The sequence below is a fragment of the Algoriphagus sp. TR-M9 genome, assembly GCF_027594545.1.
Lineage (GTDB): Bacteria > Bacteroidota > Bacteroidia > Cytophagales > Cyclobacteriaceae > Algoriphagus > Algoriphagus halophytocola.
The window spans coordinates 1,276,374-1,334,044 of sequence record NZ_CP115160.1 but is presented as its reverse complement, the minus strand read 5'-3'; the positions used below and the strand labels follow the sequence as shown (position 1 = coordinate 1,334,044).

The window sequence follows — 57,671 nt, the reverse complement described above, 5'->3', positions numbered from 1 at the left end:
TCATTCTTGAGCAATCGTAATTGAAATAAATACGATAAACTTAAGTAAAAGCTTAAAATTTAATGGATTTATTTGCCTTTTTCCCTGCTTAATTGAAGTCCGATCGACCTTAGGACAGGGTGGGATCGCCATAAGTATCCATCTTATTACCAAATTCTGAATGGTATCGGCAGTTTACTATTTTCAGTTTTTTTGGATTGGAACCTATCACCATTCTTTATGGAAAAAATTTTATCTGATTATCCGCAATGATGCCAATAGTTAAAGAATGAGGCTGGATAGTAGCGGATAATCGTCCACCGACAACAGTCCACTGCCCACAGCACGTAGAAAAAAACCTTAACCCATAATTTCTCTCGCTACTGGTAAGAAAGCGGATAATCATAAAATTTTAAACGGAGAAATTATTTCAGAGACTAACCCAGCCTATTAAACCTACTGTTTTGCCATTTCGACCTCATGGGAATTTCCTGTGCGGGAATTTACCAGTAAGCTGATGGTGTGGACCACAGGATAATAAAAGCCAAAGATTGATCCCCTTGTAGGGTTTCTTGGTCAGGTAGTTGGATGGCATTCCCATCTCATGCCAAGGCTGCTTCCAGGGTATCACCCCCTGCTCCAGTTTCTCAATAATCAGGTCGGTAAACTTCTGATAGATATCCGGTGATCCCTTTGGGCTTTGTTTACCTCGCTCCTTGTTTCTTCCAAAGTCTTTTCCCCCTTTTCTCTTAGTGGATGTTTTTGCTAGTGTCTTCATAGTCTTTTGTGTTTTGGTTTGACAAATACTTATGAAGCTGCACCAGCCTGAGACCGGCACTACCTGCAAGAGGAAACGGAATAAATCAGCAAAGGCAAGTGCGTGGGCTTTATGCCGAAGTCTCTTGCCTCGTGTGACGGGATCAGGCTAAATTGGCGGAAGAAGGAATGGAAAAAATCTTATTTTCATACAGAGTGTCTAGTGGAAACTTGCTAGTCAAAACCCATAATTTAGCCTACTAGAATCAAATAAATGAACAGTTAATAAGGTTGAACCTTTAAAGTCCTGGGTTAAAAAACAATCTTATTGCTCCCCGGCGGATATTTTCACTTCTACTGGTGTTTTCAGCCACTGCAATGTCAATAAAATCATTTCCATCAAAATCATTCATAGTTACATCGTATAGCTCAGCATCCTCATGGATGAAAGTATGAATTGCCTCATCAAACTGCCCAGCCCCTCGGCCATATAGAATACTAAAATCCCTGCTCTCTGCATTTAAGGTGAATATATCCAACAAGCCGTCGTTGTTCAGGTCTATAATTTTAATGTGAATCGGACGCTCCCCTACCTGAAACTTTCCTGACTCTGCAAATAATCCTTTACCATCATTGAAAAGCACCTGAACAAAGTTTGAAGAGGCCATCAACACTACATCCAAATCACCATCTCCATCTAGATCTCCAAGCCCTATTTCCCTTGATACTTCATCGAAATATTGGGAGCCTAAAAACAAATCTGGATTGAGATAGATTATTTCCGTAGGGTTAGAAAAGCTACCTGTGCCATCCCCCTTAAAAACCACTAGCCCTATTCCATTTTCACCACCTGGATACGGTGTTTGTACAATTGCAATAATATCCTCCGTATTATTCCCATCTACATCCCCAATGCTGAAGTTTAATGGGTAGCCAATTTTTAGATCTTTGATATCTTGGTCAATTACATTACCCACAAATAAAGGGTCTGCCAGTTTACCACTCTGGTTCAGATATAAGCCAAAATAATCTATTACAGAGCCTCCCGCCACTTCTGTAAGAATATCAGGAAAACCGTCTCCATTGGCATCTAGTATTTCAATAGGCTCACCGCTGTAGGAGCCAGTATGTTCTAATGCTTCTGGTGCACCTTCCGCTTTACCTTTAAATAACTCCATTGTAGTCGGGTTGGCAAAGGCAAAATCTTGGATTCCGTCTTGGTCAAAATCCGCAACTGCCAAATATCTCCCTACCTGATTACTGTTTGGGTCACCAAATAAGCTAAGGTCATGATAGGCTGTAAAACCTCCATTCCCACTTCCAAACAACACCCGTAAAGGCTCTAAATTTCCACCTTGGGGATGTCCATCTAAAGTCCTAATGCTAAATACAAGGTCAACTATTCCATCACCATTGAAATCACCGGACGATAAATTCCCCGTAATTCCTGTAAAATCATAATTAATAACATCTGTTCTTTCTGAGGCACAGGTAATCACAATGTCGCTCACATTGCCAGCTATATTTCCTCCACCATTGGACACCTCACAAATTTGACCATCAGCAGCTGATATAAAACTGACTTGATAAGCTTCGCCCAATGCAAGCATATCTGAAAAAGTAAAAGAGTCACCACCAAAGGTTTCGGAATTCCCGTTCAGCCTCAATACAACTTCTCCTGAATTCCCTAAAATTTTCCCTCCTATGCTAAAATCGTCCGGTTGATCATCATTACCAGTATCACATGCAGCACTGAAAAAGCATAACACTAAGATTAATATTACTATTCTACCCATAACTAAATGTGTTTTTATGTATGTGTCGAGCTGAAAACAAGTTCCAAACATCAGATCCTTTTATAAAAACGTTTGGTATATAACCTGAGATTAACCTACTTAAACCATTGTTTAGCTTGTCTTTTACTCTTAATCTAGCTGTATCTGATCAGATCTTTTAGCAAGACTTACTAACTGTACCTACTGTTTTATTAACTGCGACCAACTATGAGAAAACTGAAATCAGCCCAATTCATATTTTTTTGGATTATGGCGCTATGCCTCATCTCCTTTTCAGCTATTGCAAAGCAAAGTGTTACAGACTCACTCAGAAATGAGTTGACAAAGAACAAGGCTAAAGACACCGTTCGTGTAAAACTTTTAATCAACCTCTCCAATTCAGTGGTCTGGAATGATGTAGAAGAGGCATTGGAACTTGCAGAACAAGCTTATGAAATTTCCGAGGAGATAGCTTATCAGAAAGGCAAAGCATTCTCACTCCGCCAAATTGGCGTTTCCTATTATATAGGTTCGGATTTCCTTCGGGCAATGGAATATACTCAGCTTGCCTTAAAGGAAAGCACTACCCTAGATGATATAGGTTTCCAATCCAGCCTGCACAACAATTTGGGAAATATTTACACCGATCTAAAACGCTATGACGAAGCGCTTGCTGCCTACAATGATTACATAGAGAATTCCAGAAAATCGGCAAATGAGAATGGAATTGTAGTGGGCTTGGTAAACCGGGCTTTGATCTATTCAGAAACTGAGCAACTCGATGCCGCAATTAAGGATTTCGAACAAGCGTTAGAGCTCTCCGAATCCAATGATTTCACCTATTTCACGGCCGTAATCCTGAACAATATAGGACAGACATATAAATCATTTGGCCAGTATGAAAAAGCTGAACCTTATCTCAAAAAAGCAATTTCCAAGGCCCAAGAGGACAATCAGCTCACCAAATCTTCCGCATTGGGCAACCTAGCGATAGTATATCATTCAAGGGGGAAATATGACAGTGCTCTTGTACTGGCTGAACACTCCTTAGAATTAGCCAAAGAAAACGGATCACTGGAACGGCAAAAAGAAGCCTGGAATGTGCTCAATTTAGTATATGACTCACTAAACAACTCTGAAGAAAGTCTAAAAGCTTACCGAGCCTATATCTCACTTAGAGACAGTATACTAGGAGAAGAAAACAAATCTGAATTGACCAGAAAGGAGCTGGAGTATAAAATGGAGCTGAAGGATGCCCTCAGCCAAGAAGAAATAAAGAGACAAACCCTGATTCGAAACATTTCAATCATTGGTTCTATTGGGGTGATTTTGATTATGGGAATTTTATTTACCCTGAATAAGAAGAAAAGAGATGCCTTGGAGTCAAAGAGGGAAGCTGATTTCAAATTGAAAACTGCAGAGAATGAACTCCGCCTTTTACGGGCTCAGTTGAATCCTCATTTTATTTTTAATTCTATCAATTCTGTCACCGACTATATCCTAAAAAATGACACTGATGATGCAGTTGTATTTTTGACTTCGTTTTCCCAACTGATGCGTTTGACATTGGAGTATTCTGTCAAAGAAAACATCTACCTGGAGGATGATTTAAAATGGATAAGTCTCTATTTAGATGTGGAATCTAACAGACTGAGGAACAAGCTTACTTATTCCATAGAAGTGGATCCATCCATAGACAGCAGTGCGATTCTCGTCCCTCCTATGATGCTTCAACCTTTTGTGGAAAACAGTATCTGGCATGGAATTGCACCAAAGGATGGGAGCGGAACAATTTTGATAAAGGTATTTCCAGAAAAAGACCTGCTGGTATTTCAACTGGATGATGATGGAGTAGGTCTAAAAGAGAATACTAAAAAATCACTAAAAAAGGAACATAAATCGTACGGAATTGAGTTGATTACCAGTCGAATTGAGGTTATGAATTCGCTCAGCGAGAAAAAAGCTCAAATCAGCATTACAGATAAGAAAGAAGGTGTACGGGTGACAATTAAACTCCCCCTTCATTTGGCATTTTAAGATCTATGAACTGAGGAAAGTTTAGCTGAACCTCCTTCTTTTAAGCCTCAGCAGAAAGACACCAAAAGTATAATTTTTCCAAAAAATATACAGTTCCTTTTATTCAATGCATTAATTTAAGAAACCAACTACAGAATAAATTTTGTTTCAATCCAGGATTTAGCCATGATTTTTTACAACTATGATCAGAACAATAATTATTGAAGACGAACAACCTTGCATGGACCACCTTGTTACGCTTTTGGAAAAGGGATTTAAGGAAGAGGTGGAATTGCTAGGTACATTTTCCAGTTTTGAAGATGGATTAGAGGCAATCTCCACTTTAAATCCAGAATTGGTGTTTTTGGATATCCAATTAGGTAACAAAAGTGGTTTTGACTTATTAAAGGAATTGGAGAAAATAGATTTCAATCTGGTTTTTACCACTGCCTATCACCAATTTGCCATTGATGCATTTCGTTTCAGTGCTATTGATTATTTATTAAAACCCATCGCTCCTTTTCAACTCAAAGAAGCCTTGGAAAAAGTACAAAGCGGGATTTCCAAGACAGATCGAGACAGTAAATACCAAGTGCTTTTGGAGTCAGTCAATTCAACTGATCAAAAGTTAAAAAAGATGGTGGTCCCGCATATTAATGGCTTTCGTATCTTGGAATTGTCAGAGGTTATCCGGCTTCAGTCTGACGGAAACTATACAGAAATACATCTTAATAATGAGTCTAAGATCGTATCTGGGAAAACCTTAAAAGAATATGAAAACCGACTATTGGATTATAGGTTTTTTCGGGTGCACCATTCTCATCTGGTTAACATAGATTTTATCAAAAGCTACACTGCGGGTAAAGGCGGATATCTTACACTGAAAGACAATTCCCAGGTAGAAGTATCACACCGCAAAAAGGACTCTCTGATGAAGTACCTCAAGAGTTCAGGAACAGATATCATTTTCTAACTGGTAAAGTCAATTATTCTTCCAACCTTAGATTAGAGAATTTCCCCTCAGTAACTTTCTTGTGGATATCGAGTTCTGTACTATGGGAATCAAATGAAAAGGTTCCTGAAACCAGCTTATTTTCATGGTCAATTTCGGTGATATTAATCATTAGATTCTGATCCTTATAGGTGGTTAAATCCCCAGAGTAGTCCACCGTGTCGTCGTCAAAATCAGCAATTCCTAAGGTAGCAATAGTCAATAGGACAGGATTAGAAGTATTGCCTTCAAAACTATCTCCTTCCTTAATCGAACTGAAGGGTTTTGTGGTATTGATAATAATGACTGTAGCATATAGTTTATCTGAATCAAAAATTACACTACCAATTGAAATAGAAGTATAGTCCGTATTTTGCTTTAATTCACCGGTAAGGGTAGTAATGCTATTTTCTCCTTCTATTACTACACCACTGATCTCTTTTCCATCTACTTTATAGGAGAATTCAGTTCTAAGAGCCTTTTCATTGTCATCATCCTCTTCAATAAGCTGATCATCGTCTGGAAGAGGATCTGGTTTTTCAGAAGGAACACAAGAAAATAAGCAGAGCAGGAAGACCAAAATCAAAGAACTAGAAATTTTAGGCATGGCATAGTCGGTTTGTTGTAGTAAAAAGGATTAATTCCAAAAAACACCTATAGATACTCGGTATTCAATCTGAAAAAAACCACAAATGAGCCAGCGTACATTACAAACCAGATAAGTGAGAGGAAATTCTTCTTAAGCGATTTGACTTTCTGGCAAAAAACGAGATGTAGGAAGTTATTTAGAAAACAAACTCTACGCCAGGACATTGGGAGTTGCATTCCACATGGATCTTCAAAATTGTCTGATATCATTCCCTAAATGAAAACCTACACCTACTCAATGAGATAGGGTAATCACTCATCTCTCATTGCTTTTACCTTAGAATGATTATTCCTTTAAGGAAGATTGCCTGTCATGTTAAAGAATTGACCCAATAAAGTGACTAAGAATCACCTTATTATTTAAAGAAGCACTGTTATAAAGTTCTTTTTGAACCACTGAGTCAGGCCGTTCTTCACTTGTCAAGTTAAATCGCATTAACTCTTTACGAATACTTTTAAATCAGGTAAACTCATGAAATCGAGCATGACTAAAAAGTCACACACTGGCATGATTATAATTACTGCGAGATTCCATATGGCCTTTGAAAGACAAATTATGAACATATGAAAAAATCACTGTTAACATTAATCTCTGCTGCATTCTTCAGCCTCCCCATTGCATATTCTCAAAGTTTTGAAGTAGGTACCAATGAAGTAAGTTTAGGTTTGGGGTTAGGCAGTAGCCTAGGCTCATTTACCACCTCAGGATCCTTACCAAGTATCAACCTTCAATATGAAAGAGGGATGTGGGAAGCGGGTCAAAATGGGGTAATCAGCTTAGGAGGATTCCTAGGCTTCAAACATTATAGTATAGATTATGCTTATTATGGTTTTTCGTCTAAATCTTCCATTAATTACACCATTATAGGCTTGAGAAGTGCTTACCATTACACTGGTTTATCCGACAAAAACTGGGATTTGTACGGTGGTGCAATGATTTCCTATAGTATTGCCAATGTTAAGTATAAAGACAGCACTGGTAGTATTGGGGACAACTCTGCATTTGGAAGCACTGCCTCCTTTTCTATCTATGCAGGAGCCAGATACTTGTTCAATGAAAAATTTGGCACTTTTGCAGAGCTCGGATATGGCGTGTCTTTCTTAAACCTTGGCGTATCTATGAAGTTTTAGAAAAACAACCTAATATTTCAATTTTATACGCTCGGATATAATTCCTTATATCAGCACATATTTACCCTTATTTGGGAAAGGTTCCATTGCTAATTAGTTGGGATATATCGGGACAGGCGGTTACCCGAAGGTACAAACATACGAGTGGCAAGGCGGTTTACCGCGAGGTATCTACTGAAGTAAGCCAGACTGCGGTGTCGGTACTGACAGCCTGTCTCCGCACAGCGGGAAACAGGAACTCTATACTGAGGCTATGAGGCTGGATGAGCTAACACTACCTGTCCCGAGGATCGGGATCATCCCGAAGTCCTAAGCTCTGGAACCAGGGATAAACCAAAATAGTAGATAGAGCAGCGATAGGCACAAGGATTTTCATCTTACCGAGAGGACTGAGTGTAAAAAAATCTTCCGACGGGGAAGTTCGAACTTATTTATTAATAACACTGAAGATCCCTTACCCCCTTTTCATCACATTAATTTTTATGACTAAAACATCCAAAAACAACTACGAATATTGATTCAGGTCTTACGGATTTCTTTTTGCTGATGGATCCTATCCAGAAATCTGGTCCAAATCTACCGAAAAGAGATTAAATCAATTATTTTGGTCGGGATTAGAAACTCATTAAAAACGCAAAAAATCAATAAAGAGTCTATTGTGAATAGGGATAAGGTCTATGTTCATCCCCAGTTTTTGAATTGCCTCTAATCAGATTTGAAATAAGATCATGCGCATTACTTTTAGGATTATTCTTGGTTTTTTGCTTGCCAACCTAGTTTGGACGAGTGCATTTGGGCAAAACCCAGTCCTTGATAGCTTACAATCAAAGTTAGAACTTCACACACATCAGGACAGTATTCGGGTCAACCTTCTCAATGCCCTTGCATTCTCCTTCTTCAGCAGAGACATCCCGAAATCACTTGAATATTTGAGTGAATCCGAGGAGTTGGCCGATGTTATCGGATTTAAAAAAGGAAAGGCAAGAAGTATATACATCAAAGGAATTACAGAAGCTATTCAATCCAATTATGATCAGGCTTTGCAGTATTATGACCAGGCACAAAAACTGTATGAAAGCATCAATTTCAAAAAGGGAATAGCAAACAGTTACAATGCCATGGGGATTACTTTTAGAAATAAAGGAGAACTCAGGGATGCCATTAAAAATTTTAAAAAAGCAATTGAAATCGAGGAGGAAATCGGAAGCGATAATCTTTCAGCAAGCCTCTTGAATTTAGGAGCTGCTTATGAAGGATTGGGTGAATTTGATGAAGCCGTTTCTAATTTGAATAAAGCGCTTTCCATAGCTGAGGCAAATCAAAACGAACAGCGGATTTCCTACAGTTTGAATAATTTGGGCAACGTCTATAGGAAGTTAGGTAATTATCCCCTGGCCCAAGAGCATTTCAAAAAATCATTATATATGAATGAGATACTGGGGGACAGTATCAGCATGGCTCATAACCTCGGGAATATAGCAGCGATCTACAAGATTCAGAAAAACTTTGATAGAGCTATGGAAAGTTTTGAAAGCTCATTGGGAATCTATGGACGGATCAACAGTAAACAAGGGGTCGCCAATACCCTGAACGGAATAGGAACCATCTATGAGGAAAAGAAAGCGTTCGATAAAGCTCTTCAAACCTATTTTAAGGCATTAGAAATAAGTAAACAAATAGATTCAAACAGTGAAATCCCTTTTATTCTAAATAATATCGGGGGAACCTATCTGAAACTTGATAACCTTGACAATGCAATTTCCTACTTCTCCGAATCAGAAAAAATCAGTTTGGAAATTGAAATTAAAGAGACATTATCCGGAGCTTATATCGGACAGTCCAGAATTTTTGCAAAACAAAAAAAGTATGAGCCGGCGCTGTCAAAGGCGCTGAAAGCCTATGAAATCTCCACAACATCCGGGTTCTTAAACCATCAAAAAGAGGCCTCAGAAATGCTTTCCTTAATTTATGAAGCAACAGGTAATTACAAAGAAGCACTCCAAAACCATAAGCAATATAAACTACTGGACGACAGCCTTTTTAATAAGGAAAACATAGAAAAAATAGCCCAACTGGAATACGAGTATAAATATAAGTTGGAACTCGATTCTGCCAACATCAGAGAACTCAAGCTGACAAAAACGGTTTTGGACACCTCGCAGGACCTGGCAAAAACGAGGCAAAATTACCTCTGGGCCATTATTGGTATTCTCTTGATTTCCATCGCATTAGGAACATTGATTTTTATAGAAAAACTGAAAAACGAAAAATCCAAAACCAAAAATGTCATCGTGGAGCAAAAACTGCTTCGCTCCCAGATGACCCCTCATTTTATTTTCAATTCTCTCTCCGTACTCCAAGGGATGATCCTTAATAAAGAGGAAGGAAAATCAGTGAACTACCTGTCTAAATTTTCTAAACTCCTGCGAATTATATTGGAAAACTCCAGGGATAAACTGGTTTTGCTCTCCAAGGAAATCACTGCAATGGAGAATTATCTTTCTCTCCACAACCTGGAAGACAATCAATTCCGATTTTCAATTCATGTGACCGATCAAATTGATCCAACAGCACTAAAAATCCCTCCTATGCTAATTCAGCCATTTGTGGAAAATGCGATAGAACATGCATTCAACGGGCAATCCGGAGAAAATAAAATTGATATTTCTCTTCGAATGAAACAGGGACAACTTATCTGTACCATCTCTGACAACGGAATAGGAATAGATTCCCAGACAGGAAGTCGATCAAAAACAAAAAAATCGCTGGCAACCACCATCACTTCAGAGCGGCTAAAAATACTATCCAAGGACCTTAAAATGAAAGGGGAAATAAGCATAGCCGATAGATCTAAATTCAATGAAAAAGGAACCCTAGTGACTTTGACAATCCCCTATAAACAAAGCCAAGAATCATGAATGCACTGGTTATTGAAGACAAGGCTTACATCAGAAAAGGCCTGATCAATTTGCTCCACTCCGTCAGCGCTGAGATCCATGTCATCGGTGAATGTGAATCTGTCAAAGAGGCTGTGATCGTCGCCAATGCCTGCAAGCCTGAGCTGGTATTTTTGGACATCAATTTATCCGATGGGACAGGCTTTGATTTTTTGGATCAAACCGAACATCTGGACTTCAAGGTCATCTTTATAACAGCGTATGAAGAATTCGCACTCAAAGCCCTGAAAATCGGAGCTGTAGATTACCTGATGAAGCCAGTGGACCCGGAGGAACTTCAGATCGCTTTGAAAAAAGTACAGAGCAAAAGTTCGGTCCAACAGAAAGAGCAGATCAACCAAACAAAAAAAGTGTGGTATCAAGATGATTCCACGCTTGTACTTTCTTTAAGTGACAGTTTTCAGGTAATTGACCTATCCGAATTATTGTATTGCGAGTCCGATAAAGGTTATACCACTTTTCATTTATCAAACGGAAAAAAACACATGGCTTCCAAACCCATCAAAAGTTATGAGGAACAACTTGAAAAAGCCCATTTCACAAGACCCCATCAGTCCTTTATGGTAAACCTGAAGTTCATTGACAAATACGACAAATCAGGAACCATTTATTTAAAAAACGGGAAACAAATCCCGGTTTCCTTCCGAAAAAAAGATGCTTTTTTGACCACTTTTCTAGAGTTCAACCAGCATTAGAACCTCTTATTTTACTTACAAAAACACCCTTTTACCCAATTTTCAACAAAACGAAAAGCAGTCAACTTTTTACAAATATACAGTTAGGCATTACGGATATAGACTGGCTATTTCACCAATACTAAAAAATTCCAAGATTGATCTTAAGATTTCAGGAGTTCAAGGAATAACAAACCTTGAGCACGTTTTTTAAAAAATTTAAAAGATCAAACAAATGGAAGACATCAAATCAAAACTTGGCCAAGGCGGACTATTGTTAGCTGCTATGGGAATCATTTCAATGCTTCTCTCAATTTTCAATTACAACATCAGGCTATTGGCCTGGATTGATATCTGGGGAAGTGGTATGGGCTGGATCATTCGAATTCTGCTGATTGTCATTGGTGGGGCACTGTTCTACATCTACGGCAGGGATACTGAAGAAATTGAAAACTAAGCTTTAACCACCAAGAAATGAAAAGCCTTCAAATCCCCTGTCTATTCCTTTTGGTGACATTCCTGATTTCTTGCGGTAGTGGCGCGAGCAATCAAGAAGCAAATGAAGATGGCTTCCTGGCCATAGAAGAAGCTCTGAAAGACCAATTTGGAGCCGATGCATACTTTACCGATTTAACAATCACACATAATAAATCAGTTGGAAACATCATCTCAGTGACGGTCACCGATGATCCATCCTCTCTAAAAATGGGACAATGGACACAATCCAATGACAGTTGGACTCAAACCTCTGACATCACCTTGGAAGTGCCTGAAGACATGAATGCTTCCGACTTCATGTTCCAATTGGGTGATCCGATCGACCTGGGCAAACTGGGTGGCCTGGTAGAAAAATCCAAAGAGAAATTAGCGGAAGAAAAGGAGATCCCTAGCCCTTCATTTCATATGGCACTAGTGAAAATCCCCAAAGATGGAGTGCGGTCAAAGATTGAATACCTAGTCCTACTTCAGCCGGAAAACGGAGGAACCACCTTCACCTATAGCTATGATCTAAACGGGAATTTCATTTCTATGGATTATTAATCCAGAATCATAGCATTCTAAATCAGGAAACCTTTCCAATAATCATCGCTGAATTGGTGACCCTATTTTTCAAAAAGCCAGAGGTCACTGCAAACCCAGCCAAAACGAATACCATGAATAAAAATCTAAGCTACTTCCCTCCCATCAATCCCAAAAAGGCCTCAACAAAACAGGATGAAAAGTGGGATGAATCAATAGCCTTATTTAACAATAGACAATATGAATTAGTCCTCCCAACACTTTTGGACTACATAGACAGCAATCTGAGAACGAAGAGAAAGGGAAACACCTATGAAATAGCGCATGGATCTGTGGTGCTGTTCATTTCCCAAACGGAGACAGAACTGAACATCAAATGCCCCTTTTTAACTATAGAAGATTCCAAGAAAGTACCCTTGATGAGGCGTTTGGCAGAGTTGCGGATGTACCCCCTCAATTTGGCCAATTTGACTCTGGAGGTAGATCGGGTGTTTTTCACTTTTTCATGTCCTATCCAGCTATGTGAGCCTTATAAAATTTATGGCGTTTTACGCGAAATCTGTTTGTACGCCGACAGCTTTGACGATGAATTAATTGAAAAATTCGGTGCAGCCCACCTTCAGGAACCAACCGTCTCTCCTTTCCCGGATAATTTAAAAGAGCAGGCTTATGGCAATTGTCAGGCAATTCTTTCAGAAGGCCTAGAGCGATTTAACTCTTACATGGAAAAGCGACAGGCAAACAATGCTTGGTACACGCTGAGCATCACTTTTAGAAAGCTGGAGTTTTACTCCGAACCTCAGGGCTATTTCAGAACTCTTATCGAAAAAGCGGTGCATGGAATCCAGGATCGAAGAATGCAGTTTCAAACCAGGTTACAGAAGGGCAAATCAAGTCTTGAAGTGTTAAAAAACCATCCCAAGGAAAAGTTTCTTTCCGATCTCTATCAAGTAGAAACTTTCGTCCCTCACAAATACAGCAGCAAAATAGAGAATATCAGAGAAAATTGGGAGGACAGTTTCTATGAGGCAAAGGAGCAAATCTCCAACCGCCAGTTTGAAGATGCCTGCAACCTTATGCAGTCCTGTTTTTACAGTCTATTCTATTACAATCTGGTAAATGAATCCACCAGTAAACCCATCACGGATGCTTTGGCACAAGCAAGTCAAATAGAATGGAACCTGGCAGCTCCAATCTTGATGAACGGGATGGAATCCATTATGGAAGATTCACTTTTCGGCCAGGAATTCGGCATGGACCTATCAAAAATCATGGGGGCTCAAATGCAGGGATCCATGGCAGCAATTCAACAGATGATGGCAAACTTTAAGACTTATTGAAAATGAACACTATACAAAATTTAGAAAATTCAGTATATAAAATAAATACCGCATTTGGCTCAGGAACAGGCTTTTACAGCACTCAAGACAACGTGATTATCACCAATTTCCATGTTGTTTCAGGAAGTTTATCTGTCAGTATTGAAGATGGGTTAAAAAACAGGTATTTGGCAAAAGTCATCTACGCAAACCCCGGTAAGGACATCGCTTTTTTGAAAGTAGAAAGTCTTCCCATCCCTATACAAACAGTCACTACCATTCATGCCACTACAGTTTCTACTAGGGACAAACTATTGGTATTGGGATTCCCCTATGGCATGCCCTATACAGTAACTGAAGGGACTGTTTCCAATCCCAAACAAGCCATCGGCAGTAGTGATTACATTCAGACAGATGCAGCCATCAACCCCGGAAATAGCGGCGGGCCAGTGATCAATGAAAAAGGTGAATTACTTGGAATCGTGACAGCTAAATTTTCTGATGCTGACAATATGGGCTTTGCCATTCCAATAGAAACAATCCGCGAAGAGCTTGATATCATTGACCAACTATTAGACGAGCTCACCATCGGCTGTCCTTCCTGTAATTCTCTGATTCAGGAAAAAACATCCTATTGTCCCAACTGTGGAAATGATATTGAGGAGAGTCTGTTCCAAGAAAGCCTTCCCTCCGATTTCAGTGTGAAAGTTGAAAAAGCGATTCAAAATCTGGGAATCGATCCTGTTTTGGCCAGGACAGGCAGCGAATACTGGAAATTCCACTTAGGAAGTGCTGAAATAAGAATGTTCGTCTATGACAACAATTACTTGTTTGCCACCTCTCCACTGAATGAGCTCCCAAGGAAAAACCTGGCAGAGATTTACGAATACATCATGCGAACGGATACCGGAGAACACCGTTTGTCCATCTCTGACAATCAGGTTTTCCTCTCCTATAGGGTTCATATCAGCGATCTGTATTCCAACTACGAGGATCAGGTAATTAAAAGCCTGGCCCAATTGGCTGAAAAAGCGGATGAACTGGACAATAGATTCGTAGGTGATTTTGGAGCGAACATGTCAAAATTCAGCAAACATCATGAGGCCTAAGGATCCTATTCTATTGCTTAGTTTTCTGGTTTTATCCAGCTCTTGTATTTCGGTTAAAGCAACTGAGGAAGAATCCAAAATATTCAACTACCTCAACCAGATCGAGTATCCTTTTACTGAATTCAAAAATGAAAACCGGAACTCTTCTATTTCCGATTTTTTGAAAGAGGATGAAATCTTGATTCTCAAGAATTGGAATAACTCCCTGGGAGCTCCTGAGCGCTTGCTTCAATCGGAATGCATCGGCTGTCCCGATCATTCCAGCGATCTTAGACCGGTCTATAAAGTCCATAATGGAAAGTTCATCCATTTTGGCCTGGGAAGTAGTCAGGGAATACAAAACTTAATTTTTAGAAAAAACGGAGCTTTTACCGATCAATTCTACCTCTATGAAGGAGCTTCCCAACAAGAACTCCAGCAGGAAGCCGAGAAAAAAAACAGAACTGAGTTTGAGGTGATTGCCGGTGTTTATCCTATTGAAATCGGCCGAAAGAAATTGTACCAGGAACTCTATGAGGACAATCCTTTGGAGGCAGGCGAAAATTGGTATGCCACTCCCTACCCTACCCAAATCCTATTTGAAAGAAGTTTTCTGGAAAAAAGAGAGGATTTGGGCTTTAGGTTTCAGGGGGGGCTGTATAGTATTCAGGGCCAGAGTGACTCTGGTGAATTCAGGATTTACAATTTTGTGGAACCCATTTATTACGCCAATGCCATGGATACTGATGCGGTATCCCATTCTTCCATAACAGATGCTTTCTACGCCAATGCCACTTTTTTCCTGTTGGATTTAGAATCAGACATGAATGTTTCGATTCAAATCAAATCGCATACTCCGGGAAAAGATTATAGATTTTCAGTACTTAAAAACCAAGAATTTCTTACTATCAACGAATACCTGAAAAATAATGCAGGTTTCTATGACCAATACCGGAATAAACTAAAGAAAGGGTCTTATCTCATCAGGATTCTTCATGAAGATTCAGATTATGCCGAAAAACGGTTATACACCGTTTACATAGACAAAACCACTGTGGATCAATAGGAAACAGGGATCAATTCATAAAATATAAAGACCAAACTTGTGTTCATATTGATTATAGTCATCCTTATCATTCTATTAATCCTTCTGCTTTTACTGGGCATTAGGTTATTCAAATGGACCATAAAAAGTAAAGGGAGGATTCAGGTGATGCTGATCATTTTGGGAGTCAGTGCAATAGGTATAGGCATCCATCACTTCTTTTTTAAAAACATGCGGTTTATCCAGTCAGAGGTTTACCCCAATCTGTACCTGGTTAAATACCCTGTCAAGGATTATTCTGTAGTGGAAGAGGCCATCAAAGAAAAAATAAAAGAACATTTGAGCTCGGAATATAAAACGGGTAAACCGCTCTCTTATACCGGAGAAAAAGCCATCTACTTTTATGAGTTGGGGGGAATGAGCTTTGGCTTTTTAGGTGAGGCCGGAACCGGGTATTTTATAGATCATGAAGAGGATTTAGGCGGTTTTGTCAGTGAAGAATTGGGCATGTACCAAGACTATCGCCTGGCGGAATTTTACTATGAACCCTGTTCCCGAGACAACTCCTTAGTCTGTGGTGAAATCAACTTTTTCAGGGAGGGAGAACATGTCAAAGTGGATAGGCTGAAAGATCTTTATTCAGTTCATAAAGAGTCCCAGAACCTTTCAGATTCAACCCAAAAAACAAATTACTCCATCAAATTACCTTTTCACGGTGTACTGGATATTAAGGCTGTAGCTAAGTATTATCCTGAAATTTTAACCGAATTTGATTCCATTGGAAATTTCTTTGCGCAAAGGATTCCCATGCCCAATGACAGAGCTGGCATCCTAAGCCTTTTGCGACGTACAGACTCTTATACCGACTATTTTCTATACACCCATGATCAGGACTTCAAGACCATGGACTCCTTTTATTTGGGAAAAGCCATGGATTTCGATCAGGGCAAAAGTGTGACCATTGAGTATGAGATCAACCCAGATTCCTCTATTTCATTTCACAAAGTGGTATGGGGACCTGTCCTTCAAAACAAGGAAGAAACTATTGATACCCTGAGCCATAAAACAATCCTACTCAGGGTAAATCAAAGCGGAAATCTCGAATATACCATTTCAAAAAATCCAATATTTTATGCTTTGGAGGTTTATAGCAGATCTTCTGATACTGAAAAAATCAAACTAAGTGATAAGGCCGATGGCAAAATCATTCAAGTGCTCGATTCAACAGAAGACGGCTTTCTCATCAGTATAATTAGTGAAGAGAATGGTTGGTTTCGAGTTTTAACTATAAAGGACTTAGATGGAAATGAACAGGAAATCCAAAATGGTTTTGCCTGGATTGACCATTCTGATATTGGAATCCGGGCCAATCGGGTTGCCACAGTCCTAGACAACCCAAAAACAGGAAAGCAGGTTGGCCGGGTGCCCATGGATGCCGAATTAAACCTGATCGATATCTGGCAGGATTGGGTTAAAATAGAATTCCAGGGCTTAACTGGATGGGTAGATTCTCAATATCTCTGTGGAAACCCAGTCAGCACCTGTCCCTAAACCATAGCCTTATGAAGAAATTTAAAAACATAAGATACTGGTTAGTGATTGCCTGCTTATTGATTACACTAAGCTGCAAGAAGGATAATGTCAATGAAAATAGAGTCATTGAATCATCTAGAAATGGATCTGAAACGAAGAGTCAAAAGAATTCAGAAAATCAAGGTATTTCCGATCTGTCCAAGATCCCAATATCAAATCAGACTTTGGCTATTGAAAAGCTAAAAGAAGCCTATAAAACCAAAAACGAAACTCAGTTTCTAGAACAATTTCCGGCAAACTTTCAGCAATTCATGGCCTATTTCGGATGGAATACTAAAAGTAACCAAGCCAACCCACTATACGAAGAAAGCTATGAATACATCGTGTACTTCTTTGATTTACTGTCTCTGGACAAATACCGGAAATTTGAATCAAAATTAATGGGTATAGCAGCTAATGGGGTCTGGCAAGAAGATGGGGTGAATTTCTTTCAGAATTCTGCAATAGAATATATCAAGAGCAATAATAGCTATCGTCTCATTGATGAATTACCATCCAAGGAGGCCCAATCAGTTCTTTTTTTCCTTTTCGATGGACCGCATCCCCAGTTTGACGCTGATTTTTGCTCACATCTCAGTCCAGCAAAAAAAGAAATACTGGAAGAGCTCTTCGAATCCGCATGGTATGATGCCAATGAAAATCCAGCCCCTATAGACCACGAAGGCACCATAAGCTATGAGATAACTGATTTTGAAAATGCTGAACATTATTTCCTAAGGGATATCGACATAAACAACGACCAAATTTTGGATAAAATAGTAAGCGCAGGTCCTTATCAAGGCGATGAACTTTATCTGTTTTTAAAAACTGGGAATACGTATGAGTTTGCCCTTAAAACCATCAATTTCTCAGAGGATGGAGGCAATCAGATTGTTGACATCCATTCAGAGCGAAGCGGTTTTGTTATTAAAACAGCATTTCCTGATCAAGGAATTTTGGAAGCCTATCATCACATAAGTTATGAAGACCAGGATTGGATCTTGACCCATACAGTTTACAGGACCCAAAGCAGCAATCAAAAAGATGCTATTATCTATATCTGTGATGTAAAGCAAGGGCTAAGCCTTAAGGAAAAACATTTGATTGAACAGCTCCAATGGATGCCAAAGGAAGCTGAAAGGGAAATGCTCTGCACGAAAGAAAAAATAAATTAAGGCACAAACGATGCGGTTCTTAAAACTCATATTGAGCTACTTCATTTGGACGATTCTATCCCTGTTTTTGGGCATTGGATATATGAGACTCGTTTTGGGCCCCAATGATGTCTCCGAAGATGGCTTGTGGTATCTTTTGCATTTGTTTTTTGACATAGGGTTGTTACATGTTGGGTTTTGGATCGGCGTGGCCATAGCCTCCTGTTTTATCCTTCTGGATGTCTTATATCTCCAGAAAAAATTGAAAAACAATCCCAAAAAAACGCGCATCCAATTGTTCTCCTTATTAGGGGTTACTGCATTAGTAGCTATGGTTCATTATATCCTCGAAAAAGTATTAGATGTCATTTAAGGAAAGAATAATGAAATACCTGATTATCCTACTTATAATTTTTACCTCTGCCTGCCAACAACGTGGGCAAAAAAAGCCTGCGCCTGAAGCTAAAGCTATTGAAAGAGAATTGATAAAAGAAAAGCCAGACACTTTAGAAAACCAACAAGCACAAAATCAATTTGACAGCACAAGCCGCAAGGAAGATTCCGTATCGTATAGCAAAATCTTTACCGATACCTTAAAATTTATAGACTATCAGGACGACTTTGATTATCGATATCTAATTGGGCAGAAAAAAGGAGAAAATCTTTTTTTCGTGTACAACTGGGAATGGACTGTGAATGAAGAATACAATTTTAGACCGGGAGATTTGATTGTCATTCAATGGAAAAAGGACAGCATCCGAATGGCTGGGGACGAGGAAGTTGTGAAAGTAGTGGAAAGGGTATTGGAAGCAAAAAAGATAAGTTCGGAAAACTTACACATTCAATTTTTAACTAGAGAGGATAGGTATGATGAGTCAGTCAAGGCCATAGTCAGTACCATGGTAATCAACCAATCCTACCTTTACAATATCAGCTCTCCGGAAAGAGCGGCTTTGGGCTACATCGCCTTTGATATCGGAAACGAATGTGAATGGGGCTATGATTCAGAAGGAAACCGAGCTCTCTTCTGCCAAATTGTAACTGCCCTGAATTTGGATTATCAGTGTTCGGATACCCAACTGGCCTTTTTAAGAACCTGGTTTTCCAAAGACAGCATTGCAATTGATAAACTTAAAGGTTGCCCTACAATTCCTAATTCGGCAACCATCCAAAGCACTTTTGATGAGATTCTTATTGAAAAGGATGAATTCAATAATACAATAACTGTCCAATCTAAAATTACCGGAATTAACATACGGGAATCAAAATCCTGGTCCTGGTTACAGACCGATTGGTTTGAATATGGCAAAGATCATATCATGCTAGTAGCTTCCAAAAAAACAGATTTAACTGAACATGAAATCGACCTGAATCCTGATCATGAGGCCAATAATGACCTCAAATAAAGCAGTATAGTCCCTATGAAAATATCCTACTTCGCCTTGTTTTTAATCATCTTTTCCTGCGGTTCCGGCACCCAAAAGGACAAAAGCACTACGGGAGCCGTAGAACTAATTGACGGAGCCAAAGAGACTATTTCCACAGGTGTAGCAACCGGTTTTCTTGAAACGATTAATTCCTCCAAAACCAAAAAGCTACCTCAACTAGAGCGAACCAACTTTGACAGTTTCACCGATGAAACCGAGTATGCCCAGATAGATGTCAAGTCTTTGAAATTAGGCCAGGTTTATCCTGAAAGAAATTTTGAAGACCCCAATTTCAGGGCCATCGACATGTACACCCTCCCGATTCGGGATGATTTTCATTCAGTGGTAGTCACAGTATTAAAAAGTGAGCATGAAATGGAAAGCATTCTCATCAACTACACTACTGATGGGGATATCATTGACCATGAACTGGTATCCTATGATGAAATCGCCGAAAGCATGTCACAAGTAGTCTCCCGGATCAGTGAAAACAGGCTTACGGTCAACAGAATATTTTGGGGCAATACCAAAGAAGTCGAGCAAATCGAATATGAAATCCGATGGGATGGCACCATCGAGGAAGTAAATACCCTAAGCCTAAACAAATTCTTTACAGATTTTAATCTGATCGATGATGTTTTAACCGGACTTGAATTGGATTGGGTACAGACAAAAACCAGCATGATCAAGACAATGGTCTATCCAGAAAATCCGAATGAAACATTTCTGGTCATCCCTGAAATTGTCGATGAAGGGGAACAGTATTTTGAATTGAACAGTCACATCATAATAACCGATAACCGCACAGGAAAAATAACCCATGATTTCTTTGAAAGTCATCAAACCAACCAATGGGTCTCCGATGCCATTGAATTGCGGAACATCACCATCGACACCGCGCAGTATCCTCTTTCTGAGTTGACGAAGGCTTATGGAATACAGGTCGAGTATTTAGGGATGTCCAGGGTAAACCCCTATTCTAACCAAACGTGGTCCCTGTTCATAAAATCAGGAGATAAACTTAAAAAAATCCTTTCCAACTACTCCATCAAAGATTTCGGAGGAGAATGGGATGGTGATTGTGAAGGGGAATTTCTCAGCGAGGAAAAAATAGTGTTTCAGGGCTCAAACAAAACCATGGGCTACTTTGACTTTTTGGTCAACAAAAAAATCACAGAATCGAAGGATTACAAAAATGAGGATGAGGAGTGCCAATCGGAAAATTCCTATCATATCAAAAACTCAATTCTGAAGTTTGATGGTACAAAGTATAATGAAGTAAAGGATGGACTTGAAGCAAAATCTTATGCACAAATCCATCCCAGGAAGCTGACAAACTTCCAAATCGAACAATTCGAGGTAGAACAGGCCTATGAATTAAATGGGCAAAAAATCATAACAGGCAATTACAAACCTGAAAATGGAAGCCACTATACCTCAAGTACTGAATCCCAATTTGATTGGGGCGATAGGTTACTTATGCTGGACTCGGAAAATGACGTAGTCTTTCAGTCACTTGGCTTTGGGGATTTGTATCTCTTTGAGCCCCATTTTTATCAAGCCAAAGCCTCAAATAAAATCATTATCATTTGCCAAAAAGCCTTTGAATATCCTTTCGGTGGGGAAGTTTTTATCCTTGAAGAAAGCAGCATAAAACACATAGGAACCCTAGCTATAGAAGGGAATGAGGAAGGAAAATACCTGACTGAGAGGATAGATATCCAGGAGATCGACAATAGCCTTGTTTTCTCCCTAAAATCTGACCAATTGACTTTGAAACCCGGTGAGGAATCCAGTACCCAGGTCAGCAATGCCATCTACGTTTATCAAGGCGATCAATTGATTTTAAAGACAAATACCCCATGACTTATCTAAAGACGCACATTTTAGGGATGTTTCTCCTGGCCCATGGACTCTATGCACAAATCGATTCCAACTATCCCGAATTGGCTGCAAAAGGGGTAAGTATAGAAGAAATAATTCCAATGGGTTGGCAACTATTATCCGAAACCAGAGGAGATCTAAACGGGGATGGACTTGCTGATGTAGTCTTTGCAATTCAAAGCCCAATACAAGAAACAATTGAGTACCATGACGGCTATGAGAGTGACACCGTGCACACTAACCCCAGAGTATTAGGAATATACTTTGGAAAAAAGAATGGAAAACTTAATAAAATATTGCAATCCAATTCCTTCATCATCAATCGGAGCACCCCTGCAATGGATGAACCTTTTAAAGGAATGCAGATTCTCCCAAGCGGTCAGCTTCAGATCAATTTTTACATATGGTCATGTAGGGAATGTACATCATGGTCCTCTCATGAATATCGATTTAAATACCAAAACAAAGCATTCGAATTGGTCAGCTATAGGGAGAGTACTACCCAAAGAATATCCGAGGATGAAACATCCTATCAGGTCGATTTTCAAAAGGGTACTGTGACCATCTTCAGCTCTGAAAGCGACGAGGAAACCAACGAACAAACATCTGACAAGCAAATCATAAAATTTGAATTGCCGCAATTACAATCCATCAAATCATTAAAAGAGCCCTTTCAATGGCTATTTCAGAATCTACACATTTGACCATTAAACTAATTAAGATATGAATACAAGCACTTTAGTTTTATTAGTCCTAGCAGCCTTGATGGCAATAATTGTTGTGATCATCAACAACAAAATCATTGTCAAAAAAAATCAGGTTGCCCAAGCCTATGGAAGTATTGAGATCTATCTGAAAAAGAGATTTGATCTTCTTCCCAACTTGGCCGCCATGGTCAAAAAATACATGGAACATGAGAAAGAGATTCTGTTGAAAGTGACCGAACTCAGATCCCAGGTAGAACAGGCAACTGACGAAAAAGAGAAAATTGAAGCATCAAACCAAATGACAAAGGTTCTAGGCGGACTGAATATCGCGATTGAAAATTATCCGGAGCTTAAAGCTGACAAGCAATTTCTTCATCTTCAATATGAGGTCAGTGAAATGGAGGATCAAATCTCTGCAGCTAGACGAGCCTATAATGCCGCGGTCACTCGATACAACAATCAAATTCAGCTATTTCCCTCCAACCTGATCGCAGGCATCAGAAAGGATGAAAAAGAGCTGCTTTTGGAAATCCCAAAATCAGATCAAAAAGAAGTAAATCTCAATCAACTTTTAAATTCATAAACTATGCAAATGTTCGACAATTTGCCTTGGTACGGATATGTTATCCTTGCTTTGGCCATCGCCTCCTATGCTTACAAGTATTTTAATATCGGAAAAAAGGAATACGACAAACCTGATTTAGAAAAGGCAAAATTCAAAAAATCTTCAGCCGCGAATCTTGGTATGGACCGGCTATTCTCATTAGCCCTTTTTACCCCGATTTCCGAATGGTGGGGAGCAAATACCAATACGTTGACTTTCAGGGACGCAAAAACGATCCAACCTTACTTGGAGGGCTGGGATATTGATTCCCCAAGCGGATACTGGGATTTGACGGAGTATTTCATGAAAGATGGCAGACGCTGGTATTTTGACTATATCTTTCAAATGATTCAATCAGAGCCGAAGGAAAACTGGGATGAGTTGATGGATCAAAAATTCGGAACCAATGAGCGGGCGCAGAAATATCTTGATGGATTGAGCTCCGGTGAAGTCCTAAATGATTTAAAACAAAAAGGCATTTTTACCTTCGATTCTGACATGGAGCTAAGTCTGGCAGGATATGATGCTGCGATGTTGGTGGGACAGGCCAGAATAGCTTTCACAGGAAATATCATCTCTGAAGAAGAGGCCTGGAAAGTCATCAATTTTGCCACCCAATTGGCATTGGACAAGTTTAGTTCTTGGGAAGATTTCGGAAAGAGCTTTTCCTTAGGTTTTGCCTTGGACATGAAAGGGAACTATGACAACTATTATCAGGAGGTTTGTCACATCTACAAGCAGACATTGAATGATAAAGTCAGTCCCTGGAACACCATTAACTGGCCTAACTAAATGGATCAGCACCTACTCCTGGAAACATTTAGCGAAGTCCAAGCTTCATTGGAAGACATTCAGTTTAAGCGAAAGAGGACGCATTTTTATCAGAAAATCACTTGGGGAATCACAGGGATTTATCTATTGGGAATGATACTCATTTTATCTTCACCTTATTTACAAAATGTAGATCTACCATTTGGAAACTTCCTAGCCAAAGCTCAGCCCTCGGCCAGTAATCCGTATGCTCAGGTCTTGCCCTTAGCTGGATTGATGGTATTGATCTATTTCTCGACTTCCTTTTTCATCCGGGCATTTCAGAAATTCAAAACCCAAGAAATGAAAACCATGGCCGGCATGGTTCAGAAACTATTCCCGAATTTGGAATTTACACAAGGAGCCAGCCCTCCTAAAAAGGAAATCCTGAGCAGTAAACTTTTTGCTTGGCTCAAAAGCGAGGATCCTGTATATAATTTCGGTCAACTGCGAAGCAGATCAAGGGAGGTGGAATTCAACCTTGCCGACATCGGAATCATTGAGAATGACCTGTCCAACAAAGCAACTGATACGGTAATGCAGATTCCGCTTCTGAATCTGGCAGTAGTAATGTATCGTTATGTATTCAAAAATCTGGTTTCAAACAAGCTTCAAGAAAATCTCCCCTATTCATTTCGTGGGATGTTCTGTTGGCTTAAATTCCAAAAAAAGCTCGATGGACATACGGTGGTATTATCAAGAAATCAAGGGATCAAATTAGATCGCTGGTCCAGTTTCAAATTCAGAGAGGAGCAGGAAATCTACCTCGAAGACCCCAGGTTTACGGAAAACTTTATTGTTTATGGGACAGATCAGGTTGAGGCAAGGTATGTATTATCCACTTCATTGATGGAGAGGATATTGGAGTTAAAAGAAAAATATGACAACTCCATCTATCTGTCATTTCAAAATAAGCAACTTTATCTGGCTGTGAAGAATGAAAATGGGCTGTTTTCATTTCCTTCAGGCAATCTCAAAAACATTGAGGTGCTGGAAGAATTGACAAAGGAGATAGAGACTGCATTGGGAGTCAAAAATGACTTGAAACTGTCCTAAAAGACAACGCTCATCTTAAACATTTATACACCTAAACAACTTGCGCAAAGGCTCCAAATCTTCCTCAAAATGGTTCGGGTTCCGTATTGCCCGCTCCAAAAATTTTATGCCTGAGCCCTAAAAGACCTTGTCTTATAGTTTTTTTTTGGTTTTATAATCTTTCCTAAACTTGCTACTCGTCACCAAAATCAGGAAATTCGAAAAGGCTTAAAAAGACAAGTTTTTCATTGAGAATAATAAACCAAATGTACTTGACTATCATTAAACCGTTATATAAGTTTGTGACCAAATGGCAAAGTATCTAGTTAGATTCTTATTATCGTTAAGTATTCTCATATCAAGTGGGTATAGTGCAATCTATGCCAGTGTTGATACTGATAATGCTATCGATGGCTACGAAGGCTCTTTTGAGACAGTTGTAGGAATCAACAATACTCAGCAACATCCTCTCTCTTTTTCCGCTTCCAAGGAGCACGGTACTAGCATTTTTACCGTCAACAATTCTAAAGTCGAAGAAGAAGAAAAAGAAGATGAGTTTGTCACAAATCATGATTTTTTAGATAGCGCGCACTTTAGCGCAATTTTCTTAACCCGGATTTTCGGTTTTCTTTTCCAAGACTTTTCACACGACTTGCATTTCAGCAAGTTTATCCCAAATACAGGTGAACTTCGTAAACATGTAGTCATCCAGGTATTTAGAATATAATACTACTTTTTTGAGGCAGAAAAACACTTTTGCCTAGAACTCCCCTTTTCTTATTTAAGCCCCAGAAGCATTAGCTGAAGAGCTCTTGATGCTCAACGGGTTCCGTGTATTTCCCTATACACCACTACCCAAAATCACCCGGAAAAAGATATCGTTTTTATTAAATCATCCTTTGAAACCGAGCATGCCTCAATGATCCTACACTAGTATGATTTTGAGCCATGCGAGATTCTCCCGAAGAAAAATCGGGCCAGGCTTTATGGCCTTTAAAAGACAAATTAAATTCATATGAAAAATCAAATTCTCATGCTCTTGAGCCTGTGCGGTACCTTGTGGATCACAAGCTGTAACTCACATGGAGAAGAGCATCAGGAAGAGGAAGCCACCTTTCAGGTTACCAGTCCTCTCACCATGGATACATTGATCACCAAAGATTACGTATCCCAAATACATTCTATACAACATATCGAGCTACGCGCTCAGGAAAGAGGCTACCTTCAAAAGATCTATGTAGATGAAGGTCAATTTGTAAAAAAAGGCCAGATCATGTTCAAGATCATGCCTAAGCTGTATGAAGCCGAACAACAAAGTGCTGCTGCAGAAGTAGATTTTGCAGAGATCGAATATCAAAACACCAAAACGCTCGCAGATAGAAATATTGTTGCGCCAAATGAGCTGGCTATGGCAAAGGCTAAATTGGCCAAGGCAAAAGCAGAGCTTGCTCTTGCTGAAGTTCACTTACAATTCACTGAGATCCGAGCACCATTTGATGGCATCATTGGGCGGTTCTTAGTAAGGGAAGGTAGCCTTTTAGATGAAGGCGAATTACTATCTGAGTTTTCGGACAACAGCAAAATGTGGGTTTACTACAATGTGCCTGAAGCAGAATACCTAGAATATAAAGCTGAAGTAAAAAGTGATGATGATGTCATTGTGAACCTACTACTGGCAAACAACAAATACTTCAAATATCCTGGTGTAGTGGAAACTATTGAAGCAGACTTCAATAATGAAACTGGCAACATCGCATTCAGAGCAACATTTCCTAATCCAGATGGTCTGTTAAGACATGGGGAAACCGGTAATGTTGAAATGAGCATTCCATTGAAGGATGCCTTATTGATTCCTCAGAAAACAACCTTCGAAGTTTTGGAGAAAAAGTATGTCTACGTAGTGGATGAAGAAAATAAAATCCGCTCCAGAGAAGTAACAATTGCAGCCGAAATACCTCATATCTATGTGATTTCGGCAGGTTTGGAAAAGGGTGACAAAATCCTTCTGGAAGGTTTGCGTCTGGTAAGAGAAAATGAGGAGATACACTATGATTTCGTAGATCCGCACACAGCATTGTCTCAGTTAGACTTATATGCAGAGTAGTCAAATCTCTCATAAAAACCAGAAACCACAATGTTTAGCACATTCATAAAAAGACCAGTCCTTGCGATTGTGATTTCGATCATTATCGTATTTATAGGCTCGTTGTCCATCAAGCAACTTCCTATATCTCAGTTCCCTCCTATTGCCCCTACTACGGTAAGTATTTTCATAGCCTATCCAGGATCAAGTGCAGATGTACTTGTGAAATCCACCTTGATTACGTTGGAAAACGCAATCAACGGTGTGCAGGATATGAGATACATGGCAACGGATGCTACCTCTGCCGGTGAAGCTACAATCAACATCATCTTCGAACCGGGCACGGATCCCAATCAGGCTGTAATACGTGTGAAAACTAGGGTAGATCAGGTAATGCCTCTTCTACCTGAACTTGTTCAGCGGGAAGGTGTGGTAATCACCCCTATCCAGCCTAGTATGTTGATGTATGTCAACCTGTATTCCAAGAGCGAAAACATGGATGAAAAATTCTTGTACAACTACGCTAACGTGAATATGATCCCTGAAATCAACAGGATCAAAGGGGTAGCAAGATCTCAAATATTAGGTAGCCGTACTTACGCGATGCGTGTATGGCTGAATCCTGATCGTATGCGAGCTTACAATGTCTCCGTAGATGAGGTAATGGAAGCCATGCAAGAGCAGAGTATCGTAGGCCGCCCGGGCAGAATCGGACAAAGCTCCGGTATTGAAGCACAATCGCTGGAATATGTATTGACCTACAAAGGCCGATTCAGTAAGCCTGAAGAGTATGATAACATCATCATCAGAGCTAATTCCGATGGTGAAAGTATTCACTTAAAGGATATAGCCAGAACTGAATTAGGTAGTGAATTCTTTGACATATACTCCAATCTGGATGGTCATCCGTCAGCTGCGATTGTATTGAAGCAAAACTATGGCAGTAATGCCAGTGAGGTAATTGAAGAAGTAAAAGCGCAACTGGAAACGATGAAAGAATCTTTTCCTCCGGGAATGGATTACAGCATCAGTTATGACGTATCCCGATTCTTGGATGCCTCTACTGAGCAGGTAATTCATACGTTGCGGGATGCATTTATCCTAGTGGCTCTGGTTGTATTTGTCTTCTTGGGTGACTGGCGATCGACATTGATTCCGATCATTGCGGTACCTGTCTCGCTTATCGGAGCCTTCTTCGTGCTCCAGCTATTTGGACTCTCGATCAACATCATTACCCTTTTTGCCTTAGTACTTGCTATTGGTATTGTGGTCGATGATGCGATTGTAGTGGTAGAGGCTGTACACGCCAAGATGGAGGAAATGCCTCATTTGTCTCCTTATCAAGCTGTAAAAAGAGTACTTGGTGAAATCTCAGGTGCGATCATCGCCATCACCGCGGTAATGGTTTCGGTATTCTTGCCTATCTCCTTTATGAGTGGACCTGTAGGTACTTTCTACCGGCAGTTCTCCATTACTATGGCTAGTTCAATTGTGATTTCTGCGATCATTGCCTTGACGCTGACACCTGTTCTTTGCGCCATGCTGTTGAAAAATCACCATGGAAAAGAGAAGAAGAGAAATATCCTAACCAAAGCTTTAGATGGCTTCAACAGTGGTTTCGATAAGTTGACTGGTAAATATGTACAGTTGCTTAGATCCATGGTAAGCCGCAGATGGCTCACATTTGGCATTCTGCTTCTCTTTGGAGCTGGTATTGTTTTCGAAAATGAGATCCTACCTGCAGGCTTTATCCCAAGTGAGGATCAGGGAACCATCTATGCGATTATCCAAACACCTCCTGGATCTACTCTTGAGCGTACCAATCAGGTTTCTCAGAAGTTGCAGAAAATATGTGAGGAAATCGATGGAGTGGAATCTGTTTCATCCCTTGCAGGATATGAGATAATGACAGAAGGTCGTGGTTCCAATGCTGGTACCTGTTTGATCAACTTGAAGCCTTGGGGAGATCGTAAGCATACGGTGAAGGAGATCATGGAAGAATTGGAAGAAGAATCAAAAGGCCTTGGTGCCGTCGTGGAATTCTTCGAACCACCTGCTATTCCTGGTTTCGGTTCATCCGGTGGTTTCTCCTTACGACTACTGGACAAGACTACTACAACTGATTATCAGGACTTTGACAAGATCAATCAGAAATTCATGGATGATCTAAGTGCACGTCCAGAAATTACCGGCTTGTTCACCTTCTTTGCTGCCAACTATCCTCAATATGAATTAGAAATAGATAATGATAAGGCGATGCAAAAAGGAGTTTCTATCGGAGATGCCATGGAAAACCTGAACATTCTTATCGGTAGCACCTACGAGCAGGGCTTCATACGATTTGGTAGGTTCTTCAAAGTATATGTGCAATCAGATCCTGCCTTTAGAAGGCTTCCTTCAGATGTTTTAAATCTTTTTGTGAAGAATGAAGCTGGTGAAATGGTTCCTTACTCAGCTTTCATGACCATGAAGAAAACTCAGGGGCCGAATGAGGTGACTCGATTCAACATGTACAATTCAGCTTCTATCCGAGGCCTTCCGGCCAAAGGATATACTACTGCTGATGCAATCCAGGCGATTAGAGAAGTCTCTGCGCAAACCTTACCTAAGGGATATGACATTGCTTGGGAAGGTTTATCCTACGATGAATCCAATAGAGGAAATGAAGCTCTTTACGTGTTCTTGATCGTATTGGTGTTCGTTTACTTTGTGCTGGCAGCTCAATATGAAAGCTTTATCATTCCGCTAGCTGTAGTGTTCTCACTCCCTGCCGGGGTATTTGGATCCTTCTTCTTGCTGAAGATGATGGGGCTTGATAATGATATTTATGCTCAGATTGGTCTGATCATGTTGGTCGGTCTCTTAGGCAAAAACGCCGTGTTGATTGTGGAGTTTGCCGTACAGAAAAGACAGGAAGGATTAAGCATATTGGAAGCAGCCATTGAAGGCGCAAAAGTTCGTTTCCGGCCTATTCTGATGACTTCATTTGCCTTTATCGCCGGTTTGATTCCATTGATAGTTGCTTCAGGTGCAGGTGCAATTGGTAACCATACTATAGGAGCATCAGCGCTTGGCGGTATGCTATTCGGGACCATTTTCGGGGTAATCATAGTACCTGGCTTGTACTTCATATTTGGAAATTTGGCAGATGGGCGACACCTGATCAAAAATGAAGATGAATCTCCCCTTTCTGAACAAAAACAACACTCACATGCTTAAGAGAATCATATATATATGCCTGGGGATAGCATCTTTAACACTAGCTGTGTCTGGTTGCAAAACTCCGGAGCTAATACATAAAGACGTAAATAACGCAACACCTGAGAGCTATAATGGCTCCCGGGATACTACAAATACTGCTGCTGAGGTCACTTGGCAAGATTATTTCACTGATCCAAATCTCAAAGCCCTGATCGATACTGCTTTGAGCAACAATCAGGAATTGAATATAACTTTGCAGGAAATTCAGATCGCACAAAACGAAATAAGAGTTCGTAAAGGTGAAATCTTGCCCTCAGTGAATATAGGCGCAGCGGCAGGCGTGGACAAGGTGGGTAGGTACACCAGTCAAGGTGCAAACGATGCCAATACGGACATCAAGCCTGGCAAAGAAATGCCTGATCCTTTGCAAGATTATATGGTGGGAGCATTTGCTACCTGGGAAATCGATATTTGGCACAAACTGAGAAATGCTAAAAAATCAGCATTGAGCAGCTATTTGGCAAGTGTGGAAGGCAAAAACTTCATGGTAACCAATCTGATTTCGGAGATTGCCAACTCATATTATGAGTTACTAGCATTGGACAATGAACTGGCTATCGTTAAGCAAAACATTGAAATTCAAAACAATGCCTTGGAGATCGTAAAGTATCAGAAAGATGCCGCTAGAGTGACGGAATTGGCTGTTCGTAGATTTCAAGCACAAGTTCTGAACACCAAAAGCCTTCAATACGGCATTGAGCAGGAAATCATAGAAGCCGAAAATAGAATTAACTTCCTAGTAGGCAGATTCCCTCAGAAAGTAGAACGAAATTCTGCAGTTTTTGCTGACTTGATTCCTGACACTATCCATGAAGGAATACCTTCTCAGCTTTTGGCAAACCGACCTGACATCAGACAAGCTGAACTTGAATTGGTAGCATCTAAGATTGACATCCAAGTAGCTAAGGCTGACTTCTACCCTTCGCTGGAGATCAGCGCCGGAATTGGATTCAACGCCTTTAATCCAAACTATTTGTTCAATACTCCACAGTCTTTGATTTATTCACTGGCTGGCGAACTAGTGGCTCCCCTTATCAATAGAAATGCGATTAAGGCAAGGTATCTAACTGCTAACGCTAAGCAGATTCAGGCTATCTACAATTATGAGCAGACAATATTGAACGCTTATGTAGAAGTCGCAAACCAGCTTTCTAACATCAAAAACTTGGAGCAAACCTACAACTTGAAGTCTCAGGAGGTAGATGCGCTCAATGAGTCAGTAGCTATTTCCAATGAGCTATTCAATTCGGCAAGAGCTGATTACATGGAAGTTTTATTGACCCAACGAGAAGCACTTGAATCCAAGTTCGAACTGATAGAAACCAAAATGAAACAAATGAGCGCCACTGTGAATATTTACCAAGCACTTGGTGGCGGGTGGAAATAAAAATGGTTGATTAAAGGTTGAACGTCTATCCGTTTAATTGTGTGGATAGCAATCCCGAAAGTCCCTCTGAACGTTCGGAGGGACTTTTTTAATCTCCTAAAATCCTGACTAGTTCTTCATTCACGTAATACACTTCCTACTAAATTATGTAGCCATTAAACCTACCGATGTAATTCAATTGCTTGTATGCAGCTAGAGTCAGACACCTGAATTTTTGAACTGGATTGAAAAACAAACAGCGTAGTATTCTAGATCGTGAGCATGAATTTAATAGTATAAATGAAAATGTGAATTAAAAAACTAGTTTTCTACTAAATAGAAAGTTTTGGAGAACGGAAACAGGGTGGCCTTGGTTTTGATCCTAATTAGGTATAAACCCAGATTCTGATGGTCAAGTTTTATAGTAGGATTTTTGTTTTAGCGCTGCTAATAATCCAAGTTCTTACCATAGAAGGCAAATGCCAAAATTCATCATACACCTTTCAGATAAACGACCAACTGGACGAGCGGATCTATGCCATAGATCGACTGACTTTCTATGAAGATGCAAGCAATGAACTTGAGTTGGACGATATTCTTTCCAGTTCAATATCAGGAAAACTGAAGATCAATTCCGACTTTACCAAGCATCAGTTCTCTACCGAAAACACCTATTGGGTCAAAGTAGCAATTCAGAAAACTCCCACCAGCAATAAACAATGGCTTCTGGAATTTTATGATCAGACCATTGATCAAATCACGGCCTACATACCCACAGAGGGTGGTTTCAGAGAATTAAAACTTGGAGATCAAGCTCCATTTAGCGATCGGGTTTTCTCTCATAAAAACTTCCAAATCCCTGTGGCAAACCAAACTGCAGGAACTGACACCTACTATTTCAAGATCAAATCCTCTCAAAAAGCTGACGTAAGAATTGCCTTTCGCTCTTATAATCGCTTCATCTATTATGCCCTAAATGAGTATTTTCTCTATGGGATTTTTTATGGGATGATCTTGATTATTTCCCTTTACAACGGTCTGATTTATCTAGCTATCAAGGAAGTCAAGTACCTATATTATGTCTTTTACTTATTGAGTGTAGGGATTTTTGCAGCCTGCGTAGATGGAATTGCTTTTCAATATTTATGGCCTAATCACCCTGGCTGGAACCAGCCCGCGTCTGGTCTTTTCAGCTATTTGATCGTAATGTTTGCGTTGCTTTTCTCCACTCACTTCCTCAATTTGAAGAGGAGATTCCCCAGCATGCATCGCAGTTTTCAGGTCATTCTGCTAGTGAAGACAATTCTTTTCGCTGCGGGCATAGCCTTTTTTCCCAAGTTGTTGGAAATCCAGATTTATGACATAGTACCTTTTTTTCTGATCCTGTTTTCCAGTGTATTTGTTTGGATAAAGGGCTACAGTGTGGCGCGGCTTTTTGTGGTGGCTTACGCCATTTTGTTCCTTGGTGTGGCGCTGAAAATCCTAGTTCATACTGCCATCATCCCCCACAGTACCGTCTTATATTACAGTTTACATATTGCATTCCTGATAGAAATGCTCCTGCTGACTTTGGCACTAGGAGATCGGGTTAAAATCCTCAAAGAAAACCGGGATCGTGCATTGCTTCGCTCTCTTCGACAGGCAGAAGCAAATGCTAAACTAAAGGACAAAGTCAATCAGGAGTTGGAAATGCGTGTAAAGGAACGTACCCAGGAGCTTGATAAAAAGAACCAATTACTGCTAGAATACAACCAGCAGATCCTTGAAAAAGACGAGGAAATCAAGCGCATGAATGCTTTGCTGGATAAGGATATCTGGAAACTCAAATCCCAAATCAAGGAAAATCTACAGGCAAGAATTACGAATAAACGAATGAGTTACGCAGATTTCCAAAAGATCTTCCCTGACTCTAGCTCTTGCCTAAGATATCTGGAGCAGGTAAAATGGGAAAATGGCTTTAGCTGCAAAGCCTGTGAGCATAAAAAATCCTCCAAGAGCTCCAAGATTTTTCACCGTAGGTGCTCACGCTGCGGTCATATAGAATCAGCTACTGCCGGGACTATTTTCCATGGAATAAGGCTTCCTATCGAGAAAGCTTTTTATCTATCCTACACAGTGATTTCTGAGCATGATAAACTCACTTTGGATGAGCTATCTAAGTTGTTGGATTTGCGGATAAATGCCATCAGTAGTTTTCGTGTGAAGGTGAAATTACAACTGGAAATGAAAGGAATCAATCACCCAGAATGGGAAGACATTGTATTGGAAAGATCACACGAACTCAACTGATTTCCATCTAAATCCACAGAAGTTCTATTCCTGATAACAAAGCGTGAATGAAATTTCAAAAAAGGCTCAATTGAATCAGATAAGCCGTTTTTCAATGAAATTAAAGCAGGAATAACCAATCAGAAACTGTTAGTTTTTCTACTATTTTTCAATCGATTTCGAAGCAAAAATTTCCCTTCTTGACATGAGGTTTATAGTTTCAATTACCGCATTCGAAGTTTCGATTGCAGTAAACGAAAACTATAACCAAACCCAATTAGCCAAATGGAAAAATTGCTACCTGAGAGGGAAAATGCATGGCAACATAGCAAGCATTTTATTTTATCCCTACTCCTCCTATTCTCCTTACTTGTCTCCCATGATTCCTTTGGACAAAATGTTCCAGTCAGCGGTACTGTTGTCGATGACACTGGATTTCCACTTCCAGGAGTGAATGTGGTGATTAAAGGAACTACCAATGGTACCGTCACTGATCTAGACGGTAACTATACATTAGAAGTCCCGGAAGATGCAGTACTTGTTTTTACTTTTGTAGGATTTGAAACAGTGGAAACCCCAATTAACGGGAGGTCCACTATTGATGTTACTCTTGGTGAAGATATCGGGGATCTGGATGAATTTGTAGTTGTGGGGTATGGGATACAGCGCAAGAGTGACCTGACTGGCGTCATATCCAGTGTAAAATCAGAGGATATTAGCAGGTTACCTGTTTCTGATGTGACTCAATCTCTCCAAGGTAGAGTCAGCGGTGTGCAGATCACCCAAAACTCTGGTGCACCGGGCGCAGGATCTACTGTTCGCATTAGAGGAGTCGGCACCTTGAATAATTCCTCTCCGCTCTATGTAGTCGATGGGATGCTACTGGACGACATCAATTTCCTGAACCCTAATGATGTGGAATCCATGGAAGTGCTTAAAGATGCTTCAGCAACGGCTATCTATGGTTCCAGAGGTGCAAATGGAGTAATCATCGTCACAACCAAGCAAGGTTCATTTGACACGGATACACGCATCAGCGTAGACGCCTACACCGGAGTGCAGCAGGTCGCCAATCAAATCGATGTAGTCAATGCCAGGGAATTCGCCCAGCTAGCCAACGAATTGGAACAAAATGTAGGAAACGAGCCCATTTATAATGTCAATGAGTATGGGGAAGGCACCGATTGGCAAGATTACATCTTCAGAAATGCGGCAATCAATAATTTTAGTATTGGAGCAAATGGAGGTTCAGCCAAGTCGAGCTTCAACCTAAGTGCAAACTATTTCAATCAACAAGGGGTAGTAAAAGAATCAGAATATGAGCGTTTGACCATCAGATTAAACAATCAGTACAAGCTGAGCGAAGCGGTGACTTTCGGTCACAACCTTTCCTTTATCTACTACAATCAGCAAAATGAACCGGGAGTAATTGGTAATGCCTATAGAGCTTATCCGATTTTTGACCCAACTCAGCCTGATGGAAGCTATACCAACACAGCACCGGTGGGAAACGCAGCGGCACAGTTTGAGTACAATTCAAATAACAGAACCAATAATTACCGTGGAGTGGGTAACTTCTTTATGGATGTGAAATTCCTGAAAAATTTCACCTTCCGTAGTAATGTAGGATTGGATCTGGCATTCCAGGATTCAAAGAGCTTTACTCCCGTATACTTCGTTTCTCCAACTCAGCAAAACCCAGAAAATTCTGTGAATGTAGAGAACCTGAGAAACAGAAATATTCTGTGGGAAAACACGCTGAATTACTCCAAGGAATGGGAAGATCATCGTTTGAATCTACTTGGAGGTATTACTACTCAGGATTTCTATACAGAAACTCTTGGAGGCGGAAGAAGGAATCTTCCAGGTGAAGACCCTTCACTTTGGTACTTGAATGCTGGTGAACTTACAACCCAAACTAACTCTAACTCTGCCGGTGACTGGGCAATGCTCTCTTATCTTTTCAGAGCAAATTACACCTTCAAAAACAAATTCCTTTTCACGGGTACTTTCAGAAGAGATGGCTCTAGCCGTTTTGGCAAGGAAAATAGATATGGAAATTTCCCATCTGTAGCACTTGGGTATAATATCATTGAAGAGGCTTTTCTGCAAGATCAATCTTTCCTTTCTAACCTAAAGATTCGCGGTAGCTGGGGTAAAATAGGTAATGATAAAATTGCTTTTTACGAAGGCAGACCTGTTGTGACCGGCAACCAAAATGCTGTTTTTGGAACAAATGAAGATTTGATCTACGGTGCCACGCTGACCAGATTAGCTAATCCATTTATCAAATGGGAGGAAACAGTGACCTCAAACATTGGATTTGAGTTTGGATTATTTAATGAGAAGCTTACAGGGGAACTGGATTATTACCAACGAAAAACTAATGATATTTTGGTTGGCGTACCGATTCCAGCCTATGTGGGTTCATCAAACAACCCTGTTGTCAATGCTGCAAGTGTCAAAAACTCCGGTATAGATTTGACTTTAAACTGGAGAGACTCAAAAGGAGATTTTGGCTATAACTTCGGCATCGTAGCTTCTACCGTGAACAATGAGGTATTGGATCTGGGAGACGGGAACGAAGCCATTTTCGGCGGAGCCGTAGGAATCAGTGGCTATTTGGGTTCAAGAACTATCGTAGGACAATCAATCGGTCATTACTATGGATATAAAACAGTAGGTGTATTCCAAAACGAAGCTGACTTATCATCCATTCCTAAGCGAGGTCCTGAAGTAGCTGGTGATTTGATCTATCAAGACACAGATGGTAATGGGTCAGTAGATAACAATGACCGTGTGATTTTAGGAAGCCCAATTCCTGATCTGGTTTACGGATTTAATTTCGGGTTTGACTACAAGGGATTTGATCTACGTGCTGACTTCAACGGTACTCTTGGTAATGAAATCTACAACGCTAAGAAGCAAACGCGTTTCAATACATACAATTTTGAAACAAGCTACTTGGACAGATGGACTGGCGAAGGCAGCAGCAATTCGGAGCCTAGAGTCACTAACGGTGGACACAACTACGAAGTCTCAGACAGATTTGTAGAAGATGGTTCTTTCCTCCGATTAAGAAATATTCAAATCGGATACAGCTTCCCGGAAGTTGCTTTGAGCAAGATCAAAGTGCAAAACTTCCGTGTTTACCTCTCAGGAACCAACGTGTTCACTTGGACGAAATACTCTGGATATACTCCTGAAATCGGAGGTGGATCAGTGATAGGAACAGGTTATGACAGTGGTCTTTACCCTGTAGCGAGAACTTTCAATGTCGGTATTTCAGCTAGCTTCTAAACCCAATCAACCATGCAAAATAAGATTAACAATAAAATAGCAGCAGTAGCACTCGGTGTTGTATTGAGTGTTGGACTAGTTTCCTGCGAAGATTATTTGGACAAGGCTCCCAAAGGAGAACTGACTTCAGAAAACTTCTTCAAGGATGAGCTGCAGGCAACACAGGCGGTGAATGCCATTTATTCACACTTGAGAAATTTCAATGTACACGTGTTTTCCTACATAGGAATTACGGATATCGCTTCAGATGATGCTGACAAAGGTTCCGTACCAGGTGATGCTGGATTCCTTCAGGATATCAATGACTTCACCTTTGACGCAAATAACACCGCAGTAAACGGCATCTGGTCAGGTTACTTTCAAGGGGTTTTTCGTGCCAATCAGGTGATCGCAAATGTGCCTGAAATCGACATGGATGAGGAATTGAAAAGCCGACTAATCGGTGAAGCAAGGTTTCTAAGAGCATATTTCTACTTCTTTCTGGTAAGAACTTATGGAGATCTTCCGCTGATCGATCGCCCGCTGAACCCTGATGAATATACTCAGGCAAGGGTTTCTAAAGAGGAAATTTATGAGTTCATAGAAGAAGACTTCAGCTTTGCGGCAGCAAACCTCCCAGAAAAATCTGAGTATGATGCGTCGGAATTAGGTCGTGCCACATCTGGTGCAGCGAAGTCATTTCTGGCGAAAGTGCATCTCTTCCAAAACGAGTATCAGGAAGCTTATGACTTGGCTCAGGAAGTGATCACAAGCGGTGAATACGAACTTTATCCTGACTACGAGGGAATTTTCCGAAGAGAAGGAGAACATTCTTCCGAGAGCATTTTCGAAGTTTCCACTGTAGCTCTCGAAGCCGGAGGCGGTGGATCTCAGTTCAATGAGGTTCAAGGGATTCGTGGCAATCCAAACAACGGTTGGGGATTCAATGGCCCATCGGATGATCTGATGGCTGCTTATGAGGAAAATGACCCGAGACTTGCAGCAACCATCATCAATGAAGGAGATACACTTCCATCGGGCGAGGTAGTGATGCCAGATCCGAATATGGGCGAAAATGCTCGATTCAGTAGAAAAGCATGGCTGCCGGAGAGACCACCATCTGGATTTGGAAACAGCGGTGCAAATATTCGTATTTTCAGATATGCAGATTTGCTATTGATCGCTGCAGAGGCTGCCAATGAAATCGGAAATTCAGATCAAGCATTGGAATATGTCAATATGGTTCGTGAAAGAGCGCGTCAAGGCAATGAGGATATTTTGCCGGATGTGACTACTACTGATCAAGCTGAACTTCGGGATGCGATTTACCATGAAAGAAGAGTGGAATTGGCGATGGAGCAGCATAGATACTTTGACCTGGTAAGACAAGGAAGAGCACAGGAAGTGTTTGCGGATCTGGGAATTACCTGGACTCCTGGCAAGCATGAAGTCTATCCTGTCCCTCAGTCAGAAATAGATATTAGCGGAGGTTCTATCACCCAAAACCCGGGGTATTAATCCCCTTAGACTCCCGTTTACTTGCTGTGGCGGGAGTCTTCTTTATTTCTAAATCTCACCCAATTTTTAAGCTATGAAATACTACTCTCTCCAATTTATCGCGATAGCCGCACTCTCTTTTGCCTGCCAAAAAGCAGAAGAAAAATCTAATACCATCAAAGCCACCCCATACGATATCCATGTGGAACTCTCTTGGGACAAAAGCCCAGAGGCAGATTCCTATGGAGTTTGGGTAAGTATGGATGATGATCACTATACGAGACGGGCTGTGTTGGAAGACACCCTTTACCTGGATTTTGTAAATGACCTTGGGATGGAGTTGGATCTGAATTACGAGATCCGAGCTTATTCTGGTGAGGATTCTACCATCGTTGGAAGAGCTGCAACCAAAACACACAAGATGACCGATGAAGAACTTCTGGACATGGTGGAGTTTTATACATTCCGATACTTCTGGGATGGAGCAGAACCAAATTCGGGTCTAGCTCCTGAGCGGATACACATAGACGGAGAATATCCGCAAAACGATGCTCATGTAGTGACCACAGGTGGATCAGGAATGGGGATTTTTGGATTGATCGCTGGAATGGGAAGAGGCTGGATTTCTAAGGAGCAAGGCGTAGCAAGATTTGAAAAAATAGTAGGGTTCCTGGAAAAAGCAGACAAATTCAAAGGAGTTTGGCCGCATTGGATCAATGGACAGACAGGAAAAGTCCAGCCTTTTGGACAGAAAGATAATGGGGGAGATCTGGTAGAATCAGCCTTTTTGATGCAAGGTCTTATCGCAGTACGGGAGTATTTCAAAGATGGAGATGATAGACAAAAAGCTATTGCGCAGCGTATAGATCAACTCTGGAAGGATATGGACTGGACTTGGTACACACGAGATGGGCAGGATGTGCTGTATTGGCACTGGTCACCGGAGTATGCCTGGGACATGAACTTTCCTCTGGAAGGATACAATGAGTGCTTGATCACATATGTTCTAGCGGCATCCTCTCCTACGCACACCATAGATACGGCAGCATATCACAAAGGCTGGGCAAGAAGCGGAGGAATCAAATCAGACAAGGAAGCTTTTGGATATGACTTGATTCTAAAACATAACGGCGCAGAAGAAAAAGGCGGGCCACTTTTCTGGGCTCACTATTCCTATCTGGGTTTGAATCCTATGGGACTCTCGGATCAGTACGCAGATTATCAAAAGTTGAACACCAACCACACGTTGATCAATCGGGCACATGCAGTGGAAAATCCCAACGGATATTCTGGTTATGGAGAAGATCTCTGGGGACTTACCGCCTCCTATTCTATCAACGGTTACAATGCACATTTTCCAAGAAATGACACCGGAGTAATCTCTCCTACTGCAGCTATTTCCTCCATCCCATACACTCCAAAGGAATCCATAAAAGTGATCAAAAATCTTTATTACAATTATGGTAAAAAAGTACTTGGCCGATACGGTTTCTATGATGCCATGAGCCCAGAGCACGACTACTTCCCTACCCGATACCTGGCAATTGATCAAGGTCCTATGGTGGCGATGATAGAGAATTATAGAACAGGTCTGGGGTGGAGATTATTTATGGGAGCACCAGAGATTCAGGAAGGTTTGAAGAAATTGGGATTCCAAGTACCTGCCCCTGATTTAAAATAATCATAAATCATAATAAGAGACTGTCCTTTTGAGACAGTCTCTTTTTTATTGTTTAGGCTTTTGTTCTTCTAATAGTTGGACCTGCTTTTCCATCAAATCGGAAATTTTGCTCAGTAGCTCAATATTTTTAGGAGTGACTACTTCCTGATTTTTAGGATCTTCTGCCTTTTTCCTTATAGCATTCATCAGCTTGACCACAAGGAAAATAGTAAAACCTATGATTAAAAAATCTACAGTAGCCTCTAATAGTTTTCCATACCCTATAGCTATTTCTTCCGGGTGGGTAACACCTTCTATAGTCACTGCTTCACGTAAAACAATCTTCTTGTTTTCCCAATTAATGCCGTTGGTGAGAAAGGAAAGCGGTGGCAGAAATATTTCTTGGACCAGTACATCCACCACTTTATTGAAAGCGGTACCGATGATCACCCCAATGGCGATGTCGATCATATTGCCCTTAATGGCAAACTCTTTAAACTCTTGAATAATCTTAAATTTCATGTGTTTATGATTTGTCTTTTAAAGGCCATAACCTGTCCCGTGACGAAGGAAACGGGATGGAATCTCGCCCGGGAGATAATCATCCCTCTGTGTGTCGCTTCGGACATGCTCGATTTCATGGGGTTTATCCGTTAGGGTTGGAGGTATTTAATGTTTCAAAGCCAATTCAAATAATATTCCCTTGGCTACCTATCTCGGCGTTTTTTTTGGACTAATACTCAGACTATTAATGATTTTGGCGAATAGCTAATCAATTGGAAGAGTTCAAAATCAAGCATTTACACATTTAAACCACAACGTCATGACAAAGAACCACGGCCCAAGCATCAAAAATGATGAAAAATACGAGGCATTATTGAAAGAAGGAATGAGTAAGCAGAAAGCGGCAAGGATCGCAAATGACCCCAACTCGGGTAAAAAAGGTGGCAAAGCCGAAAAATACGATGAGCGAAGCAAAAAGGAATTGTATGACAAAGCCAAAGAAGTTGGAATCGAAGGTAGAAGTAAAATGAGCAAAGATGGATTGATTCGAGCGCTAAGGAACTCCTAATTTAATCAAGTCGGCATTGCTAAAGTGATGTCAGGCAATTTTCAAAACCTAAAACCACATAAACCATGACTAAACCAACAGAATTTAAAGCACAAAAGCAGTCCCTTCCCGGACAGCAAAGTAAGATGAAACCCGAACCGGAGGTGATCAGAAAAGGCTATAAAGGAGCGGGCAAATTAAAGGGAAAAAAAGCCTTAATCACCGGGGGTGATAGTGGAATAGGCCGAAGCGTAGCCGTTTATTTTGCTCGTGAAGGTGCTGATGTAGCAATAGTCTACCTCAGCGAAGATAAAGATGCAAAAGAGACGCAGAGGCTAGTCGAAAAGGAAGGACATCAATGCCATTTAATCAAAGGTGATTTAAAGTCCGAATCCTTTTGCAAAAAAGCGATCAAAGAAACCAAAGAGCAACTAGGCGGCTTGAATATTTTGGTAAACAACGCTGCTGTGCAGCATCCTCAGGATGCCCTTCAGAAAATTTCCAAAAAACAGCTGCAGGAAACCTTTGAGACCAATATCTTTTCATTTTTTCATCTCTCCAAGCTGGCCTTAGACCACTTCAAAGAAGGAGATACTATCATCAATACCAGCTCTGTGACTACTTATCGTGGTAGTGAGCATCTCGTTGATTATGCGAGTACTAAAGGCGCTATAGTAGGATTTACCAGATCTCTTGCTCTTATGGCAGCAAAAGATAAAATCAGAGTCAATGGGGTAGCTCCGGGACCGATCTGGACGCCATTGATACCGGCAACCTTTGACGATGTAGAAAAATTTGGACAGGATACCGCACTTGGTAGAGCTGGACAACCCAGCGAAGTAGGCCCTGCTTATGTTTTCCTGGCAAGTGAAGACAGTTCATATATCACAGGTCAGTTTATACATGTCAATGGAGGAGAAGTAGTAGGAGGTTAATACCAAATAAAAGGGAGATAAAAGCCTTGGACTTTTATCTCCCAAATTATATTTATCTGTTTGTAAAAATCACCGACACACAAAACACCTGTAGCGGTCCTTCCATATAAAAGGAAAAAAACACCCCAAAACATAGGGATTTCTAAATTTGTTTTTGGCTGAACATATTCAGGCTAGTCAGTTTTTTTAGTTGATTCTCATCAGTGAGGTCAAGACTTAAGGGAGTCATGGAGACTAAATCGTTTTCAATTGCGTACCGGTCTGTTCCCTCATCGGGGTTTTCAAGTGGCACTACTGTAAACCAAAAATGTTTTCTACCCATAGGATCCTCAGAAGGCTTGACTAATCCATCATACTGTCGGACTGACTGTCTGGTCCACATAATACCTTTTGGAGCGAAAGGAAAATTGACATTGACGAGCTTGGGACCATCCTCAGAGATCAAGTAGTCCAATACCTGCCTGGTGTAAGGTCTCATTTTCGAAAAATCATATTCCTCTGTTTGAGTGGGAGTACTGAAAGCTATTCCTTTGATTCCCAATAAGGCAGCCTGTTTAGCTCCAGCGAGAGTACCGGAATGCCACATGGAGTTACCTAGATTGGGGCCTAAATTGATTCCAGAGAGCACTACATCTACTTTATCCCAGTGAAAGCTGCCCAGCGACACGCAGTCTGCCGGAGTACCATTTACTCGGTACGCATCAAAATCTCCAACGTGTGTTCTTTTGTAAGATAGAGGCCTAGTGGCAGTCACTGCATGCCCCATCGAAGACTGCTCCACATCCGGAGCTACTATTCTCACCTCTCCGAATTCAGACGCCACTTCTGCCAATTCTAATATTCCCGGGCTATAAATCCCATCATCATTTGTGATCAAAATTTTCATAGTCAAATAGTTTAGTCACTCTTTTTGTATGCAAATACTAAGCAGGACTTTTATACATATTCAAAAATGAAGATCATTCTATTATATAATCCAACCGCAGGAGAAGAGGATTTTCCTTTAGGAAAAATAATTTCATCACTGGAAAATCAAGGAGCTAGAGTGCTAGCACAAAATACCACCGAAGAAAAATTCGAAAAGGTATTCGACCTGATTTTTGACCTGATCATCATCGCAGGTGGAGATGGTACAGTAGAAAAAATTTTACTTGAAATACGAGATACCAATATCCCCATTGCTATCCTGCCCTATGGCAACGCCAATAATATAGCCTGCAGCCTTGGCCTGACTTCAGATTATGAAAATCTGGTCAAGAAATTTGAGCAAAAGAAATTTCATTACTTAAGCATCGGGAAATATGAAACCCCTGAAAAAACTGGTTGGTTTATAGAAGGCATAGGATGGGGAATTTTTACTGCCTTGCTTTTGCAGATCGAGCGGGATGAAAAGAAGGTAAAGGATAGTACCTCCAAAGTGGATTTTGGCTTAAAGAATCTCAAAAAACTCCCAGATAAACTCCCTGTAAATGAATACCAAATAGAGCTAGATGGTGAAGATTACTCTGGTAAATATATTTGGGTAGAGATCATGAACACCAGAAGGCTTGGTCCTCAACTAGCGCTTGCGCCAGATGCAGACCACAGTGATAAATATCTGGATATTATGCTGGTGAAAAAAAGTCAAAAATCAGAGTTGAAGGAATTTTTAAAGGCTCAAAAGAAGGCCTTCTCCCCTAGCCCATTTCAAACTTTAAAAGCAAAAAAAATCAAAGTCCAGTCTCAGCTTCCATTTCATGTGGATGATGATCTGATGCAGCACAGTACGCTTTATGAAGGCGTGCCTGAGGTCAAAGTGACTCTTGCCAAAGGGCAATTGAAAATCTTGCAAAATTAAAATTTTCCTGTTTTCCCTTTCCCTATTGCCAAGTGCTTAAAATCTATATTGATTCCTTAACCTAGGGACCCTGTTATTGTGCTTTTTGCTTTAATAAAGTAACTCTGAATTCAAAAGCGTGAAATGATGCTTCTTAAATAAATTACTCAGTATGAGGAAAAAAGAAGACAAACAGCACTTCGACATAAATTGATAATAAAGTAGGAGAAAATTCACAAATCAATAATTAAGAGATTTTTTGCCCATAAAAAGGCAGTCACTTTTCCCTTTTTTTACCTTAAAGAAAAAGTAACCCTTCCTAAATCAGTCATAAAGCCTATTGGAAAAGCTGCGATCTACGATCCCATAGATCAGGCTTCTTTTTTTGGATGCTGTCACTAATTAAAAATTATAGTTATGGAATGTTATTAGTGAGAGGTACACCAAACCACTAAAATTTAATTACCATGAAAGAGAACAAACCAGAAAATGCCAAAAGCGATGATCTTCACATGAATACTGAAGATAGCAGCGGGGAAGTAATGAGTAACAATCAGGGTTTACGAGTAAATGATGATCAGAATTCACTGACTGCCGGGGATCGTGGGCCTACCTTGTTAGAAGATTTTCATTTCAGAGAGAAAATGACTCATTTTGATCATGAGCGGATACCAGAGCGAGTAGTTCATGCCAGAGGGGAAGCAGCCCATGGATACTTTGAGAGTTATGGGGATTTTTCTTCTATTACCAAAGCCGGTTTTCTCGGAGAGAAAGGTAAAAAAACTCCGGTATTTACCAGATTCAGTACAGTGGCAGGATTCAAAGGATCTTCTGACCTCGCGCGAGACGTGCGGGGATTTGCTGTAAAATTCTATACTGAAGAAGGGAATTATGACTTGGTAGGTAATAATATGCCGGTATTTTTTATTCAGGATGCCATGAAATTCCCTGATTTGATCCATGCAGTAAAACCTGAGCAAGACAATGAAATTCCCCAAGCCGCCTCGGCTCATGACACATTTTGGGATTTTATATCTCTCATGCCCGAAAGCATGCACATGATCATGTGGGTAATGAGTGATAGGGCACTCCCCAGAAGTCTCAGCATGATGGAGGGATTTGGTGTACATACGTACCGTTTCATCAATAAGGAAGGAAAATCTGTATTTGTAAAATTCCATTGGAAACCAAAGTTGGGTACGCATTCCGTCATTTGGGAGGAGGCCCAAAAGATTTCAGGTCAGGATCCTGATTTTCATCGCAGAGACCTTTGGGAATCAATAGAAAATGGGAATTTCCCGGAATGGGAATTAGGAGTTCAGCTAGTAGAAGAAAAAGATGAACACAAATTCGATTTTGATCTTTTGGACCCTACTAAACTTATTCCTGAAGAATTGGTGCCTGTGAAGATCCTGGGCAAAATGGTACTCAACCGCAATCCTGATAATTTCTTTGCCGAAACCGAGCAGGTGGCTTTTCATCCAGGACACGTGGTACCGGGTATTGATTTCACAAATGACCCCTTGCTTCAAGGAAGGTTATTTTCCTACACTGACACCCAGCTGACCAGACTGGGAGGTCCCAATTTCGCAGAAATCCCAATCAACCGCCCTATTACTCCTGTGCATAACAATCAACGAGGAGGCTTTATGAGACAGACTATTAACAAAGGTAAAGGGGGGTATAATCCAAACAAGGCAAGTGGGGGATGTCCATTTCAAGCCTCAATGGCTGAAGGTGGGTATGTATCTCACCATGAGAAAATAGAAGGACATAAAATCAGAAACAGAAGCAAGAGCTTCATGGACCACTTTAGTCAAGCTACGCTTTTTTATAGTAGTCAAACTGAGGTGGAGCAGCATCACATTATTCAGGCACTACAGTTCGAACTGGGCAAAGTGAAAAGTGAAGCCATCCGAAATCGAATGGTAGGAATGCTGACTCATGTAGATCAGACACTTGCAGAAGAAGTGGCCAAAGGGCTTGGCATCAAAGAAATTCAAAAACCTGAAGCTCCTCTAAATCATAGCTATCCTGCTGATGCCGACCCAAGTGATTACCAACCTACTGAGGCTAAAACCAAGTTGAAAAAATCAGAAAAGTTAAGCTTAATGGCATCGCCAGGAAAAGGGATCCAAGGAAGGATGATAGCTATTTTGGCAGATGATGGTGTAGATGAAAAGTCAATCAAAGGATTTCAAGCGGCTATTAAAAATGCTGGAGCTGATTCTAAAATCATCAGCACAAATAGTGGTTCTATCACCGCGTCAGAGGATGGTTCCTTCACAGTTGATCATAGCTTAATGACCACGACTTCTGTATTGTTCGATGCGGTTCTAGTACTTGACGGATCAAAAAGCACACAGAGTTTAAAGAATAATTCTTTAGCCATTAGATTCATAGATGAAGCTTATAGGCACTACAAGTATATTGGTATCAACGGTACAGGAGAAAGTCTGTGGGATTTGACTTATGCCTCAAAAAACAAACTTCCTAAAGGCGTTTTGTTCAATCAGGATCCTGAATCTTTCATTGATTCCATTTCCTCCCATAGAGTTTGGGAAAGAAAAGATGCAGACCAAATACCTGTGTAAGATTGCTGAATATGAGTTGGAGCAAGAAAATACTCCAACTCATACCATTAATCCTTTTCTGATCTGATCTAAAAACCTATACCTCAGTTTCGCTCAATAGAAGGTGACCAAAGAATTTCCTTTGCCGGTAGGCAGGCCGAAATGTCTTTTTCTAAGAAATACTATACCGTCTAGCCGCTCTTCCAGCAGAAAACCAGTAGAGGTAAAACATAACCTAGAGATGCCCGGGATAAAACGCTAAGGGAAGAAATAGGATCTGAAAATAGGTTGAATAGCGGCTCTAAAGAATTCCTAGTGCATATTTCAGATTTAAGAAAATAGTCGTTCCTTTTTATTTTTATAAGTACTATTTTCAACTTTAATTGATCTTTTTCATTTTACATTTTCCATGAAAAAACTTCAGGTTCATTCCTTGCCTCTTAAAGAGGTGATAGCTGATATTGCCAAAGGCTTAGGTACTCAATACACCCAGGATTGTGGAGAATACTATGTTCAGATACCGGATTCTTGGGGCCAGGGACAGATCAAGGGAATTAACTTTGAAGGCGGATTGGGTCTGCTGATTTATGATTGCCTATTTTATGAGGATCTGGAGATAAGTTTCACTGTAAACCAAACCCATCCCCTGAAGTTTCTTTTTTGCCTAAATGGCAACCTACTTCATCATTTCGAGCAAGATGGTGAGGAGCATGCCCTACAGCAACATCAAAATATCATAGTGGCCAGTAAGGGTTACAATGGGCATGTACTTCAATTTCAAAAGCAGCAGAAAACAGAGATTTATAGTCTTGAAGTGGATAGACATAGATTTAAAGAGCGCATGGAATGTGAATTGGCAAAAGCACACACCAACTTAAAATCCATTTTTGAGGACGAACTTGCCAAAACTTCATTTTATTACAATGGCATGTACAGTCTCAGATTAGGCGAGATATTTGAAGAAATAAAAACCCATCAATATACTGACCTGATTAAGAAGATTTTTCTAGAAAGCCAATCCTATAGAATGCTGGTGCAGCAGCTCATACAATACGATGATGACTATCAAGGATCTGATCAACGTAATATCCTGCGGCAGTCGGAGGCGCATGCAATCAGAGAAGCTGTAGAAATCATGAAAATAGAGCTGGATTCTATTGAATCCCTAAATTCAATTGCCCAACGGGTGGGCTTAAATGCTAAAAAATTCCAGAATGGGTTCCGTCATTTCTTCGGAAAAAGCGCCAATGAATACCTGCAATTTTTGAGATTGAGTCTTGCTAAAGACCTGCTGCTCAATACAGAAGATAGCATTCAGGAAATCAAGGAAAAAGTAGGATTCAACAGTCAAAGTTACTTCAGTGAACTCTTCAAAAAGATGTATCACGATACCCCATCCAACTTCCGAAAAACCCATAGAAAAGGAAAATCATCGTTAAAAAAGTTGTTATAATATTGAGAGTGAGGCTCCTTATACTTTTGAGTTGTCTATTTTCCGTTCAGCAATTCTTGGCCCCTGGTAAAAGCTAGTTTACAGGCATCAATTAAATCCCTGGCAAAAAACACTCCTTGAAAACCGCCGCCTTCTATTTGAGTCAGAGTAAAGAATTCTCCTTCTTCTAAATCACTTTCATCCCCCATTTTCACATCAATGATATGCAACTCGCTATTCATACGCACATGGAAAACTTGCATTTCACTCTCCCTTTCTCTGCTAAGGGGATCAAAAGGAATTTCCAAAAAGCTCAAAACGGTGGAAGAAAGACTTTTTTCATGTCGCCTGATCCATGCCTCGCATTTTTCAACTGTGGAAAATACGGCCTCAATCCTAAATGCAGGTAATGTACCTTCCAATTGCCTGGTCTGTACCTTCATAAGTTGATATTCCCCAGAAAAAACCACGTAAACTTTATTCATCATCATTTATCAAAAATCAAATCCCGACATTTTATACGGGCATGCATATTACAGGCTATTCATGGATTTGGCTGTCGATATTGAATCAAAGATTAACGGAATAAAATTCTATAAAACGACCTCCATATACGGTAATGAGGCATTTTATTCATTTAAAATATCCAAGTCCCTAGGCTTAAATAATTTAAGTTTTTCAATTCCCTAAAGATCTATCTTTTTCATACTCCAAATAAAAAACCTCCTACAACCAGGCAATTTTAGATTGGAAGGCCATTTACCCGTCCAAGTCAAAGTTCATCGCTCTAAAGTAAGGAAAATCAGTAACCAGGGTTTTGATCACTTGCACTCATGGCTTCGTTGAAATTCAGTTCTTCCAAGGGAATCGGCCACAAGTAATGGCGATCAGCAATTGACAAGCCTTTATTTTTCATCACGAATTCCTCCGCTCTTCCAGTTCTTTTCAGATCCAGCCATCGCTTGCCTTCAAACTGAGTCTCATAGGCTTTTTCCTGAAGGATCAAATCTAAGAATTCTGTTGTATTCAACCCTTCCAATGTATAATCCATAGACGATGCTTCCAAAGGATCCAGGCCAAAGGCTCTTCTTCGTATTTGGTTAACTGCGTCCATATTTTCCTCAGTCAAGCCATCTACCTGAGCTGAAGCTTCTGCATAAATAAGCAACAGTTCAGCATATCTGTAAATAGGAGTATCATTGCCAGCTCCAGTATTATCCACGGCCTGAGGCTCTGCATATTTTCCGTTGACCAGGGTTGAATCTCCCAGACCGAAGTCCACAAACTGCCATAAAGACTTTCTTAAATCACCATCTTCCCATTCCTTGTAGAATGGGTTGCTTGCATCCCCGTAATGCGCATATGCGCCGCCAAAATTATAAAGTCCAGTACTCGGGTGATTAAGAATCCAGGGTAGCCCATTTCCTTGTCCTGTTTGCCTGGCAAACTTAAAGGAGAAGATTTCTTCACTTGAACTGATCAATGTGGGACCAAAGATTTTCTCCCGGAGTTCATCTACTGAGGTCACGTGAACTAACTGAAACGCATCAGAGTCTATAACTTCCTCGGCTTTCAATTTAGCTGAATCAAACTCTTCCAACTGTAGATATACATCCGCCAGTAAGGTTTTAGCGGCCCATTGCGTGGGTCGTCCAGGCTCTGCTGCAGCAGTTGGAAGACCTGTTTCAGCTGCTTCCAGGTCAGATAATATCAGGGAATAAACATCTTCGACGCTACTTTTTGGCACATCCTTATCCGATATATTCTGCTCGGTACGAAGCGGAACTCCACCCCAGTTTCTCACTAAGTCAAAATAAGTCAATGCACGCAGGAATTTAGCCTCAGCAATAAATCCATTCATTTCGTCTTCGGTCAATTCTTCACTTAATGGTGCTTTCTCAATCACGATATTGGCATTTCGGATTCCTTTGTAGAAACTGTTCCATCTGGAAGCGGCTGCATTGATATTGGTGGGATTAAACCCGTCGAAATCGTTGTACTGCGCTCTACTACCACGACCATAACCCCAGTCTGTGTGCGCACTGAGCACGGCAATCTGTTCTGATCTCACCATCCGCAGCGGAAAATAAATAGCATTGGTAGCGGCATCAAAATCAGAGGCGTTTTGATAGAAATTCTCCGATACAATTGTTTTCGGTTCTTCATCTAAGAGCGAATCGCAGGAGATGGTAAAAGCACCTATCCCCAAAAGACAAACTACACAAACTTTAGTGCTGAATAGATTATATTTTCTAGTAGTTTTCATGATCTATATGGATTAAAATTAAAAAGTGGCATTGAGGCCTACGGTATAAGACTTAGGAATAGGATAACTGAAGTGATCTATACCTAGGCGATTGTCTCCACCCTTGCTGTTAACCTCAGGATCCCACCAGGAATAATCGGTAAAAGTCAACAGATTCTGCCCACTGGCATAGATTCTCAGACTCTGGAGGAATATTCCATTTGTGTTTTTTAAGGGGAAATTGTAAGCTAACATCACGTTTTTCAGCCTTAAATAAGAACCGTCCTCCACAAATCTATTGGATACTCTTGCCACTGTACTTCTACTGATTTTTGGATATTTGGCACCTGTATTCTGTGGCGTCCAGTGATCCAAAAGTACTTCTTCCGGCATATTCAAGCCTTGACCATAATCCATCGTACTGGAAATCGCACTTACATTCATGATATCATTTCCTTTACTTCCTTGGAAAAATAAATCCAGTTGAAAATCTTTGAAGGTCATGTTTGAATTGAATCCGTAAAAGTAGTCAGGATTTGGATTTCCTATGTATGTCTTGTCCTCTTCTGTGATTTCCCCATCGCCGTTTAAATCTCTATAGCGGATCGCTCCTGATTCCGTATATCCATCTTCTTGATACCCCCAGAATTGACCTAGAGGTCTGCCTTCTTCCATGATGGAGAAGTTATCAGCTACCGTGATCACATTTATGAAATTAGTGAGAATCGGCTGTCCATCATTAAGGCAAATCACCTTGTTTCGATTTAAAGAAATATTCCCATCTATACTCCACCGGAATTCCTTGGAAAACATTTGGGCAAAGAGGCTCAATTCCACACCTCTGTTTTCTATAGATCCCACATTATCTATGGTTGTCGTATAACCATAGGAACTGGGCAAGCGAACAGTGCTCAATAAGTCCTCAGTAGTTTTTATGTAATAATCAGCTCCAACAATAATCCTATCGTTAAAAAGTCCCAGATCCATGCCCAAGTCAAATTGCTGGGTGGTTTCCCACTTGAGGTTTCCCGGCAAGGTAGATCCAGGTGCAAGGAAGTTATAAAGCTCATCACCAAAAACAGTGTATCCTGGGAATAACCTGTTAAGTGTAGCATATGGATCAATGGCCTGGGAGCCTGTCAGCCCCCAGCTGGCACGGAGTTTTAGAGTGGAAACAGTTTCTTGTCCCTGCATGAAATTTTCTTCGGAGACTTTCCACGCTAAGGCTCCAGAAGGAAAATATCCCCACTTATTGCCCTCACTGTACCTGGAAGATCCATCTGCGCGGAACGACGCAGTGAATAGGTATTTGTCTGCAAATCCATAATTAATCCTTCCCAAGTAGGAAAGTAAAACTGAGTTTGCATAGCCGGAGGTAGGAATACCAGGAGTTTCCGCAGCTCCCAAGTTATCCGTTTCATAAAGATCACTGAGAAACCCAGCTCCGCTTCCCGCCAAATATTTAGTAGTAAAATCCTGGTAGGTAAAACCAGCTAGCACATTCAAATCGTGTTTTTCATTGAATACGTCAGCATATGTAATCGTATTTTCACTCAGCCGACTGATGTATTGACTGGTAGTAATACTGGCATTTCCGTTGCTATTTATAAAATTACTGCTTCTGTAATTGTCAGTTCTGTCATCACGATTTTCTACCCCTCCAGCTATTCTGATGGTGATTTCCGGAATTGGATTGTAATTGATGGCAGCATTCGCCAAAACCACATTCGCAGTTATTACAGTGGATTGCTCGTTAATAAAGTAGAGCGGGTTGATCAGGTCCGGAGATACAAATGCAAAATCATCAGCCAAATTGTTGATGGTTCCTTCAGAATTGTATGGATCAGACAAAGGGGAAGCTACTATTGCTGCCCCTATCATACTCGCTCCTCTGGAACCACCTTCACTGTCCCTACGTGCAGTCACCAATTTGCTCAGTGTGCTGTTAAAATCAACTGAGATTTTTTCACTGACCTTATGATTGATAGTAGACCTGATAGAATATCTATCATAATCAGACCCCTTGATGATTCCGTCCTGTTGATAAATGCTACCGCCAACTAAAAATTGAGTATTTTCTCCTCCTCCAGAAATGCTCAGAGAGGTGTTTTTGATGGGTGCCTGTTGAAAAACTTCATCCTGCCAGTCAGTACCTTGACCCAATCCATTGATTTCTGCTTCTGAAAAATAAGGTTGTAACCCGTCATTTTCTGCCTGAATATTCATCAACTCGGCATATTGAGTTCCATTCATCAGATTAAGCTTATCCCTCAGGCTTTGCATACTGTATGCAGCATCAAACTCCACTACCGTGCCCGCTCCCCTTCCACTTTTGGTAGTGATCAACACCACTCCATTGGCACCCCTGGAGCCATATATTGCAGTAGCTGAGGCATCCTTTAGAATTTCTATACTGGCGATATCTGAATTGTTCAGATTGGTAGGGTTACCGGAAAAAGGAAAGCCATCGATTACATATAGCGGGTCATTGTCACCTTGAATAGAATTTGCGCCGCGAATTCTAACGGAAACTCCTCCACCTGGAGCCCCGTTATTTTGGATGACCTGCACTCCTGGAGCCCGCCCATTCAATGCCTGCAGCACATTAGAAGTAGGAAAAGCATTTATTTCTTCAGTATTTACCTGGGCTACGGACCCGGTAAGGTCTGCCTTTCGTGTAGAACCATATCCTATCACTACTACCTCATCTAGTTCTTGATCATCGCTGATCAATGTGATATCTATGGTGCTCCGATTGCCTATTTCTACCTCCTTTGACTGAAAACCTAAAAATGAAAATACCAGAACTACCCCTTCACTATTCTCAGGGGTATCTATAGAATAGTTGCCGGAGTCATCTGAAATCGCTCCTGTTTGGGTGCCTTTAATCTGTACAGTGGCTCCTGATAAAGGATTACCTTCTGCATCCTTTATAGATCCAGTAATTGAACTAGGTTCATTAGTCGTTTTGGGATCGGTAATGGGAATTGTATCCTGTAGAGTCAATGATGTAATATTTTCCGCGAACACCTCACAGGAAGATCCTATTGAAATTAAAACCAGAAAAGTAAGGGTTGGAAACTTTTTCATAGTTGGTCGGTTGAATGGAAACAATTAGGATAGATTTTCTAGAGCCAAGCCAACAACTATTCCACTAGGTAAAAATTTCGACCAAAATACCTTTAAATCACTGTAGGTCGAGCATTTAAAAAAATCCAAACTTAAAAATAAGAAACCCAGACTTTTAACACTAGCCAAATTATCAACAGACTGAGCAAACTTCACCTCATTATGACCTGAATATTGTAGTTATAAAAACCAGCTAAGAAGCCATCACTTGACTCCTATTTTATTTAAAAATTGTCGACCCATTTAGGCTGATCAAATAGAACTAAATCGTAATGATCAGTGATATGGAGAAATCTTCAAAATACGACCAAAAAGCTGGATGCTTTAGAATCTACCGGTTAAATAAGAAATAGTAAGCAGTCCAAAATCTCCTCAAAAATAAAAAGCATACATCTTTCTTAAATCCATTTCTTGATCAAGTCTTGAGAAACAAGAAGACAATAGAAACTAGATAGCTACCAAAGAATAATTAAAAAGGGCTGATTATTGATCTGCAATTAGCTGTCACCAAAATTTTGGCATTTATGAAAACTCAATATATCATATATCCGGCTATGGTAGCCATGTTATCAACAGCCTGTGGTAAAAGTAACGTCAACGAACAAGGTATTGAAGCTCAAAACGAAATGAGTACGGAATTAAATGGAGACGATACCACTATGGTGAAACGCGATGGTACTCTGCTTAGCGGAACTCTAGATGAAGCAGATTCTACACGTCTTCCGGCTCCTGTAATCAATGCTATTGAAAATGATGAGGTGCTTTCAAAATCCAGGATTATTAGTACAAGCAGTAAGATCGAAAATTCCATCACTGTTTATGAAGTAGAGTTCGAGCTATCCGATCAATCAAATAAAACTGTTGAGTTTTTGGAAAATGGAAACGTAAGACAATAGAAACAAAAAGAGAATTAAAATGATGATGCCTCCTTTGACCGACTGAAGGATTGCCCGATGATTGAGATTTGGTATCTAACATTTCGATTTCCACTAGGCAGCCCCAACTTGATTCCCAATGGGAATGAAAATAAAAACAGTCGCGAGGAGGCGCCATCATTTATGCCGATTTTATAACTTAAAAGATTCCAATATCCTTAAGCCAACAAGTGAAATAGTTCCTCTTGGCAAATTTGACAGGATGCTATGCATTTTTTACTTTCTACCAAATTAAGCGATTCGCATTGGTCAGCACACAGTGCACAAGCCTCTGCACAGTCGGCCATCATGATCCCTCGGTCAAATCTACCAGATTCGCAGGCGTCAAGGCAGGCCATACATGCTTCAACACAATGTTCAGCTACAGCAGTGAAATTTTCCATTTCCGATCTTTGATTTATAGCTGAAATCAAGAGTTGCACATCTTTTATGCACTGCTGCAAAGCATTACAAAGATCACTCTTTAAAGGTGTCAAACTGGTCATTAATTAATGGGTTCACCCATCCAGCTAACAAAACATAAACCACAGCTTGGGGTGATTCAATAAAGCAACTAATTTACCTCAAAACGCATCATATTAATTCTTTTCAAGCATCTTCAGTAACAGTACGCCTCAGAACCTTAGGAGAATTTTCTTCACAAAATGTAGATTTAATTCAACAGATAGAAAAACACACCATTGGCATTTTTAAAGAATTAAAGCGAACAGGCGATAGGTAAGTATCGGCATGCTATTAGTGTATAGCACCGCAAAGAAGACCATATAACACGCCTGCCTCAATCTTTGATCTCAATATTACCTCTGATGAAATCCTTCCCCTATTCTTATATTCTATGCCTTTCCATTATTCTAGCTGTAACCTCCTGTAACAAAGCCAGCCTTGGGGTATTCATCTCCTCTTCAGCCCGTAAGAGCTACGAGAATTCCCTAGAAAAATCAGGCATTTTAAAATCCAAAATTGGGATGAACTGGCTGTCCAAAGCAGAGCAAGTATTAAATACAGCTACTTTACTCAGCCTTCCTATTGCCATCAATGGGAGCTTTAAGTCTAAAAGCATTGCGGCAAATGCCTGGGAAATTCAAATGGAAAAAGGAGCCAGTATTCTAATAGATATCCGCTGGATAGCAAGTGATAGCAGTCGGTTAATTGTGGATCTTCTGGATGCTGAGTCTCTAAAGGAACTCGAATCACGTGCTATTATCCAAGACTCTATCCAATTGGAAGCTGAGCAAACTGGAAAGTATATTCTCCGGGTTCAACCTGAAATGCTTGGGGAAGGCAACTTTCAAATTTTGGTCAATGCTGTACAGACTTATGCAGTATTTCCCGTACAGGGAAAAAACACAGCTTCTATACAGAGCTTTTGGGGAGCTGCGCGGGATGGAGGAGCCAGATCCCACGAGGGTGTGGACATATTTGCTGCACGAGGAACACCCGTGGTGGCTCCAGTTGCAGGATTAGTTACAAGTGTAAGAGCAAGTGGGTTGGGTGGGAAACAAGTTTGGTTAAGTGATCATAGTAGGAATTGGCGTCTTTATTTCGCGCATCTAGACAGCCAATTGGTCAGCAATTTACAAGGCGTAGAACCCGGCGATACCTTAGGGCTGGTGGGAAATACTGGAAATGCACGAACTACTGCTCCTCATTTGCACTTTGGAATCTATGATAATGGGGCTTTTGACCCCTATCCAGTAATAAATACAGCTCATAAAAAAGCAGAACCTTTCCCTGCTGAAGAATTACCGCTACTCATGATTGTCGATGTGGACCAGGCAAATGTTAGAGCAGAACCAGAAATAGGTGCGGAATTACTCTTCCAGTTAAGAGAGTCAACTCCATTATTTATTACGGCTTCCACAAAAGATTGGTACCAAGTCAAAACCGCAGTTGGAAAAATTGGATATGTTTATCAATCATTACTCAGAAATCCAGAAATCCAGTCTTTACCCGATAGTTCAGTAGCAGTACTGCCGTCACTTCAAAACTTAAAAGATACGCTACTTGTGGATCAGAAAGACTTTAAAAAGGTAGCAGAGCTGGATTCCTATGAAGTGATCAGCGATGAGGACGAAAACATCTATTTCAAACCCAAATCTGGCTCTTGATTTTCAGTTATTGTTTGCGAAACAATCAGCTCTGAAGAGAGAATACATCAAACTTTTCCATGGAAATATGACTGAAAAGCCTCCACTTCCCCATTAAAAATTGGGCAGGTTTCTCCTCACAAGTGGGAATAATTTTTCTTTATTGAAAAAATCATATAGGGTTCACGGTGAAAACTCAGCAGATAAACCTGATCTAATCGGACTACAAGCAGTTTTTTACATTTTTGGCTAATGGATTGAATCAATTTCAAATCGCACCTCAACAGCAAAATTTATGGATTATAGATTCAAACCTACCCTACTACTTTTCTTCGGCGCCTGCTTAGTAATTGCTTGTAAGGAAAAAGTATCCTCGGAGGAAAAGAAAGAACTTGGACAACAAAGTGCAGACACCGTACAAACTGCCATAGGAGAGCTAATCTTACCTTCCCCATACTCTTCGGAGCCTACTACCAATCGCAGTAAAGTAATAGGTTGGTCAGAAGGCCAGACACCCAAAGTACCAGAAGGATTTACGGTGACGAAATTTGCCTCTGATCTCGATAATCCAAGGGCGACTTACGTTGGTCCAAACAAGGATTTATTTGTGGTAGAAAGCAATACCAAGAAAAGCTCAGACAGAATCACTGTTTTCCAGGATAAAAATAATGATGAGCAATATGAAGTGCGGGAAGTTTTTAAAGATGGCCTAAATCAACCCTATGGAATGCTGATCATTGGCCAGACCTTTTATATTGCCAATACGGATGGTCTCTACCGCTTCCCTTATAAAGAAGGTCAAATCAAATTAGAAGGAGAGGGAGAGAAAATCGTAGAATTGCCAGCCGGAGGATACAACAATCATTGGACTAGAAATCTAATTGCAAACGAGGACAATTCAAAAATTTACATCTCTGTAGGTTCGGCCAGTAACGTCGCAGAGTATGGAATGGAAGAAGAGATCAGAAGAGCAGCAATCCTGGAGGTCAATCCTGATGGATCAGGTGAGATTCTTTATGCCACTGGTTTAAGAAATCCAGTAGGGATGTCCTGGAATCCTGTAAATGGAGAGCTGTGGACGGCAGTAAATGAGCGGGATGAACTGGGCAATAATTTGGTTCCTGACTACATCACAAGTGTGAAAAAGGATGGATTTTATGGTTGGCCCTACTCCTACTTTGGACAAATTCCAGATCCAAGGATGGAGGGTAAAGGTACCGACAAAGTAACTCAGACTATAATCCCAGATGTGCCTGTGGGAAGCCATACAGCCTCTCTTGGACTCACTTTCTATACTAGTGATGCATTTCCTGATAAGTATAAAAATGGAGCCTTTGTAGGTCAGCACGGATCTTGGAACAGAAAGGAACTCAGCGGTTATAAGGTACTTTTTGTCCCGTTTGCGAATGGAAAGCCTACAGGAGAACCAGAGGACTTCATGACTGGATTTATAGCTGATGAG

Annotated in this window: 43 protein-coding genes (1 of these 43 only partly in view); 35 read left to right on the top strand and 8 right to left on the bottom strand. The window is 40.5% G+C overall.

The window, feature by feature from the left end; genetic code table 11:
* Positions 1-457 precede the first annotated feature (457 nt).
* Positions 458-757 carry an ArdC family protein gene (locus PBT90_RS05900; RefSeq protein ID WP_264809475.1) on the bottom strand — a complete coding sequence of 100 codons (300 nt, stop codon included), beginning with the start codon at positions 755-757 and terminating at the stop codon, positions 458-460.
* Between the two features lie 277 nt (positions 758-1,034).
* Positions 1,035-2,531: an FG-GAP repeat domain-containing protein gene (locus PBT90_RS05895; protein ID WP_264809474.1), complete on the bottom strand. Its 1,497-nt coding sequence runs from the start codon at positions 2,529-2,531 to the stop codon at positions 1,035-1,037.
* A 207-nt stretch (positions 2,532-2,738) separates the two neighbouring features.
* On the opposite strand from PBT90_RS05895, the gene PBT90_RS05890 reads away from it, so the two are divergent.
* Both PBT90_RS05890 and PBT90_RS05885 read left to right on the top strand, forming a co-directional pair.
* Positions 2,739-4,547, top strand: a complete 1,809-nt coding sequence (locus PBT90_RS05890) for a tetratricopeptide repeat-containing sensor histidine kinase (protein WP_270132000.1) — start codon at positions 2,739-2,741, stop codon at positions 4,545-4,547.
* Positions 4,548-4,728: 181 nt separating this feature from the next.
* Positions 4,729-5,499, top strand: a complete 771-nt coding sequence (locus PBT90_RS05885; protein ID WP_264809472.1) for a LytR/AlgR family response regulator transcription factor — start codon at positions 4,729-4,731, stop codon at positions 5,497-5,499.
* Between the two features lie 13 nt (positions 5,500-5,512).
* Here the strand turns inward: PBT90_RS05885 and PBT90_RS05880 are convergent, their stop codons facing one another.
* Complete coding sequence (locus PBT90_RS05880) at positions 5,513-6,124, bottom strand: hypothetical protein (protein WP_270131998.1); 612 nt, start codon at positions 6,122-6,124, stop codon at positions 5,513-5,515.
* A 605-nt stretch (positions 6,125-6,729) separates the two neighbouring features.
* On the opposite strand from PBT90_RS05880, the gene PBT90_RS05875 reads away from it, so the two are divergent.
* The 25 genes from PBT90_RS05875 to PBT90_RS05755 all read left to right on the top strand — a co-directional run bounded on the left by PBT90_RS05875 (position 6,730) and on the right by PBT90_RS05755 (position 40,027).
* The gene (locus tag PBT90_RS05875; protein ID WP_264809470.1) at positions 6,730-7,296 is read left to right on the top strand and encodes an outer membrane beta-barrel protein; all 567 of its coding nucleotides are present in this window, start codon (positions 6,730-6,732) and stop codon (positions 7,294-7,296) included.
* 728 nt (positions 7,297-8,024) lie between these two features.
* On the top strand, positions 8,025-10,214 hold the full coding sequence (locus PBT90_RS05870) for a tetratricopeptide repeat protein (RefSeq protein ID WP_264809469.1): 2,190 nt from the start codon (positions 8,025-8,027) through the stop codon (positions 10,212-10,214).
* Positions 10,211-10,948, top strand: a complete 738-nt coding sequence (locus tag PBT90_RS05865; protein WP_264809468.1) for a LytR/AlgR family response regulator transcription factor — start codon at positions 10,211-10,213, stop codon at positions 10,946-10,948. The genes PBT90_RS05870 and PBT90_RS05865 overlap by 4 nt, the downstream gene beginning before the upstream one ends.
* A 214-nt stretch (positions 10,949-11,162) precedes the next feature.
* Positions 11,163-11,384 carry a hypothetical protein gene (locus PBT90_RS05860; RefSeq protein WP_091698401.1) on the top strand — a complete coding sequence of 74 codons (222 nt, stop codon included), beginning with the start codon at positions 11,163-11,165 and terminating at the stop codon, positions 11,382-11,384.
* A gap of 17 nt (positions 11,385-11,401) precedes the next feature.
* Positions 11,402-11,968: a hypothetical protein gene (locus tag PBT90_RS05855; protein WP_264809467.1), complete on the top strand. Its 567-nt coding sequence runs from the start codon at positions 11,402-11,404 to the stop codon at positions 11,966-11,968.
* Between the two features lie 113 nt (positions 11,969-12,081).
* A complete protein-coding gene (locus PBT90_RS05850; protein WP_264809466.1) occupies positions 12,082-13,287 on the top strand; it encodes a YbjN domain-containing protein in 1,206 nt (401 codons plus the stop codon).
* 2 nt (positions 13,288-13,289) lie between these two features.
* On the top strand, positions 13,290-14,375 hold the full coding sequence (locus tag PBT90_RS05845) for a trypsin-like peptidase domain-containing protein (protein ID WP_264809465.1): 1,086 nt from the start codon (positions 13,290-13,292) through the stop codon (positions 14,373-14,375).
* Positions 14,365-15,420 (top strand): hypothetical protein, encoded by a 1,056-nt coding sequence (locus PBT90_RS05840; protein ID WP_264809464.1) that lies wholly within the window; start codon positions 14,365-14,367, stop codon positions 15,418-15,420. Before PBT90_RS05845 ends, PBT90_RS05840 begins: the two co-directional genes overlap by 11 nt.
* Before the next feature lie 39 nt (positions 15,421-15,459).
* A complete protein-coding gene (locus PBT90_RS05835; RefSeq protein WP_264809463.1) occupies positions 15,460-16,950 on the top strand; it encodes an SH3 domain-containing protein in 1,491 nt (496 codons plus the stop codon).
* A gap of 11 nt (positions 16,951-16,961) precedes the next feature.
* On the top strand, positions 16,962-18,146 hold the full coding sequence (locus PBT90_RS05830) for a hypothetical protein (RefSeq protein WP_264809462.1): 1,185 nt from the start codon (positions 16,962-16,964) through the stop codon (positions 18,144-18,146).
* 82 nt (positions 18,147-18,228) lie between these two features.
* On the top strand, positions 18,229-18,498 hold the full coding sequence (locus PBT90_RS05825) for a hypothetical protein (RefSeq protein ID WP_270131990.1): 270 nt from the start codon (positions 18,229-18,231) through the stop codon (positions 18,496-18,498).
* 10 nt (positions 18,499-18,508) lie between these two features.
* Positions 18,509-19,531 carry a hypothetical protein gene (locus tag PBT90_RS05820; RefSeq protein WP_264809461.1) on the top strand — a complete coding sequence of 341 codons (1,023 nt, stop codon included), beginning with the start codon at positions 18,509-18,511 and terminating at the stop codon, positions 19,529-19,531.
* Positions 19,532-19,546: 15 nt separating this feature from the next.
* Positions 19,547-21,418, top strand: a complete 1,872-nt coding sequence (locus PBT90_RS05815; RefSeq protein WP_270131987.1) for a PA3715 family protein — start codon at positions 19,547-19,549, stop codon at positions 21,416-21,418.
* Positions 21,415-22,140, top strand: a complete 726-nt coding sequence (locus PBT90_RS05810; protein ID WP_270131985.1) for a hypothetical protein — start codon at positions 21,415-21,417, stop codon at positions 22,138-22,140. The genes PBT90_RS05815 and PBT90_RS05810 overlap by 4 nt, the downstream gene beginning before the upstream one ends.
* A gap of 19 nt (positions 22,141-22,159) precedes the next feature.
* Entirely contained in the window at positions 22,160-22,726 is a 567-nt protein-coding gene (locus PBT90_RS05805; RefSeq protein WP_270131983.1) for a LemA family protein, read from the top strand.
* A gap of 9 nt (positions 22,727-22,735) precedes the next feature.
* A complete protein-coding gene (locus PBT90_RS05800; protein WP_264809457.1) occupies positions 22,736-23,539 on the top strand; it encodes a DUF1266 domain-containing protein in 804 nt (267 codons plus the stop codon).
* The gene (locus PBT90_RS05795; protein WP_264809456.1) at positions 23,540-24,613 is read left to right on the top strand and encodes a DUF3137 domain-containing protein; all 1,074 of its coding nucleotides are present in this window, start codon (positions 23,540-23,542) and stop codon (positions 24,611-24,613) included.
* Positions 24,614-24,902: 289 nt separating this feature from the next.
* Positions 24,903-25,319, top strand: a complete 417-nt coding sequence (locus PBT90_RS05790; RefSeq protein WP_264809455.1) for a hypothetical protein — start codon at positions 24,903-24,905, stop codon at positions 25,317-25,319.
* Between the two features lie 288 nt (positions 25,320-25,607).
* Positions 25,608-26,696 (top strand): efflux RND transporter periplasmic adaptor subunit, encoded by a 1,089-nt coding sequence (locus PBT90_RS05785; RefSeq protein ID WP_264809454.1) that lies wholly within the window; start codon positions 25,608-25,610, stop codon positions 26,694-26,696.
* Between the two features lie 30 nt (positions 26,697-26,726).
* Positions 26,727-29,894, top strand: a complete 3,168-nt coding sequence (locus tag PBT90_RS05780; RefSeq protein ID WP_264809453.1) for an efflux RND transporter permease subunit — start codon at positions 26,727-26,729, stop codon at positions 29,892-29,894.
* Entirely contained in the window at positions 29,887-31,323 is a 1,437-nt protein-coding gene (locus PBT90_RS05775) for a TolC family protein (protein ID WP_264809452.1), read from the top strand. Before PBT90_RS05780 ends, PBT90_RS05775 begins: the two co-directional genes overlap by 8 nt.
* 387 nt (positions 31,324-31,710) lie before the next feature.
* Positions 31,711-33,591 (top strand): 7TM diverse intracellular signaling domain-containing protein, encoded by a 1,881-nt coding sequence (locus PBT90_RS05770; protein WP_264809451.1) that lies wholly within the window; start codon positions 31,711-31,713, stop codon positions 33,589-33,591.
* Between the two features lie 264 nt (positions 33,592-33,855).
* Positions 33,856-36,870: a SusC/RagA family TonB-linked outer membrane protein gene (locus PBT90_RS05765; RefSeq protein ID WP_270131979.1), complete on the top strand. Its 3,015-nt coding sequence runs from the start codon at positions 33,856-33,858 to the stop codon at positions 36,868-36,870.
* A gap of 12 nt (positions 36,871-36,882) precedes the next feature.
* Positions 36,883-38,367, top strand: coding sequence for a RagB/SusD family nutrient uptake outer membrane protein (locus PBT90_RS05760; protein WP_264809449.1), 1,485 nt, complete (start codon positions 36,883-36,885; stop codon positions 38,365-38,367).
* A 73-nt stretch (positions 38,368-38,440) separates the two neighbouring features.
* Complete coding sequence (locus PBT90_RS05755; protein WP_270131976.1) at positions 38,441-40,027, top strand: glucoamylase family protein; 1,587 nt, start codon at positions 38,441-38,443, stop codon at positions 40,025-40,027.
* Between the two features lie 45 nt (positions 40,028-40,072).
* Here the strand turns inward: PBT90_RS05755 and mscL are convergent, their stop codons facing one another.
* Positions 40,073-40,528, bottom strand: coding sequence for a large conductance mechanosensitive channel protein MscL (gene mscL, locus PBT90_RS05750; protein ID WP_270131974.1), 456 nt, complete (start codon positions 40,526-40,528; stop codon positions 40,073-40,075).
* Between the two features lie 301 nt (positions 40,529-40,829).
* On the opposite strand from mscL, the gene PBT90_RS05745 reads away from it, so the two are divergent.
* Together PBT90_RS05745 and PBT90_RS05740 are read left to right on the top strand one after the other, a co-directional pair.
* A complete protein-coding gene (locus tag PBT90_RS05745; protein ID WP_270131972.1) occupies positions 40,830-41,078 on the top strand; it encodes a DUF7218 family protein in 249 nt (82 codons plus the stop codon).
* Between the two features lie 65 nt (positions 41,079-41,143).
* Complete coding sequence (locus PBT90_RS05740) at positions 41,144-41,992, top strand: SDR family oxidoreductase (protein ID WP_270131970.1); 849 nt, start codon at positions 41,144-41,146, stop codon at positions 41,990-41,992.
* Positions 41,993-42,134: 142 nt separating this feature from the next.
* On the opposite strand, the gene surE is transcribed toward PBT90_RS05740, so the two are convergent.
* Positions 42,135-42,878, bottom strand: a complete 744-nt coding sequence (gene surE, locus PBT90_RS05735) for a 5'/3'-nucleotidase SurE (protein WP_264809444.1) — start codon at positions 42,876-42,878, stop codon at positions 42,135-42,137.
* Positions 42,879-42,944: 66 nt separating this feature from the next.
* Here surE and PBT90_RS05730 point away from each other — a divergent pair, with 66 nt between their 5' ends.
* The 3 genes from PBT90_RS05730 to PBT90_RS05720 all read left to right on the top strand — a co-directional run bounded on the left by PBT90_RS05730 (position 42,945) and on the right by PBT90_RS05720 (position 47,834).
* Positions 42,945-43,829, top strand: coding sequence for a diacylglycerol/lipid kinase family protein (locus PBT90_RS05730; protein WP_264809443.1), 885 nt, complete (start codon positions 42,945-42,947; stop codon positions 43,827-43,829).
* A gap of 446 nt (positions 43,830-44,275) precedes the next feature.
* Complete coding sequence (locus PBT90_RS05725) at positions 44,276-46,402, top strand: catalase (protein ID WP_264809442.1); 2,127 nt, start codon at positions 44,276-44,278, stop codon at positions 46,400-46,402.
* 388 nt (positions 46,403-46,790) lie between these two features.
* A complete protein-coding gene (locus PBT90_RS05720) occupies positions 46,791-47,834 on the top strand; it encodes a helix-turn-helix domain-containing protein (protein ID WP_270131966.1) in 1,044 nt (347 codons plus the stop codon).
* 35 nt (positions 47,835-47,869) lie between these two features.
* Here the strand turns inward: PBT90_RS05720 and PBT90_RS05715 are convergent, their stop codons facing one another.
* From PBT90_RS05715 to PBT90_RS05705, 3 genes are all read right to left on the bottom strand, one after another.
* Entirely contained in the window at positions 47,870-48,304 is a 435-nt protein-coding gene (locus tag PBT90_RS05715) for a hypothetical protein (RefSeq protein ID WP_264809440.1), read from the bottom strand.
* Positions 48,305-48,615: 311 nt separating this feature from the next.
* Positions 48,616-50,079, bottom strand: a complete 1,464-nt coding sequence (locus PBT90_RS05710) for a RagB/SusD family nutrient uptake outer membrane protein (RefSeq protein ID WP_264809439.1) — start codon at positions 50,077-50,079, stop codon at positions 48,616-48,618.
* Between the two features lie 18 nt (positions 50,080-50,097).
* The gene (locus PBT90_RS05705; RefSeq protein ID WP_270131962.1) at positions 50,098-53,148 is read right to left on the bottom strand and encodes a SusC/RagA family TonB-linked outer membrane protein; all 3,051 of its coding nucleotides are present in this window, start codon (positions 53,146-53,148) and stop codon (positions 50,098-50,100) included.
* A 563-nt stretch (positions 53,149-53,711) separates the two neighbouring features.
* Here PBT90_RS05705 and PBT90_RS05700 point away from each other — a divergent pair.
* From PBT90_RS05700 to PBT90_RS05690, 3 genes are all read left to right on the top strand, one after another.
* On the top strand, positions 53,712-54,083 hold the full coding sequence (locus tag PBT90_RS05700) for a hypothetical protein (protein WP_264809437.1): 372 nt from the start codon (positions 53,712-53,714) through the stop codon (positions 54,081-54,083).
* Positions 54,084-54,928: 845 nt separating this feature from the next.
* Entirely contained in the window at positions 54,929-56,230 is a 1,302-nt protein-coding gene (locus tag PBT90_RS05695) for a peptidoglycan DD-metalloendopeptidase family protein (protein ID WP_264809436.1), read from the top strand.
* A gap of 274 nt (positions 56,231-56,504) precedes the next feature.
* Positions 56,505-57,671, top strand: the 5' portion of a protein-coding gene (locus PBT90_RS05690) for a PQQ-dependent sugar dehydrogenase (protein ID WP_264809435.1). 111 nt of this gene lie beyond the right edge of the window; the window shows 1,167 of its 1,278 coding nt (coding positions 1-1,167); it begins with the start codon at positions 56,505-56,507; its stop codon lies beyond the right edge, outside the window.

Bases quoted from the DNA above. Each gene is read 5' to 3' on its own strand.
- PBT90_RS05900 (WP_264809475.1), bottom strand. From the start codon at position 757: ATGAAGACACTAGCAAAAACATCCACTAAGAGAAAAGGGGGAAAAGAC.
- PBT90_RS05895 (WP_264809474.1), bottom strand. From the start codon at position 2,531: ATGGGTAGAATAGTAATATTAATCTTAGTGTTATGCTTTTTCAGTGCT.
- PBT90_RS05890 (WP_270132000.1), top strand. From the start codon at position 2,739: ATGAGAAAACTGAAATCAGCCCAATTCATATTTTTTTGGATTATGGCG.
- PBT90_RS05885 (WP_264809472.1), top strand. From the start codon at position 4,729: ATGATCAGAACAATAATTATTGAAGACGAACAACCTTGCATGGACCAC.
- PBT90_RS05880 (WP_270131998.1), bottom strand. From the start codon at position 6,124: ATGCCTAAAATTTCTAGTTCTTTGATTTTGGTCTTCCTGCTCTGCTTA.
- PBT90_RS05875 (WP_264809470.1), top strand. From the start codon at position 6,730: ATGAAAAAATCACTGTTAACATTAATCTCTGCTGCATTCTTCAGCCTC.
- PBT90_RS05870 (WP_264809469.1), top strand. From the start codon at position 8,025: ATGCGCATTACTTTTAGGATTATTCTTGGTTTTTTGCTTGCCAACCTA.
- PBT90_RS05865 (WP_264809468.1), top strand. From the start codon at position 10,211: ATGAATGCACTGGTTATTGAAGACAAGGCTTACATCAGAAAAGGCCTG.
- PBT90_RS05860 (WP_091698401.1), top strand. From the start codon at position 11,163: ATGGAAGACATCAAATCAAAACTTGGCCAAGGCGGACTATTGTTAGCT.
- PBT90_RS05855 (WP_264809467.1), top strand. From the start codon at position 11,402: ATGAAAAGCCTTCAAATCCCCTGTCTATTCCTTTTGGTGACATTCCTG.
- PBT90_RS05850 (WP_264809466.1), top strand. From the start codon at position 12,082: ATGAATAAAAATCTAAGCTACTTCCCTCCCATCAATCCCAAAAAGGCC.
- PBT90_RS05845 (WP_264809465.1), top strand. From the start codon at position 13,290: ATGAACACTATACAAAATTTAGAAAATTCAGTATATAAAATAAATACC.
- PBT90_RS05840 (WP_264809464.1), top strand. From the start codon at position 14,365: ATGAGGCCTAAGGATCCTATTCTATTGCTTAGTTTTCTGGTTTTATCC.
- PBT90_RS05830 (WP_264809462.1), top strand. From the start codon at position 16,962: ATGAAGAAATTTAAAAACATAAGATACTGGTTAGTGATTGCCTGCTTA.
- PBT90_RS05825 (WP_270131990.1), top strand. From the start codon at position 18,229: ATGAGACTCGTTTTGGGCCCCAATGATGTCTCCGAAGATGGCTTGTGG.
- PBT90_RS05820 (WP_264809461.1), top strand. From the start codon at position 18,509: ATGAAATACCTGATTATCCTACTTATAATTTTTACCTCTGCCTGCCAA.
- PBT90_RS05815 (WP_270131987.1), top strand. From the start codon at position 19,547: ATGAAAATATCCTACTTCGCCTTGTTTTTAATCATCTTTTCCTGCGGT.
- PBT90_RS05810 (WP_270131985.1), top strand. From the start codon at position 21,415: ATGACTTATCTAAAGACGCACATTTTAGGGATGTTTCTCCTGGCCCAT.
- PBT90_RS05805 (WP_270131983.1), top strand. From the start codon at position 22,160: ATGAATACAAGCACTTTAGTTTTATTAGTCCTAGCAGCCTTGATGGCA.
- PBT90_RS05800 (WP_264809457.1), top strand. From the start codon at position 22,736: ATGTTCGACAATTTGCCTTGGTACGGATATGTTATCCTTGCTTTGGCC.
- PBT90_RS05795 (WP_264809456.1), top strand. From the start codon at position 23,540: ATGGATCAGCACCTACTCCTGGAAACATTTAGCGAAGTCCAAGCTTCA.
- PBT90_RS05790 (WP_264809455.1), top strand. From the start codon at position 24,903: ATGGCAAAGTATCTAGTTAGATTCTTATTATCGTTAAGTATTCTCATA.
- PBT90_RS05785 (WP_264809454.1), top strand. From the start codon at position 25,608: ATGAAAAATCAAATTCTCATGCTCTTGAGCCTGTGCGGTACCTTGTGG.
- PBT90_RS05780 (WP_264809453.1), top strand. From the start codon at position 26,727: ATGTTTAGCACATTCATAAAAAGACCAGTCCTTGCGATTGTGATTTCG.
- PBT90_RS05775 (WP_264809452.1), top strand. From the start codon at position 29,887: ATGCTTAAGAGAATCATATATATATGCCTGGGGATAGCATCTTTAACA.
- PBT90_RS05770 (WP_264809451.1), top strand. From the start codon at position 31,711: ATGGTCAAGTTTTATAGTAGGATTTTTGTTTTAGCGCTGCTAATAATC.
- PBT90_RS05765 (WP_270131979.1), top strand. From the start codon at position 33,856: ATGGAAAAATTGCTACCTGAGAGGGAAAATGCATGGCAACATAGCAAG.
- PBT90_RS05760 (WP_264809449.1), top strand. From the start codon at position 36,883: ATGCAAAATAAGATTAACAATAAAATAGCAGCAGTAGCACTCGGTGTT.
- PBT90_RS05755 (WP_270131976.1), top strand. From the start codon at position 38,441: ATGAAATACTACTCTCTCCAATTTATCGCGATAGCCGCACTCTCTTTT.
- mscL (WP_270131974.1), bottom strand. From the start codon at position 40,528: ATGAAATTTAAGATTATTCAAGAGTTTAAAGAGTTTGCCATTAAGGGC.
- PBT90_RS05745 (WP_270131972.1), top strand. From the start codon at position 40,830: ATGACAAAGAACCACGGCCCAAGCATCAAAAATGATGAAAAATACGAG.
- PBT90_RS05740 (WP_270131970.1), top strand. From the start codon at position 41,144: ATGACTAAACCAACAGAATTTAAAGCACAAAAGCAGTCCCTTCCCGGA.
- surE (WP_264809444.1), bottom strand. From the start codon at position 42,878: ATGAAAATTTTGATCACAAATGATGATGGGATTTATAGCCCGGGAATA.
- PBT90_RS05730 (WP_264809443.1), top strand. From the start codon at position 42,945: ATGAAGATCATTCTATTATATAATCCAACCGCAGGAGAAGAGGATTTT.
- PBT90_RS05725 (WP_264809442.1), top strand. From the start codon at position 44,276: ATGAAAGAGAACAAACCAGAAAATGCCAAAAGCGATGATCTTCACATG.
- PBT90_RS05720 (WP_270131966.1), top strand. From the start codon at position 46,791: ATGAAAAAACTTCAGGTTCATTCCTTGCCTCTTAAAGAGGTGATAGCT.
- PBT90_RS05715 (WP_264809440.1), bottom strand. From the start codon at position 48,304: ATGATGATGAATAAAGTTTACGTGGTTTTTTCTGGGGAATATCAACTT.
- PBT90_RS05710 (WP_264809439.1), bottom strand. From the start codon at position 50,079: ATGAAAACTACTAGAAAATATAATCTATTCAGCACTAAAGTTTGTGTA.
- PBT90_RS05705 (WP_270131962.1), bottom strand. From the start codon at position 53,148: ATGAAAAAGTTTCCAACCCTTACTTTTCTGGTTTTAATTTCAATAGGA.
- PBT90_RS05700 (WP_264809437.1), top strand. From the start codon at position 53,712: ATGAAAACTCAATATATCATATATCCGGCTATGGTAGCCATGTTATCA.
- PBT90_RS05695 (WP_264809436.1), top strand. From the start codon at position 54,929: ATGAAATCCTTCCCCTATTCTTATATTCTATGCCTTTCCATTATTCTA.